This is a genomic window from Hyphomicrobiales bacterium, assembly GCA_016125495.1.
Lineage (GTDB): Bacteria > Pseudomonadota > Alphaproteobacteria > Rhizobiales > RI-29 > RI-29.
The window spans coordinates 397,923-454,525 of the sequence record WGLQ01000007.1 but is presented as its reverse complement, the minus strand read 5'-3'; the positions used below and the strand labels follow the sequence as shown (position 1 = coordinate 454,525).

Sequence of the window (56,603 nt, the reverse complement as noted above, 5' to 3'; positions counted from 1 at the left end):
TCAACGAGCACGAATGCTTGCGACCCCTCGACCAAGAAGGTCTCCAGGACGTCGAGGCTGCACGTCCCTTCGCACCACGCCCCATATCGGCGACCCCAAGAGCAGACGACATCCCGCAAGTGTTCGTCGTCGTCGAAGACGATGATTCTTCGGCCTTCGAGGCGTCGTGCGAAGGTCGGACCTACCGATGAAGCCTCAGATTGGGTCCGCCCCGTTCTTGGTTGTGTTTGGTGTTTCCGCTCGCGTTCTGCACGGGCGTCGGCCATGTTCTTCTGGTGAGCTTCCTCACGAAGTCTGGCGATGGCCGAGCGACAGTCTATTCTTATCGCGAGTTCGCTCTCGTCGACTTCTGTGACGATGCCGGCAACGCGATCGCCAATGTCGACAGCCCTCTGGATTCCGCCTTCGCCACCCGGGACGTCCTGCCGATGCAAATAGGCATCGACCGCGAAAGGGCGAGCGGGCTCGTCTAGCTCGACGATTGCCCCGTCGCTGCCTGCGAGACGAACGACCGTTCCGGTCACGATGTCGCCTTCACGAGGAGTCGCGCTGTTCAGCCACGGATTATCAGAACTCGACCAAAGCTCCGCGTACCAGTTCCCGCCATCGTGCGGCTGTGTCCTCGATCCCTGCTGCGATTGCGATACGAGGAAGACGAAGAGCTTCTCTTCGAGTTGAGGGACAACTCGTTCGGGTTGAACGTTGCGCCGCGGAACATACGCGACGTTGCTGCCCCGTATGGGCTTTTCTAGACGTAACCGCCAGTTGCCATTCGGCATTTTTCCGATGAAATGGGCGATGACAATGCGCTCGTCAAATGTCGCTCGCCACCGCTCCCGAGGATTTGTCATTTGTTGCGCCGCACAAATACGCTACGATTCACGAATTTCGTTCAATCGATTGTTGATATAAGCTTACCCACAGGTCAGTGCAACACTCTGTCCGGACCAATCCTACTCCCCGCTACCTACACGAACGCATCCCTATTGCGCCGGTACCACGCCTTGACGAAGCCGAGGAAAGCGGCGTCGGGGCTGGCGGGGGACGCCTTGCCCTGTGTGCGCATCCACTGGCGCCAGTCCCGCTCGATGAGGGCGATGTCCGCCCCGGGGGCGATCCGGCGCGCCCGCTCGAAGGTCTCCGGGCGCAGCACCACTCGCCCCTCTCGCCGCCGCTTGGCGCGTGTGCCCGCGTTCTCGCGCACCGCCCGGGCCTCGCTCTTGGTGATGCGGAACACGACGGTGTCGACCCGCCGGCCCGTCTTATGGGAGACCTCGATCTCGGCATGGAAATCGGCCCGTGCGTTCACCTCTTCGAGGGCCGGGCGCAGCGCCCGGCGCCAGAGCTGACCCCAGCCCGGCAACACGCCGTCGGCGCCGAGGCAGGTCCGCAGGTCCTCGACACCGATCCGCCATTCCGGAACCCGCCGGTTGGCATACAACTCGAGGTTCTCGTAGAGCCGTGCCGCGTACTTGCTCTGGAACCCCTGGAGGATCGCGAGCGACACCCGCGCCCACTTCGCCGGCTCGCGCAGCAGCGGGCGCAGCTCATGGTGGAACTGGTAGCGCGCCTTGCCACCCTGGCCGACCTCGTGGCCCGAGACGTTGACGAACGCACCATAGGCGAATTTGCGTCCTTCTTCGCCGAGGACGTCGAAGTCCACCCTGATCTGGCTCAGATTGTCGAGACCCTCGCGGACGCGGTCGTTGCTCTCGTGCTCGCCGAGATAGGCGCGCACCTCGGCAAGGTTGAGTTCGTGGACCGCCATCGGGTCGGTGATCTCGTCGTTTGCATAGAACAGCATGCAGGCGAGCACCTTCTGGTCGAGGAGGGAGAGCGCCCCGATCTTCTCCCTGATCTGGATGAGGCCCGCCGATTTGGGAAACGTCGCATTGCCGTCCGTGACGTTGCCCTGGCCTGAGCGGGCCGGACGGCGGCCATCGTCACCGTCGGCAAGGAGGGGAAGCGCGCGAGCCGTCACACATGTCCTTTCTGCTGTAGGGAGAAAATATCACGTTCCGAGCCACTTGCCAACGCCCGAATTGTCACGATGCGACAATCGCATCCGCCCCAAATGTCACGATGGCACCGACGGGAGACCCCGCAGAACGCCTCCGCAGAACGGCGCGCACCTCTGTGGATAAGTCGCCGCCAGGCGCCGCCCCGGATGTCATTTTGTCCGCCCCATTTGTCACGATGGCCGCCCCAAATGTCATTTTGACCGCCCCAGATGTCATGATCATCGCCGGAATGCCGTACGGGCAGGGGCGTTTTTCTCCTGAACACGAAGAACACGAAAAAGAACATGAAGAACAACAGGGCAGCGCCCATGATCTCCTGTGGATAACCCCGACCAAAAACCGGCGGCTCTCAAACACCCAAGTCAGGCGGCAGCCGCCTCGCAGCGAGGGCAATAGACATGCCGGAGGTGCTCAGGGGGCTCTTGGCTTTGAAGAATTGCACCATTCGCGCTCCTCGCGAGGTCAGCGCAATCGTCACGACCTGCGTGCTCGACGGGTCCAGGACAGGCAGGGGAGGCCGTTGCGACGTCTATGGACGTTCGAAATGATAAGGCGGAAGTGCTGGTTTCGAACGTGGTGGCCCTCATAGATTGCCAGGGCGGCCGTTCCAAGTGCCCCCACCGTTGCCGGTCGGGGGCGCTCGATTTCGTCGCTTCACCGGATTTGGGCACGACCCCGCACCGGCCCGATCAGTCTAGCGGCAACAGTCGATCCTGTCACACGCTTTTTGTTCCGTTGTGAAGGTGGCCCCAGACGCAACGGGCGACCTTCTCGGCGCGTTTGTCATCCGTCTGGCGTTCCTTCTCGTCCAGCACGCAAAACCCTCCCAAAGCCGGATTTCCGAGCTTCTGGAACACACGCGGGGGTGGCCCGCGCCGGGGCAGCGCCCCGAGAGCGCCCAGCGTGAGCTGGGTAGAAATTCCATGGCCCGAAGGGCCATTCCTTCACCCCGCGAAGCGGGGTCGCGCGCGATTGCATACAAATGATCCCTCCGTCCGCCGTCGAGGCGATGTCTTCGAAGGGCTTTCCTCCGTCGGACAACTGTGGCAATAACGCTCCGCGAGAGCGAAGGGATGGATGGCCGTCGAAGGAACAGTCCAGTTACACATCGCAGGCTGACGCCTGCGACATAGGTGCCACACCGCGAGCGCGACACCGGCCGAAAACAAGGAACGAAAACAAGCGCGCGTGGCACTCTACCGGTTCGAGATGAAGCACATCCAACGGGGCAAGGGCCAGGGGGCGCTCGCTGCTGCCGCCTACCGCGCCGGATGCCGCCTCGCCGATGCGCGAACCGGGCGCGTCCACGACTACCGACCGCTGGCGCACCGCGTCGTTGCGACCGAAATCCTCGGCCCCGAGACCATGCCGGCAAGGCTCGGCGAGCGGGCTCTTCTCTGGTCGACCCTCGAGGCCATGGAGGGGCGGCGCGATGCCCGCCTTGCCCGGGAATTCCTCCTCTCCCTGCCGCACGAGTTCGACGATGCCGGGCGCTTGGAACTCGTCCGGGGTTTTGCCCGCGAGCAGTTGGTTGCCGCCGGCATGGTGGTCGATATCGCCTGGCACCGACCCGATCCGCGCCGCGGCGACGATCCGCGCAACCATCATGCCCATCTCCTCGCGTCCCTGCGGTGTTGCGGGCCGGAGGGTTTTTCGGCAACCAAGACCCGTCTCTGGAACAGTCGCGAGAGCTTGCGGACCTGGCGTACCGCCTGGTCGGTGCACGTCAACCGGGCACTCGAACGCGGCGGTGTGCGGGCTCGTGTCGATGATCGCAGCCTCGAAGCGCAGCGCACCGAGGCCATGGCCCGCGCCGATGTGCCGGCCCTCGTGCGTCTTGCCCGCGCGCCCGAGCCCTGGGTGCCCCGGGCGGCCTTGGAAATCGGTCGGCGCACGCGCGATCGGAGGGATGTCTCGATCCCGCCCCAAATGTCACGAACCGAGGCCATCGATGCGTCCAGTCAGCCGCGCCTTGCAGCCAAATTCGGCGTGCTGGCGGACAATGCCCGGCGGGCCGAGCACCTGGCATCGGGATTGCGGGCGCTCGCGGCGGCCGAGCGTGCAGGTCTCGGGACGGGCGGCGGCGGGCGCAAGGCCCGGTTCATCGAGCGGCTGTTGGCGGAAACGACGCCCGCCGCGTCACGAGAGGAGGGGGAGGGGCCACCGCGCGAATGGCTGCTGCGAAAGCTCCAGGCGCAGGACTGGAGCCAAGTCTTCGTTGCCTGGCTATTGTCGGATGCCCAGCTATTGGCCCTTCTGCGGGAGCGGCGGATCGCCCAATTGCGAGCCCGGTACTTGCGGCCGGTGCGACGCCGGCGGGCGCAGGTGTCGCATCGTCGGCGGTCCCGCACCGGGACGTGACCGGAATATCCCCCCGAAGCCCGCGCCAGCGGTCCCATTGTCCGGCGAAATGGGGTTCCTTGCGGTAGTCGAGGCGCTCGGCCCGGATCGGTTCGGGCACGAGGCCCTTCATCGTCACCAGCGCCTCGTGCGGCGCGAGACGCAGCACCTCGGAAGCGTCGATCAGCCAGCGACCCGTCTCTGCCCGGCCGTCGTTGTCGCGGTGCGTAAAGAGCGCGTGGCTCTCCTGCGAAAAGCCCACCGAGCGGCTCTCGATGGTGCGCATGCCGATCCGCTCGCTGAGGCTCTTGGCGGTGTCGAGGTCGTTGACCGCGAAGGCGACGTGGCAGCTCGTGTTGGCAACGAGCGAGCGCGCCTTGCGATAGAGGCTGGTCAACTGGCCGAGGTCCTGGAAAACCAGGATGGTGCGCGCATAGGAGCGTAAATAGCCGATGCCCTCTTCGAGGGGCGGCAGGTTGCCGAGGGCGGCTGCCTCGTCGAGGACGAAGAGCGGTTTTTCCGCCCCGGGCAGGCGCTCGCGCCCCGGCCGGTAGACGGCATACATCGCACATCCCACCACGACCCGCAGGAACCCCCCGTAGATCCCGAGTTTTTCCTCCGGGACGATCACGTAGAGCGATTGCGGCCGCTCATAGAGCTGATCGATGGCGATGTCGGTCGTCTGGCAAATGCGCGCCAGCGGCCGGGCGGCCGACCAGGGGGCGGTGTTCTTGGTGATGTTGCAAAAGACGTTCTGGCACTCCTCGGAGCCCTCGGCGGTCGCCAGCTGGAAGCCCGCTTCCTGGACGCGCGGATGACGGCTTTCACAGAACCGCTCGGCGAGCACGCCGGGCCCGCGCGAGGCGAGCGCATGCACCTCCGTCAGGGTCTGCAACAGCGGCTCGTCGGCGTTGACCTCCAGCACGTGCAGGATGATAGCCGTCAGCCAGTCCCGCGCCCGGATGCGCCAGTGATCGTCGGTGCCGCTCTCCTGGGCGATGATGAGGTTGGCCAGCACCTCCGCGTCGTCCGCCTCGTGCCAGGTGTCGCGCCGGATGATGCCGAGGGGATTGAAATGGTGCGAGGTCTCGGGGTCGCCGACGTCGAGGCGGTAGACCGGACCGAAATCGCGGCGCCGGCGGGCGGTGATGGCGTAATTCTCGCCCTTGATGTCGGTGCAGACGACCGAACCCCGATAATCGAGGAGGTTCGGGACGACAATCCCGATACCCTTGCCCGCCCCGGTCGGCGCAAAGACCAGGACATGACCCTCGTTGCTCGGATAGCGCAGAAGCCGGCCACGGGCTTTCCCGACGATGAGGCCGAATTCGCCGAAGAGACCGGCCCGGCGCAGCGTTCCGGAGGTCGCCCAGCGGGCCGAGCCGTGGCTGGTGGCGGGGCCCGAGAGGGCCCGCAGACCCGTGCGAGCGCCCCGCACACATTGACGGGTCACGAACCGTGTCGTCGACCAGAGCACCCCCATGGCCGGCAGTCTAACCCGCCCTGCACGTGCCGCCGAGGAAAAGAAATCCACAAGGGGGAGCGGGGCCCTCGGAGGGACCAACTCCGTTTGCTCCGACGCCGCCCTTCGAACATCTCGCCTTGGTTTGCCGAGTGTGTCACGGTTGGAGAGAACGAAAGGAGATTGCGGTGTCTCGTCAGTCCCAAACCCATGAGCAACCGGGTCGCACCCACTTTGCTGCGGTCGGCTTGGTTTCGGTCGAGATCGGGCTGCCCGATATCACCCGGCCGGGCCTTGCCGCCGACGCCCGTTCTCGGAGCGAGGCCGTCGCCAGCAGCCTTGATGACATTGTCGCTCCCGATCTCATCGCGGATCATCTTGCCGGGGCGACACCATGAATCAGAGCAATCTCATCGAGCGACTTCGCAGCGCCCGGTCCGCCCTGCAGGACGCCGGGGTCATGCATGCTTACCTGTTCGGCTCCATGGCGCGCGGCGACGCTGACGAACTTTCGGACGTCGATGTTGCGGTGGATCTGGCGCCCGGTGTGACCGTTTCGCCCATCGAACTCTGCCGCCTGGAGCGGCTCATTACCGATGCCACAGGCCTGCCGGCGGACGTCACCATTCGTGAGAAGTTGACGGACATCCGTGACAAGGTCGAAGCCGAGGCTATCGAAATCTTCTGACATGCCGACGAAGTCCTCACGGACCTCAAGGAGCGAGGCTGACGTTGCCGACCCGGCGGCGTCTGTGGCATGATGCCAGCATGAACCGCTCGGAGATCATGACCGCCATCCGTCGCCACCAGGCCGAAATCCAGGCCGAGGGCATCACCGCGCTCTACCTTTTCGGATCGCGGGCGCGAGGCGATGCGGACGATCTGTCCGACGTCGATGTGCTGGTCGACTACGACCGGGCCATCAAGGGGCACTTCTCCCTGTTCGAGATCATCGCCGTCAAGCACATGCTCGAAGACGAATTGGGCCTGCCGGTCGATATCATCCCCCGCGCCGATCTCGGTCGCATCCGGGCCGCTGCCGAGCAAGATGCCGTTCGGGTGTTCTGAATGGCCAAGCTCGCCGAACTCATCATCCAGATTCGCACATATGTCGCGGATGCCCGCCAGATCGACCGCCAGCCCGAATTGCTCCCCGAGGCGATGCGGCGCGTCAAGCAGCTCGCTCTGGAACGCCTGCTGATCAACATCGGGGAGGCGACGACGCGGATCCCCGCGTCGGAGAAGAACCGCTTCCCGGATGTCCCCTGGCGGGACATCGCCGCATTCCGTAACGTCCTCGTCCACAACTACGAGGGACTGAATATCCAGATCATCCGGGACATCTTCGACAGCGACAAGCTGGACGGCCTGCTCCAGGCCATGGAAGGCATGAACCCCGAGGTCGAACAAGTCCGGCGCGCGCGCTCGCCCGGAACCTGAGTGCTCATTCGACACGAGAAGTCCAGCTCCGTCATTCCGGCCTCCGAGTGCCAATCGATCGATGAGGCGGGCGCCTCCCGCTGCGCGGGACCGGGTGCTCGGTGAACCGAGCCCGCATGGCGGTCTCGGCCCTCCGGGCGTCGCCCCCTGGCGCGGCTGCCGCAAGCAGGCGCTCACCAAAGAACCAGGACCCCTGGCCCCTCCTCGCCGGCCCGCCCCGGGACGGGGTAAGCGGGCCGGCTCCGAAGAACCAGGGCAGGGAGCCGATGTCGCGCCCCGGCGCGTGCGGAGAACAATTTTTGCCCGCTTTTTGGGCAGAGCCGTTGTCCGAAGCGGAGAAATAATGCATGATGCCCGGCGAACACCATGCAACCAATGGGAGAACGCCAACGTGACATTCGAACTGAACCTCGAGCCAGGACAATTTCTCGCCTTCAGAACCATAGAAATCGGGGAAAACAATCAACCGCTCTGGCGCGGCCGGGCGCGCCTTATGTCCGGCACGAGCGTCCATTTCGCCCTCTGGTCTCGCACCGCAGCCGAAACCGGTCAGCGCTATCTGGGCGGTACAGTCGTCCCTGAAACCGCTGGCGATGACGTCTATAGCCCACTCAAGACCAGCAGCTTCGGACGCATCGCCCTCTTCGACAACGACAAGGATGGCAACGAGGGACGCCCCGATTTGCGGGGCCGGCTCGAGGTCGATGGCGAGAGACATTATGTCTCTGTTTGGAAGAAGCCAGGCAAGGGCGGCGTGTTTCTCGCCGGCCAGGTCCAGGACCAGGCCACCATCGACGCCCTGAAGACGGAACCCGCCGAGGACCAACCGGAAGCCTGAGCGGCCATGACGGCGTCCGAAACCCCTGAAGACGGCATCGAGGCGTTGGCCCTCTTCGTCCTGCGCGAAACCCGCGACGGCGACGACCTCGCCCCGGAACACCTTGCCCTCGTCCAGCGCATCGTGAACGGGCCTGTCGACGAGCGGGCCGAGGTGGCATTCCAGGCCCTCGTTGCCGCCGTGCGCACCGGGTATACCCGGCCCGCCTTCCACGGCATCACCCATCTCACCATCGACCACGAAGGCTATGTCTATTGGAAGGGCGAGGAGGTCGAACACTTCGAGCCCGGCTGGGCCCGGTCCACCGAAGCAGCCGTCGAGGCGACCGAGGTTGCCCGCTGCTGCCGCATCCTCGAAGCGCGCGGTGTGCCGGTCAATACAACCTCCGTCATTTGGAGATGGGAGGAAATCCCGAGCCCATCGCGCACCCCGGACCCAGCCGCCGTCTATTGCACGCGCACCGAGAGGCTCATCGACGTCTGCCGGCCAGGTGAGGATGCGGCCGCCGCAATCGCACGCCTGGCACCCGACCACGGCGCCGATCTGATCGTGCTGCCCCTTGCCGAAGCCGTCCAGCGCCATGAAGCAGCCAATCGCACCGAGCCCGTCGAGATCACTGCAACTGCCTGGCACGAGGCCTTGGAAGTTCTGCCGCCGGCGGACTGGCGCCTCACGGCGGAAGGCGAGAGCTTCAAATCCATCGAACACAAGGCCGGCGCCATTACCGCCATCTACGTGCGCCTCGGGGAGCGACGCTTCACATTCGACGATCTCGCAACGCTCTCCCATGCCGCCTGCTGCGATCGGGTCCGCGCCAGCGCCGCCTACCGCACCCCGACACCCATCGATGATCGCGAGCCGGGCGATGACGCCGAGCGGTGAGGGGGATAAAGTCAAACCACTTGTGTCGGATCCTCACCTTACGACTTTGCACATCGTTCCAGCACTCTATCGTGGGTCAACCCGACACGTCATCTAGTGATTGGTTGACTCGCTGGGGTGATGCCTCGAAACTATTGACATGGGCAAATCGATTCGCATCGATAGCATGGGTCAAGAGGAGAGCATAAGGAATATTTCTATGCGGCGGGACCTGGAGAAAGAACTTGAGCATGCGCGGGTGGCATATTTGTTTTCCATGCGTGCGTTACCAGACCCTGCCACATTAATAAACGGACCGGTCACGGTAAATGGCATTGAATTCAGAACCAAAGACCAAGTAAAATCAGTTGCGATCGAGCTGGGCTGGGCGTTTTACTGCCGTTATGAAGCCTGCCTAGAAGCCTTCATAAAAGAACACAAGGTGCCGCTATCAAGAAAATACAACTTGGAAATGTGGATGTCTGATTCTGGCATCCAGATTCCCGATGCACACTTGCCCGGTTTGACGGAGTATCGGAGGCTGCGCAATATTTTACATCATGATGATGGACGGACCGGAAGTCGGACAGAAGTGCATTTGTTTCCTGAGCACATGGCGCGGTTTTACGATTTGTTCATCTGGATTGCCTCCGCCATTGCTGCAAATCCGATCGCCAGTAGGTGGCGCTCTGGGGGGACTTGCATTTCGGGTACGTGAGTTTCTGGTAAAATCACTTTTTGGCGAGTGCGCGTGCATTTTCTGTCTGCAGATGGACGTTTTCTCCTTCAGTTTCAAAAAAAATCGTTCGACGTTTTGCGGTGCAAATTCCCTAGGTTATGCACCACACTCCTAATCCCGCAGAAAGACTACGCTTCCAGTGGTGCGTGTTTCCGGTGCACATTGCAGTCGAAATAAATTCCTTGCGCGTCTCCTCATAATTGGTGAGAATGAATGCGCAAAGGGTATGAGCATGTCGGAAACAGTAAGAGTGACGATTTCGGTCAAGAAGGACAAGGCGGAACGGATTAGATCGATGGTCGAGCGCGGTGTCTACGGCTCGGTCAGTCGTGCCTACGATGCCGCCTCGGACCTCATCCTCGACGAAGAACTACAGCGCGAGGTGTGGTGGGCGGAAATGTTCCGTCGCTGTGAGGAGGCTGAGAAACACCCGGAGCGCCTTCTCGACCCTGACGCCTTCTTTCGCGATGTCCGCGATACGGTCCAAACCCATCGTGGCGCCAAGCAGAGCGGATGAAGCGTCGCAAGCTGCTTCTGGCGCCGGCTGCGTCGCGCGATCTCAGCGACATCGTCTGCCTCGTCGATGAAAACGACGGCCCCGCGAGGGCAGACCAAGTTCTGGCCGTCATCGAGACTTTCATCCGATCGCTGGCCGAGTTCGCCGAGATCGGCACCAAGATGAAGCGCCGAGCGGGTTTGCGCGCCTGTCCGGTCCCCAAGCTTAACAAGGCCAGCGTGCTGTTTGAGGTGCGCGCTGACGCGGTCATCGTTCTCCGTATCAGCTATCTCGGGCGCAACTATTGGGCGGACCTCCCTGCCCTCGACGTGCCCGACCCGATCGATGTTTCCGGCGGTGAGGCCGACCCCGAATGAAGATCGGCTACGCCCGCGTCTCGACCGAGGGACAGAATCTCGACCGGCAGATTGCCGCGCTGCGCTCAGCCGGCTGCGATGATATCTTCCGCGAGAAGGCCTCGGGTAAGGCCGTCCAGGGGCGGCCGCAACTGGAGCGCGCCATCGACGCCCTTGGCTCCGATGATGTGCTGGTCGTTGCCGAATGGGACCGCGCCACGCGCTCGATGATGGATGGCCTGCACATTATGCAACGGGTGGCCGATCGCGGCGCCCTCGTCCAGGTGCTCGACAAGCCCCATCTCGACCTGACGACGCCGCTCGGTCGCGGGTTCCTGGCATTCCTCTCGGCCATGGCGGAAGATGAGCGCCAGCGCATCCTGAAGCGCGCCGCCGAAGGCCGCGCCGCTGCCCGCGCCCGGGGCGTGCGCTCCGGCCCCAAGCCCAAGCTGACCGACCACCAGCGCGCCCGCGCCCTCGAACGCCTCGCCAGCGGCGATAGCTGCCGCGAAATCGCGCGGGATATGGGGGTCAGTCACAGCACGGTGTCTCGGCTGGGTAAATGACCGTTGGACACCAGGTAGATAAGGCCATCGCCTCCGCTTGATCGGACGTCGGAGCCGATGGCTTGGTTGCCAAGTAAGTGATGTTAAGCACGCTTGGCTGCTATGTTGAGATCAGGGGCAAACTCAGGTACAACTCGAATGAAGATAACGCCCCGGGCCTGGCAGTGCGGGGCATGAACTGCTGCTGGAATATGGTAGTCTCGTCAGACGCTGTGGGTTCGGTGCATGTTGTGTGAGCCACCAGGAACTGGAACCTCACAATGGTAGGACCTGAAGGCCGTAGACGAGATTGAGACCCTTCGCCCAATTTAACCAAGGGGCACGCAAGTCACTTTCGTCATGTATAGCAGATGCAAAAAATTCGGAGGCATTGTGCGATGAGTTTGGAGCAAGGTGTCTATGGCTTCCAAGGATGATGATGAGGTTGTCAAATACCGTGTGTACGAAACAATTTGGCGAAATATCGACAGGGAAGACAATCTTGCCAATCAAAGAATACTGAGGGCAGTGCTGCTCACGAGCGGTTTGTTCGTTGCGACGGCGCTGCTTGCCGAGACGGCCGCTGATGTAAAGATGCCGTTGTGGATACGTGCAATATTTTTGGGATTGATGATCGGGCTTTCAGTCATTGGAATCGTCTTTTCTCATCGCACTCGATTGGGTGTGCATGCCGCGTATGCGCAGTCAAAGGGCCTGATGGATTTGTATGCAGAGCGAAAGAGCGAATTCGATGCAATGGGGCTTCCTCGCCCTTTCGGCGACGAATGGGTGGGTGCGGAAGGGACTAGGTCAGCGGATGTTTTTCCGTTCATTCTGTTGGTGATATGGTACTCGGCCGTGATTGCTGAGTTTGCATTCCTTGTTGCGCTTCTGACGTGGGTGATAACCGGTTCCGCTGAAATGCCGGCGACCAAACTAACCGAATGAGCGCCAACTACGTCCTGACCGTCTTCTATGCCCGAACCTCCCTCACCTGTCGCATTGCCCGATTGAAGAAATGCCGCATTGCTTTGTCCCGCGCGTCCTTGTCCGTCAGAATGATGTTCTGCATGTCCTGCTCACGCTGGAACATGCGGATCGCACCTTGAAAGAAGGCCTGTGAGAAGGCGGAAAAAACCACGTCTTCCGGGTTGTTCCGCAACATTTCCGAAAGATCGTCGTCGAGTATCTCGGCGTTCACTGCCTCGAAACGGAGCATATCCGCCTCGGTGAACTCGGTGCCGTGGCGCTCATTGAACGCTTTGATGATCTCCGATAGCTCGCGCTTTTCGTCATCGGTGTAGGGGTTGGCACCGAAGCCGCCAATCGCCGGCAACTCCTTACGGTGGCCTGGAGCCAGGGACGCACTCCCCTCTTCCTTCTTCTCCGTCTTGAAGGCGCGCAGCTTGAGCATGTCGTCGGTGATCTCGATATCCGGCGGTATTTCGCGGTCCGGCAGTAGTCGCACCAGCCATGAGCTGTAGGCGTGTAGCTTCTCCAGGCTGGCATCATGGAGTGTCCAGACCTGTGCGATAAACGCGTAGAACCGATTAAAGCTCCGCAGCAGCTGCCGGAACTCTTCGCGTCGACCGTCTTCCTCCTCCGATACGAACCGCGTGACAGCCTCCTTCAGCAGGCCCTCCAGACGGGCACGGTCGGTGCCATCGAGTGCGCCCTTGAAGTACGTCTCAGCAAATCGCTCGACCTCGCCCTTGTCCAGGAAGCCGAATTGGAAGATGCGGCTTTCCAGTGCGTAGACCTGGTTCGGATCGGTGATTGCCTCCAGTTCCGTCACCTCGAAGTACGGCTTGAACGCCTCCTGGATTTCTTCCATCTTGTTCTGGAAATCCAGAACGAACGTCTTCGTCTTGCCGGCCCGAGTCCGGTTGAGGCGCGACAAGGTCTGCACCGCCTGCAGGCCCGACAGCTTGCGGTCGATATACATGGCGCACAGCTTCGGCTGGTCGAAGCCGGTCTGATATTTCTCCGCCACGATGAGAAGCTGGTACTGCTCCGGATAGGCCGTGCCGTCATTCTTCACACCATCGAAACGTGAGGGTAGTTCCGTCTCGGAAAAACCGTTGAGCCCCGCCTCGGTGAATTTCTCCCCGTCCAATTCGATCTCTCCGGAGAACGCGACCAAAGCCTTCACGCCGGTGATTTCGTGCTCCGCTATGTATTTCCGCATGCCGAAGAAGTACTTCAACGCGGCTTCGCGACTGGCCGTCACCACCATGGCCTTGGCCTGGCCGTCCAGTTCGCCAGCCACATGCTTGCGGAAGTGTTCGACGATGATCTCGACCTTCTGACCAATCGCCGTTGGATGGAGGTGAGCGAACTTGGCAACCCGGCGCTGGCCTCGCCTGCCGCGCAACTTCGGATCGTCCTCGATCGCCTTCTCCAACTGATAGTAGGTATTGTAGGTCATGTAGTTCTGGAGCACGTCCAGAATGAATCCCTCTTCGATGGCCTGCCGCATCGAATAGAGATGGAACGGCAGCGGCTTGCCGTCCGGCCCCTTGATGCCGAACCGCTCCAGAGTGACGTTGCGCGGCGTGGCTGTGAACGCAAAGAAGCTGAGGTTTTTCTGAGGTCCGCGCTGTTTCTGGTGGGCGAGGATCATGTCCTCGATGTCGTCGCTCGACGAAGTTTCCCGGGTCAGGGCGTCGGTCATGGATTGCGCGGTCTTGCCCGATTGGCTGCCGTGCGCCTCATCGACGATCACTGCGAACGTGCGGCCGCTTTGCCCCGAAATCTGCGCCAGGTGTTCCGTCGAGAACTTCTGGATCGTCGTGATGATGATGCGCGCGCCGCTCTCGATCGCCTGCTTCAGTTGTTTCGAGGTTCCGTCGATCTTCTTGACGACACCAGCCGTCTGCTCGAACTGGGCCACCGTGCCCTGTAACTGACGGTCGAGCACCACGCGGTCGGTCACGATGATGGCGGTCGAAAACACCGGCTGGTCGCCTGCGTCGTGCAGGTTGATGGCCTGGTGCGCCAGCCAGCCGATCGTGTTCGACTTGCCCGAGCCCGCCGAGTGCTGGATGAGATAGTTGCGCCCTGCCCCATGCGCGCTCGCGTGGGCCATCAACTTGCGCACGGCGTCCTGCTGCTGGAAGCGCGGGAAGATCAGCACGTTCTCGCGGCCAGTCGTGTCGAGGTGCATGAACCGGCCGAGGATATCGATCAGCACCTCTCGCGAGAAAACGGCCTTGCCCCACCCCCCATCATTGCCGCTGTCGCGATAGAGGTACGCGACGCGGAATTCATCCGCGATGTCCGGGTTGCCCGCGCCGCCATCTCGGCCCCGGTTGAAGGGCAGAAAGCGCGTCTTGCCGTTGCGCAGCCGCGTCGACATCGAGACGTTATCCGTGTCGACGGCAAAGTGCACCAACGCGCCGCGCTTGAACGTCAACAGCGGTTCGTTCGCCGGCTTGCGGTCTTCCCGGTATTGCTTTTCAGCGTGCCTGAATGTGGAGCCGGAAGATGGGTTCTTCAATTCCATCGTCGCGACCGGCAGGCCGTTGACGAACAGCACGAGGTCGATGCGGTTGGCATGGCGCTCGCTGTAGACCACCTCGGGCATCACAGAGAGGATGTTGCTCTCATACTCCGCGATCCGCTTCGGCTCGATGCCACTGGCGGGACGAAAGTAGCAGAGCGCGAACACGATGCCGGGCACGATCTTGAGCCCGTTGCGCAGCACGTCCAGCGTGCCCCGGCTCTCCAGGTTCTTGGCCAGCTGGGTGAGCAGTGTATCTTCGGCTGAGCCCGCGTAGTGAGCTTCCAGTTTCTCCCATGCATCCGGCTGGGTGGTGCGGATGAACTGGACGAGCAGGCCCGGGTCGAGCGCGCGCTTGCGGTCGTAGTCCTCCGCCTCACGGATCTCATAGCCCTGGTCGCGATACAGCGCCTCGGTCATCACGCGCTGCAACACGTTCTCGCGGTGGATGTTGTCCTCCGAAAACCCGCCGGACGTTGCCCAGGGGGATGGCGGCTGCGTGTAGTCCGTCATACGTCCCCTCCTGGTATCGGCGCCCAAATCTGCTTCAGCGGCAGCCGGGCACGCGTTTCATCCGACAGGTGAGGGTAGGCGCAAAACAGCGCCTTCAAAAGGTCGCGCATCTGCCAGAGGCGCAGCTTGAAGAAGTTGTTGTCCAACTCGCGCTGTGCAACGGCGTTGACACCGCCGATGCTGACCAGAAGACCAGTGCGCGCTTGCGTGTTCGACACCGAGCCGATCAGCCGCAAGACGACATCGTGGTTGGCCGCCCCGTCACCGGACTTCACCTGCACACAGATGCGATCCTCACCGAGGCCGAGGGTGCCGCCGGCCGCAAGGATATCCACGCCACCGTCGGCGCCGGGCGGAGATACCTTCGTCGTGTACCCCTCGACGCGCAGAATCTCAGCTACGAGGTCGGCCAGCGCATGGCCGGCGAACTCGGACTTGATGAGCGATATGATCTGTTGGTTGGCGACGTCCTCGATGTCGGTAGCATAGTCCTCCGCCTCCACTTCGTCGTCACGAGGCAGGGCGACTGCCTTTCCCTGCTTGCCGAGCAGCGAGCCGGGGTCGACACCGGTCTTGAGGACAGCGCAAACCCTTTCCAGTGCGTCGTTGCGCTTGATCTCGCAGATTGTCATGAACGCGCCGAACGAATGGCGCAGGTCCTGCTTGAAGGCGTCGCGCGCAACGGACTCCTCCAGCCACTTCACAGCGCGGGAATGGCGGCATGGGTCATTCGGATCGAACTGGTAGGCGCCCGTTACCTCGCCGATGGCGACGCCGTTGGTCACCTTGCGCGGCATCACCACGAGGTCGCCGACCTCGATCGTATGCGCGAACTGGTTGAGTTGGGCCGCGAAATTCTTCAGCCGGTTGTGGCCCGCATCGGGCAGCACGCCTTCGAGATGACGAAGAATGGCGTCGCGACCCACAAGCGTGCTCAGGTCTCCCACCTCTAGGAAACCAGGCAGGAGCCGACATTGTTCGATTGCGGCAAGTTCGCGCTCTCCATGCTTGCCGGCCCGGACGATCCAAAGTCGGCTCATTCCGCCGCCTCCGGTTTGGGTTGGTCGAACTCGGCCTGAATACGGTCAAGCTGCGCATCCGCCGTGCCGCGCTTGCCCCAGGTCGCAACGTCAATCTGGCCGGTGACGGCGGCGGTGATGAGGGCGGAGCGGTATTCGCGAAGGCGGTTGATTGATTTGGTCACATGTGTGATCAGATTCGAACTCCTATCGCGATCCGCATCGAGAGATTCGACAGTCTTCTCCTGCAACTGTCGATCAGGCCACCAGACTTTTTCTGGATGAACGAGATTGCGATTGAGTGTGGGGTTGGCTGAGCTACGGTCAAAACTCTCAAATCGGAGAGCGATGAATTTGTAATACACGAATTTGCGGTTGTTCCTGCCAAAGCGCTTTACGTACAAGACGGTATCGTGGGGCCAGTAATTTCTTTCCTCATAGTGAAGCTTCCCTGCGGAACCCTTGCGACCAACGATTACTCCGGGACCATTGCACAGAAACTTGTCGTGGTATGAAGCCACTCCTCCGGATGACACAACGGGGTAGAGTCCCTCTTCTTCCTGTTCATCCTTCGTGATATCGACTCCGCGCTGCAAGGTGATCTCTCGACGAAGAGCCAGAAACCTCCAGCCACTCCACGCTCGCCCGGGAGCGTCTCCAGATAAACCAAATCCGCCACCGACCTGGTCTATCACACGGGCTAAAAACCACTCATCCAACACCTCCACCAACCGCTGCTTCTTCTCGATCAGCTGATCGATGCGGGCGGTCTCGCGGTCGAGGAAATCCGCGATGGCCTTCTGGGTTTCGAGGTCAGGGAGTGGAACGGGCATGCTCCCAAGCGTCGAAGGGCTTATCGCAGGGTAGCTGACGCCCGTGGACGCCGCGACAACGCCCTCCACGAATGGGTTCGACTGAACAACTCGATACAGAAAGAGAGGATCGATCTTGCAATTCGAACGTAGGACTGCAAAACCTGTAGAAACGATCCAACGCTCCGCTTCTGAACCGATCGACGCTACTGCCTTCAAGTATGTACGAACTGTCGAAACAATGACGTCCCCCGGTCGGACGGGCTTACGCGCACGGCTAGGCGAATTCGCAAACCTCATAGGCTCCCGAGCGGAAATGCCTGATTCGAGCGTCACGCTTCCTATATCAATGTATTCAAATTCGAAATCCGGATCAGTGGACTCTTGAAGAGTCTCCGGATTGACAATGCAGACGTGCTTCAGCGGACGAAGTGCGCTGTCACATGTTGCTGGCCAGAAGCTCACGCCGTCACCTCCTTCAACAGCCCGGCGATCTCCGCCTCCAGCGCCTTCAGCTCTGCGCCGATCTCTTCCAGCGGACGCGGCGGGACGTACTTGTAGAAATACCGGTTGAAGTTGATCTCGTAGCCAACGCGGCCGACCTCGCCGTCGCGGGCATCGGTGTAGCTCTCATCCACCCAGGCATCGGGCACGAACGGGGTCACCTCACGGGTCACATACGCCCGCCAGTCCTCTTTCAGCGGCACCAGCTCGTGGTCGCGCAGGTCGGTGTCCGGCTCGGGGTTGCCCTTAGCGTCGCGGCAAATGTCAGCCTCTTCGTCCCGCTCCGACAACGCGGCAAAGATGGCCTTCTTGACCGGGGCGGGAACCTTGAAGCCCACGCCCTCAAAACCGTCCGCCAGCTCCGCTTCAAAGGCGCTACCGCTCCGATGGAGCGTGTCCGACAGCTCGCCAAGTGCGCTCAGGATGTCGCCACGATCGCCGTCCGGCAGCCGTTGAAACGCCCGATCCTCGCGAAGCCGCGCAATCCGCTCTGGAGATGCCTGGAAGTTCAGCCGCAGCGGGCGCTCGACGCGGATCTCGCGATACCCGAAGTCGGTGGTGTCGAAGATTTTCGAGACCTCGTCTTCGCCGCTCTCGCCGTTGAGGAAGCCGGCATAGATGCGCACGATCTCGGCGCGTGCCTCGTCAGGGATTTCGCGGCGCTTGGAACCGAGCGACTTGCGCATGGACTTCCAGAACCGTTCGCCCGAGGCGTCGATCAACTGCACCTTGCCCCGCCGCGCCTTCGGCTTCCGGTTTGTCAGAAGCCAGACGTATGTTTGAATGCCGGTGTTGTAGAACAGGTCGGTCGGCAGCGCGACGATGGCCTCGACCCAGTCCTTCTCCAACATCCAGCGGCGAATTTCACTTTCGCCCGAGCCGGCGCCGCCCGTGAACAGCGGCGAGCCGTTCATGACGATGCCGATGCGCGAGCCCGTCTCGTCGTCCCGCATCTTGGAAATCATGTGCTGCAGGAACAGCAGCTGGCCGTCTGAGATACGCGGCGTGCCGGCGCCGAAGCGGCCTGAGAAACCCTCCGTCTCGGCCTCGGCCTTGATCGGCTCCTGATATTTCTTCCAGTCGACGCCGTAGGGCGGGTTGCAGAGCATGTAGTGGAAGGCCTTGCCCGCATGCGCGTCGGCCGTCAGCGTGTTGCCAAAGGCGATCTGCTCGGGATCGTGGCCCGTCACCAGCATGTCAGACTTACAAATGCCGAAGGACTCGCCGTTCAGCTCCTGTCCGAACAGCTCGACACGGATCTTCTCGTTGAAGCCTTTGAGAGCCTCTTCTGTGAGGGCCAGCATGCCGCCGGTGCCGCAGGCGGGGTCGTAGACCTGGCGGATGATGCCCCTGCCGGTCAGCTTGTCGTCGTCATTGGCAATCAACAGGTCGACGATGAGCCGGATGACCTCGCGCGGCGTGAAGTGCTCCCCCGCCGTCTCGTTGGAGATTTCCGAGAAGCGGCGGATCAGCTCCTCGAAGAGGTAGCCCATCTCCAGGTTGGAGACCGCGTTCGGGTGCAGGTCGATCTGACAGAACCGATCGAACACCTGGAACAGGATGTTCGCCTCCTTGAGGCGCTTGAGTTGGTCGGTGAACAGGAACTTGTCGAGGAAGATGTCGCGCACCTTGGGCGAGAAGCCCATGATGTAGCTCACCAGGTTGTCGTGCAGCTGGGCGGCGTCCTGGCCCTTGATCTTGGTGAAGGTCAGCGGCGAGGTGTTGTAGACCTTGAAGCCCCGACCTGCCGCGCCGAACAAGATCATGTCCTGCGTGGCCTCATCGACGCCCTTGGGCAGGGTTGCGTGGGCCATGACCACGGCGTCCTTGGTCAGCTCCAGGAGGCAGTCGAGCCGCCGCATCACGACGAACGGCAGCACGACCTTGCCGTATTCCGACTGCTTGAAGTCACCTCGCAGGATTTCGGCGATCGACCAGACGAAGCCGGACAGGTTGTTGATTTGTCCCCGGTCGACGGTCCGCCCACCACCGCCGTTCTGGCGCCCCTTGGCCATATCGTCGAACTCCCGCGCGCTTTCCATCGAATCCATGTCGGCTACAACATTACCGGGGCCGATGAGCCGCGCCAACGCTGGCTGCCCTGATGCAAGGTGGCGGTGTGGCAATCCTGTTATCGAAGGGCGCCAGACGACTGGCACACCCGAGCCGCCGCCCGAGAGCGGCGGTCAGAGGGGAGGCGGCTCACCGAAAATCCGCCCCGGCGAGCCAGTCGAAGCGGGTCGGGCCGGTGTGGATTGGGTCCCAGACCAGCCAACAGTAGCGGTGGTTGCGGAAGTATCGCGGTGCCTCGCCGTAGCCGTGGCGGGCGTCCGGCCAGCAGACGATGTTGTCGACCGCCCAGATGCGGGCCGGCGGATGTGCCCGATACCAGCGGGTGCGCTTCTGGTGGCAGAGCGAGGTCAGGTTGACCAGGAACGCCACCTTGCCGCCGGTGGCAGCCGTCAGGTGCAACGCTTTGACCGCGAACGCGTCCGCCAGCCCCGACCCGTAGGGCGGGTTGGTGACGATGTGCCGGGCTCTGGGCACGCGCTCTTCGAGGAAATCAATCCCCGACACGCCGAAGCCGTGGTCGACGAGATCGGTCGCGACCACGTCGTGGCCTGCTTCGTCGGCGAGCACCTTGGCAATGGCGCCGTCGCCGCAGGCCGGCTCCCAGATGGAACCCTCGAAGCGCTCCACCGAGAGGAGTGCCCGGGTCGCCTCGGGCGGGGTCGGATAGAACTCGAACGGGATGCGGTTCGGGCCGACGCGGCCGTCCGCCCCGAAGGGCAGACGGTGCGCGTGCGATGTGCGGAACAGGAGGCTCATGATCGCACCTCCGACTTGAACTGTCCCGCCGCGTGCATGGCGACGATGTTGCGGGCCAGCGCCATCAGGTCCTCGCCGATGGGCTCGATGAGGCTGATGGCGGCAACGGCGCCGTCGAGGGTCTTGGCCTGGCGCGCCTCCGCCGTCCAATGGGAGGCCTGCAAGGCGAGGGCATCGAGCGCCAGGATGAGTTTCGTCAAGTCGTGGCGCTTCATGATTTGACCTCCCCTTTGGTGTCCTGGGGCAGGACCAGCAGTTCGCCGCCGAGGGGCAGAGCGGACAGCCGGACGGTGCAGCCGTCCTTGTCGCGCAGTGGCCAGGCGCGGCCGACCTCGGTGTAGTAGACCTTGCCGTCCTTGCCGCGCTCGGGCGCCAGCACTTTGAATTTCGGTCTCTCGTTCATGGGATATTTCCTTCTTCTTGGTTGTGCGAGGCCGCAACCCTTGCGTCCTCGTCGCCATGCGAACCGCACGTCGTTCCGACGGAGCAAAAATCTCTTCTCGGGAGACCGCCCGGCGGCGGAAGACGATTTTTGCGACGGCGGGTTGCGTGCAGCATGGGCGACATGGAGAGGACGCGAGGGGCGGACGAGACCCAAGAGGGAGGCCCATCCGGACGAGGAGCCGGAAATGGCCCTGGCGCCGACCGGGGGACGAGACGGGCTCGGCGCCGGGGGACAGCGCCCTGCTGCACGCGATCCTGGCTGGCGCCGTCCTGCGCCCGCGCCCGCTGGCGCTGCGGTGGCGCCCACCTTGGACCGGCGGGAGACCGAAGCGCTTGGGACGGCGAACCTCCCCATGCGGGCTTCGACACACGGTATGGGCCACCCCATGGGATCGCCTGGCTGGCGACGCAGGAGCGGACCCGGCAGCCGGCGCGGACGACGAAGCCGCTTCAGCGGCTGAGGCGGACGGGCAGGCGACGGACCCCATCCGCGCCCACGGCACGACGGGGTATCAAGGGGAGGGTCGGGACAGCCGCCGAGAGCCGGCATGGCGCGGCATCGTCCTGACCCTGCGCTTGGCCAATCGCGGCACCCTGGTGCCGCTCCGAGGTGTTATCCGGCGCTGCCACGGACGGCATCGGCATGATTGGGCAATGCGGTGCGTCTGCAACCTGGATAATGCCGCGGGGCTGTTACAGATCGCGGTCCCGGGAGAGTAGAGATCATCATCGATGGGACATGTTGGCATAAGGAGAGAGTCTGACCCTATCCGATAGGCTTGATACTTTAGAAATAACGTGACATGCCGACCACCGACCACAGTCCTGCGCAGCGTGTCGCCAGCCCTAAATGGTTATACAACGCGCAAAACAACCAACCGCACAGCGATATGCAGGTCACAACTCCGGGGCCTGTTCCCCAGCCGAAATCACGATTTTTCCGCAGGCTTCACTGTCTTGGCGAAGGTACTACAATGCCTGACGTTGCGACAGCCTATCTCACTGATCTGGCTGAAACATCGTGACATATGACGTCAGTCGACATTAACCAAATTCTCGGTCATTTCCCCTGTCACCGGCCCAGTGCAGAGACGGGGGACAACATGAGGCACAACAGACGCAACAAAATCGACCGCCTGACGCAGAATAAGCGCCGCTCCTTGGCGCTGTCCTTAGCACTCGACCAGATCGGTGAAGCCAAGGCCGCACACAATGTCGGCTATTGCCAGACGCGGCTCGATACCGACGTGTTCGACGTGGGGGGTATTGCCGAGGAAATCGTCACCGGCCGGTACTCCTGCAAACACCTGCTGTGCCCCCAATGCCAGGCGGCGCGGGCTGCCCGCAACCTCGCGGTCCTGGTGCCGATCCTGGATCACGTCCGCAAGACGGAGCCCAATGCGCCGTTCCAGCACTGGACCCTCACGTTCGGCGCCACGACACCGGGCGAGACTGGACAGGCCCTCGGAGCCATCTCCAAGGGCTGGACCCAGCCGATGCGCAACAGCGCCTACCGCGCCGCCGTGCTCGGCAGCATCCGCTGCCTGGAGGTGACCCGGAACGACGTCACGGGCCTGCTGCATGCGCATGCCCACTGCCTGGTTGCGCTGCATCCCCGCTATTACGCCAAGGAGGCCGGCCGCTACGTCACCGCCGATCAGCTGAGGGCGGATTGGAGCCGCAAAGTCGGTCGGCCGGTGTCGCAAATCCACATGGGAGCTATTGGCGCCCGGGATGATGGGCCGGACGGTCTCCGGCAGGCACTGGTCGAGGTGGCCAAGTATGCGTTCAAGCCGACGGACCTTTACTCCGGCGATGATAACGCCGGCTGGCGTTGTAACCCGGAGGCGGTCCGCTCGCTGCTCGGCGTGCTGCGGCGGCGCCGGAAGATGAGTCTATCCGGGGTGTTTTACGAGGCACGCCAACAACTCAAACTCCCCGACCCGGACGACGACGGCAGTCCGGATTTCGACGACATACACGATCCGCGCCTGGCGCCATTCATCACCGCGCTAGTGCGCATCTGGGATGAACCGCGCTGCGACTACCGGGTTCTTGCGTAAGCCAATCGATCCAACAAGCGTTCACAACAGGGAAAATAACCGTCATGCACTATCCCACGATCCATATGGTCTCTGGCAGCCTCCTCGCCCTCATTCGCGGCGAGAGCAAGCGTGGCCCCTACTACCGCGCCCAGTTCGCCAACGTCGCGCGCGATGGCGCGCATCTCGCGCCGACGAGCATCTTCCTCGATGATCAGTTTCCCCTGGAGGGACTGTCGGAAGGCAATTTCGTCACGCTGCCGGTCTCCGTCTCCACCAGTCGGGATGGCCGCTTGTTCATGCGCTCGCTCGGGCCGGAGGCCCTGCGGCAGTTGGACTATCAGCGGTTGACGGAGGTGCTCCAGGAGCTGCACCGCGAAGCCATCACCGGCCAGCGCGCCATGGGTGTCTGAGCCCGGATACGTCGCGCCCTCCGTCGGCGTGCCCAGTCATCTCCGATGGTGGCCTTCAATCGCCACGTCCAAACCAGCGCTTCGGCCCGCTTATGGGCCGGACGATCCCCCGTATTGCGTCAGAGAGTAGAAAGAGACGGAACAACCCGAGACGAGGTGCGTCCATGGATCACGACCGTTATCTGACGACGAAAGAAGCCGCCGCCCTCCTGCGCTACAGCCCGCGCAGCCTGGAACAACTGCGCATCACCGGTGGCGGACCGCCGTTCTGCAAGCTCGGCGACGGCCCCCGGGCCCGGGTGCTCTACCGGTTGAGCGATCTCCGGGCCTGGATGGAAACCCGCCTCCGGTCGAGCACCACAGACCATGCCATGAGGGGGCATTAGCCCCCCTCTCCATCCCAACCCCATGGAGCGCACCATGCCGAACACCAATTGGGAGCTGATCTTTCGGGGCACGGTCTACACCATGACCGTCGGCCTGCTCGCCATCACCTCCATCGCCATGAACATGGCCGTCGGGTTCGAGGTCGGCCAGCCGATCGTACCGGTGGCCATTATCCTGGCCATCGTTGCGATGTGCAGCGACATTCTGAAGGCCTACCTGCCGTTCATGTGGTTGCGGGCCTTCCAGGAGGTCAGGCCGGCCTATCTCGGCTGTCTCGTTGTCCTCGGCGCCCTCATGATCGGCTACAGCTGGTGCGCGGGCTATGCGTTCTCCACCACACACCGCTTGGTCGGCAGTGATGCCGCCCGCAACCAGGCAACGGCCGGGGAGCTGAAATCCCGCGAGCTGGCCCGGTTGGACGCCGAACTCTCCCGGCGCACGACCGAGCGGTCGCCGGCCGAGATCGAGGCGGAGATCGCGGCCCTCCTGCAGACCCGGGTCGGTGGCCGTTCCGTCGATGCCCACACCAATGGCTGCACCACGGTCGAGACCTATGGGCCTCAGACCTGCGCCAAGGTTGCCGAACTGCGCATCGAGCTGGCGGCGGCCCGCCGCCACGAGGACCTCATGCGCCAGCGGGCCGCGCTGCTGGAGGATCGCCTCGGGGCCCTGGCCAACGCAACGCCTACCGATGGTGCCGCATTCGCCCTCGCTCAACTGCTCGGCGCCAGCATCGAGCGAGTGCAGATCGGCATTGGCATCGTCTTCACGACGCTGTGCGAGCTGGCCAACCTTTTTGCGCTCGTCCTTTACCGCCGGTTGATCCGCGCTGCCCCTCGAGCCGGTCACGGCGACGGTGAATGGCAGCCCACGGGCGGCGGCTTCGGGGCCGGAGGCGGCGCTCCGTTCGATGGGGGTCTTCTCGGTGCCGGGCAGCGTTGCCCGAGTGGCGGCGATTGCCCCCACGAAGGCGGCGGCGGGCGAGCACCCCATGCCCCCCACACCAACCGTGCCCCAGAGCGTCCACGCGGCCTCGTGAACCTCTGAGGGGAATAAAGCGATGTCAGTCTTCACGACGCTCATGGAAACGATCGAGGAGCGCAACAAGAAGCGCTTCCCGGTGAGCAGCCGGATCGGCGAGGCCATCGGAGCGAGCATCGGATCAGCGGTGGCCAACTGGCGGAGCGAGAGCGAGCGGACCCGTAACCTGCGCCAGATGCGGCCGCCCGGGCGCAGCGATGGCGAGCGGCGGGCGCAATTGCTCTGGCGCGCCGCCGAGACCGGGGCGGACCGCTATTTGCCGTCCGACCTCGCCGGGGATGCGGCGGACGTTGCCAATGCCCTCGCCCAGGCCGAGCGCTGGATGGCCGAGGACGCCGGGGTGCGTGCCCAGGCGGAGGTCTTCTGGAGGCGTCTCCGCACCGCCGGACTTCATCCCGATCTTGCTGCGGTGGACTTCGAGGCCAACTGGCGCGGGTTCGGCTGGCACGCCGGCCACCCGAGCGCCACGCTCAACCGGCTTCTGCTGCCCGTCGGGGCCTTCGGCCTCGCTCCGCTCTATCATCCGACGCGCTTCGAGCAGCATCTGGTCGATCCGGACACCGGCGCGACACAGCGCCTCGTGCAACTGGATGACTATCCGCCCCAGTGCCTCGATACCCCGTTCGCCGGCATGCGCTGGCACGAGGGTTTGCCCCATCCGGCGATTCCCCTCACCTCCGAGATGCGCCGCCAAGGCATCCGGGCGCACGCCTGCTTCGTGCGGCTCGGTATCGCGCTCGACGACTGGGTGGCCCTGCCCCTCCATCTCGCAGCCATGGATGGCAATGGCGCCTTCAACAATTACCGCCTCGATGTCGAGGCGGCCGATGCGTGCCGTTATCCGATGCTCCGGCTCGGCGGCATCACCGCCGATGTGAAACTCTGGCAGCGCCATCTCGACGAGGCCTCCCGGATCATGGGGCGGCCGGTCGAGGTTGCGGCCGATCCCGCGCGTGCGGACCGCATCGTGCTCATCGACGTCCGCGCGGGAAAAGCCCCTACGAGGGGCGGTGCGCAGGACACCGTGTTCGGGGCCGAACAGTTTCAGGACGGCCGGCTCTATGTCGGCCGCTGCCGCGATGACGACAGCGATGCCTGGCTCGATGTCGCGGACCATCCCTCGACATTCATCGCGGGGCAAACCGGGTCCGGCAAATCCAATCTCCTCAACGTGCTCATCGCCGGCATGCTCCACAACATCGCCCACTATGAGACGATCGTTCTGGTGGACCTCAAGCACGGGGGCGAGTTCGGGGGGCTCGAAGGCCAGCTCCCCAACGTGCGCCTCGTCACCGAATATGAGGAATTGCCACGGCTCTTTCAGGAGCTGAACGCCACCATCGCCGCGCGTTACCGCGAGGCTCGGGCCGCCCGCCAGAAGCGCTATCCGGGCAAGACCATCATGGTGGTGTTCGACGAGGTGGCAACGATCACCCACGTGCCGCTGGCAACGCGCGAAGCCAAGGCCGAGAACGCTCAGTTGATCGCCGACATGGCGAGCGTGCTCATGAAGGGTCGGGCGGCGCGGGTCAAGATGATCGCCGCCACGCAACGCCCGCACGCCGACGCCGTGCCCTCGGTCATCCGGTTCAACATGGGTGCGCGGTTGGTTGGACGGGTCTACGAGCGCGCCGCCATCGCCAACGTCTTCGGCGATGCCCAGGAGCTGGAGGACATCCGCCCCGCCGACTTTCCGGCCGGATGCTTCTATGCCGACCTCGGCGACGGCCGCCGCCGCCTCATCCAGGTGCCCTTCATCGCCGACGACCTCGGCATGTTGCTTGGGTGAGGCCGCCTCGGTGCGGCTGCGCCAAAACTTGGACCGGCATCGCCCCCACCCAACCACGTTTCAACACCACCCCATCCATAGGCACGCCGGCAGGCTGCACCGCAGGCGATCCGCAACAACCGAAATCTTGGTGGGGACTGAGTGGGGACTGGCGCTATGGCGTGTGCGCCTCAATATCGTGTAACTAGTTGATTTCATTGGTGAGCGGGGTGGGGATCGAACCCACGACCATCTGATTAAAAGTCAAGCTTATGTATCCGCCAGGCACCGTCAGGGGTTCGAAAGATCCAACAAATTCAACGAATCCGAAGGCGACTTCCGACAGGGACTTGCTCGCTTGCGAAGAAAAATGTTAGCCCCGTGTTAGCCCGTTTGCAACCGTCAGGACATCTGATTATGCCCCGTCAGCTGCGCGCCCGCGTCAACACCAGCACCGTCGATTCGCTCCAGCCGGGCGACACTTTGCGCGACACCGAGATCATGGGGTTCGGCGCTCGCCGCCGCTCCGCTGCAGCGCCGACCTACTACCTGCAGACCCGGGTCAAGGGGCGCCTGCGCTTCATCACCATCGGCACGCACGGCTCGCCCTGGACGCCCGCCAGTGCCCGCAAGGAGGCGCTGCGGCTCATCACCAAGATCAACGAGGGGCTCGATCCCGGTCAGGCCAAGGCCGCGGCCAGGGCCGCTCCGCTCTTTGCCGAGGCCGCCGATCTCTACCTTGCCGAACACGCACCCAAGCTCAAAGAGAGCACACGCGCCGACTACAAGCGATTGATCGATGTCTGTCTCAAGCCGGCGTTCGCCCGCCGTCATCTCGCCGATATAACAACGAGCGACGTTGCCGCCTTTCACGTCGGATTGGCCAGCAGACCGCGGACCGCCAACTATGCCCTCGCGGTCCTCTCGACGATCATGACCTGGGCCGAAGGTCGGCATCTGCGGCCCGTGCGCTCCAACCCCTGCCCCGCGGTCAAGAAATTCCGCGAGGTGCAGCGCCAGCGATATCTCTCCGAGGCAGAGCTGCAGCGACTTGGGGCCCACCTCGATGCGCTGGAGGCCGCAGGTGCCGAGCGCCCCGCCGTCATCGCCGCCATCCGCCTCCTCCTGCTCACCGGCTGCCGCCTCTCCGAAATCCTCACGCTGCAGTGGCAGCACGTCGATCTCGAACGCGGTCTTTTCCTCCTTCCCGACAGCAAGACGGGACAGAAAGTCGTCTATCTTGGTGGCCAAGCGCGTGCGCTGCTCGCCGCATTGCCTCGACAGCCCGACAATCCCCATGTCGTCGTCGGCGAACGAGCCGGCGCACATCTCGTCAACCTGCAGAAGGCCTGGCATCGCATCCGCGCGGGCGCCGGGATAGAGGATGTCCGGATCCACGACCTGCGGCATTCCTTTGCCAGCATCGCTGCCGCCAACGGTGCCTCCTTGCCGATGATCGGCAAGCTGCTCGGCCACTCCTCCAGCCTCACGACGCAGCGCTACGCCCATCTCGTCGCCGACCCGATCAAGGAACTCTCCGACACCGTCAGCAATGCCATCGTCGGTACAATGCGCCGGAAGGACTGAGGGGGGGCTTGCCCCGGCCAGGTACGGCATGGCCGATCTAGCAACTCGTCATTGCGTGCACTGCCGCAAAGAACGCGCGGATTGTTCTCCTGCACTTCAGGCGTCATCGCTCATCGGCTCGTCAACTTGCGGCATTTCTGGCGTCTCGCACGACTGCGCCACGTCGTGGCCCGAGGGCCGTTACTGGTCATTACCCTCTCCTTCAATGTCGATCGCCCTTGGGCGGCGCGTGATCGCGTTTGTTTGCGCGGCGTTACGCATGTTTTCCTTCTCGATGGGCTGCCGCATCGATTGCAGCCTGATCCGACCATCGCACGGCCCGCACTCGCTGCAACCCCGTTGGGGTCGGACTCGGCTGCGCCGGCCGCCTCGTCCTGACGGACATCGGTTCCGCTCGCGCTTTGCGCCGTGCCGGTGATGGTCATGGCTGCAATGGAGCAGCCCATAACGAAAGGAAACCATCATGAGTAACAGCAAACAGAAACCGATCTACCGGGCCAAGTTCGCCCCTGTCATCGGAACAGACCCGGAGGGAAAAGACCGGCTCGGCCGCGTCGTCGAGATCGGCGCCGTCTGGCCGCGCCGCGAGGCCGGCAAGGGCGCCATCCTCAAGCTCGACATCGTGCCGCAGAATTTCGCCAAGGGCGTTCTCTTCCTCGATCCGGTCGCCGCGGAAGATCGGGGGTTCGCATGATCCCCGACATCACCAACAGCCAAGGCCCGGGGACAACCCCGGGCTGGCGCCTCTCGCCCTGGCGCGCACCGCGGGAATATTATCCGACACCGCCCGAGGCAACGAGAACCTTCCTTGCCGCCGAGCGCTTCGACGGCTCCATCTGGGAGCCCGCCTGCGGCAACGGCGCCATCGCCCGAGAATGCATCGCTGCCGGCTACGACGTCGTTGCAACCGACATCGCCGACTACGGCTATGGCGAGCCGGGCCTCGACTTCCTCGGGCTCGAGGTGCCGAGGGCGAAACACATCGTCACCAACCCGCCCTACGGCGCGGGGCTCGCCGACCGGTTCATCCGCAAGGCCCTCAGCCTCACCGCGCGGACCGGCGGGAAAGTCGCGATGCTCCTCAACCTTGCGAGCCTCTGCGATCCGGTGCGGCACTATTCGTACGTGGCGCGGCCGCCGGCGCGGATTTACGCCCTCGACGACTGTGTCTGCTATCCGAACGGCGATCCCGATCTTGCGGGGCCCTACACCCGCCGGCATCGCTACTGCTGGATGGTCTGGGAACAAACCCCCAAAGTGACGACGACGTTCCACTGGCTCTCGACGGCGCCACACCGCGCGGGAGGTGCGTCATGAGACAACGCAAGCCCATCGCCTGGGAGGTCCAGACCTTCACGCTCTGTGACGGCTGGATCAACACGTGGTTCGTCGACGATGAGCCCGAACGTTTCGCAACGCGCCGTGCGGCGCAAACGGCCCTCGATGAGTTTCTCACCGAGATCGCTGATGAGATCGCATGCGGCATTCGTGCAGCGGATGAAGGCTACAGCGCGGATGAATTCCGGGTCGTGCCGGTAATTGGAGGTGCGTCATGCTGAATGCAACAGACAGCGCCATCCTGCATCATTTGCGCGTGCTCGATGATCAGCTCCTCGGGCTCAGCCACGAGGCGACGCTCGCCATCGAGGCGATGACGGTCGAGCGCAACCGCAACCTCGCGATCGGCACGATCCTGCCCATGCGGGACCGGCTGAAGCTCGCCAGCCAGCTCGTCGAGGTCATCCTCGCCGTGCACCGGCTCGGGCCTCCTGGCCAAGGAGGTGCGTCATGACCAGCGTGAGAGACCTCATCGCGCATCTGGAGCGCAACTTCGATCCGGATGCGCGCATCGCCGTTGCCCTCTGGCAGCTCGCCGACGTGCGCTCGCGTGCCGAGGCGCGCGGGCTCGCGGTCAGCGATGCGACCGCCGTCCGGATCATCGAGCGGATGGACGCAAATCACGACGCAACCCTGGGCATCACCTGGGAGACGGTCGACGACCATCTGGACGACCTATGACACGCGCTGCAGCCCGTCTCCGAACGGGCTGCTCGCTATGTCGATCGTCCGTGCACCAAGCTGGCGCCGCACGGCCTCCCCAAAATTGACAAACTTTGGCAATCTATGCCATCATGAGACCATGGAGGACGCCATGGCCAGCATGAACATTTCGCTGCCCGATCCGATGAAGGACTGGGTGACGGCGCAGACCCGAACCGGTCGCTACGCCAATGCGAGCGACTACGTGCGCGACCTGATCCGCCAGGATCAGGAGCGGGTCGCAAATATCGCACAGCTCCAGCAGCTGCTGGACGAAGGCCTTGCGAGCGGCGTCTCCGAGCACACGATCGATGACATCCGCGAGATCGCGCGTCGGAAGGTGGCGGCGGCCGGCGATCCGCGGGGCTGATGGGCTACCGTCTCACCAACGCGGCCGAACAGGACTTGATCGATATCTATGTCGACGGCGCGATGCGGTTCGGCTCGGCCCAGGCCGAGCGCTACCTCGGTTCGATGGCCCGCGCGTTCGAACTCATTGCCGACTTTCCCCGGATCGCCAACGAGCGCCCCGAATACACCCCCGCCTATCGCATCCATCCACAGGGCGTGCACGTCATCATCTACCTCACCAATGAGCAGGACGAGGTCCTGATCGTGCGCGTGCGCCATGGCCGCGAGGACTGGAAGAGCGATCCCCTGGATCAGCTCTGAACCGGTGCGCGGCATTCATTCGCCCCGTCTCTTTCCACTGATTTTCGCTGTTACTCTCCATTATGCGCATTATTGCGCCGCAGTTCGAATTCATGCACCGTAGCGTAATACTGCGTAAATGCGTCGGGTTTGCTCCAGTCGCGAAAAATGCTTGCGATCGGTTCTGGAAATGGGTTATGTCTCGTGGGCGTTTTGGGCTACGGAATAGCAAGATATGTTTTTCGTGCCGAAAAACTGTTGAAGGGGGTCTGGCGCCACCCCCTTCTTGACCCCCGAGGGGGTCAATTCAACCCAGCTCAGGCTGGCGGCGTGCACCGGTTCAGAACGGATGCAGTGATCCGAGGCGATGCCACAGTGTGGCATTCGGGCCCGTAACCCGTCTGCATCTGTGGCGAACCGGCAACCACGGTGTGATGTCACACCGTGGCGGATGTGTTTGTGGGTAAGCGTGGCGGTGCAAACGAGTGACAATGAGTGACACTGGAGGATCGAAATCGAAAACCGGACGACCGTCGGTTGCCCCCGAGCAACGGCGCACGGAGCGTATTTCCTTCGGTGTCACCAAGGTCCAGAAGGCGGCCTTCCTCGTCAATGCCGCCGAGGCGGGGCTCTCGTCGAACGACTATGCCCGCGAGGTCCTCTGCGCGACGGGGGCCCGTGCTGGGATCGGGGCCGCCCGGGCCCCGGATTTCGCGACCGTCGATGCGCTCGCCCGCATCGGCGATGACCTGGCGCGGCTGAGGTTCATCGCCGGTGAGACGGGTGTCGTGCCCCAAGGCCTCGATGCCGTCTGCGTGCGCCTGGAGACTCAGCTCGACCGTCTGATCATCGCAAGCCGGCTCGCGGACGAACTCGGCGTGTATCGCGAGCGCCTGGTGGCGATCGGGGAGCAGTTGGAGGCCTCGGGCCGGATGACCGCCAGGGCGCGGGGCATGATCGCCACCTTCGATGCCGTCGTTGCCAAGGTGCTCTCGGCATGATCCCCCGTATCGCCAAGCTCGGCACCGGGTTCGTCGGCGCCGGCATGTACTACATGCACGACAAGTGCGAGGACGCGGCGGAGGCGAAGCGGCAGACGGCGGCCGAGTACTTCCTCTCCGACAAGGGCCCCGCCCAGACCGCCGAGCGGGTCGGCTTCACCGCCACCCGCAACTGTACCGGCAGCGATCCGATGGCGGCACTCCGCCAGATGGCGTTCACGGCCGCGCACGCCCACGAAATCCGCGTTGCGGCCGTTACGGCTGCCGCCAGGGCCGCCGGCATGAGCTATGACGCCTACGTCAAGGCGGCCAATCCGTTCCGCGGGCGCAAGGGAACCAAGCCTGTCTATTCCCTCTCCCTCTCGTTCCCGCCGGGCGATCCCCACGCCACCAAGGCCAACATGCTGAAGGCAGCCGACGAGGTCCGCGGTGTGCTCGGGCTCGGCGAGCACCAGTGCCTCATCGTCGAGCACACCGACACGAAGCACCCGCACGTGCACTTGATCATCAACCGGGTGCATCCGAGGACCGGCAAGTTCGCGTCGCTCGCCAACGATCGGCTCAAGCTCTCGGACTGGGCGCTCGACTGGGAGCGGCGCCACGGCAAGGTGGTCTGTCCGGCCCGTGAGCCGAACCGGGAGACCCGGCGCGACAATGCCGAGGTCAAGCGGACGGCGCGTGCGAGGGGCGAGCCCGTCAAGGCGACCGGCTACGTCAAGAACACCGGCCTGCCGCCCTCCGAGATCGCCTTCTGGAACGAGCACGGCAGCGCCAATCTCGCAGACGTGCGCGCCGCCCGGGCCGAGCGCCAGAGGCGCGACTATGAGCAGCACAAACGCGTCACCGCCCGCAAGTTCGCCGACATCGATCTCAACCACGAGCGAGCCAACGGCAAGACGCTGGCGCGGATCGAACGGACGCTGAAAGTCCTGAAGGGCGAGGCAGTCATCGCCAAGGCAGGGCGGGAGAAGCGTCCCGCCTCGCTCCTCGACGTCATGTTCGGGGCCGTGCGCGGTGCGCTCCACGGCATTGTCGCGCGCATCGCCAACCGGACCGACATCGCCAAGCTGGAGAGGATCAAGACCGAGATTCGCAAGGAGCGTGACATCCGCCGGGCCGAGACCATCACCGAGCGTAAGCGGGCCTTCAAGAAGATGGAGCGCATCCACGCCTGGCAGAACTGGCTGGATGAAAAACGCTGCAAGACCTACCGCGACAGCGACACGCGTGATTGGCGCGCCCGCCGGGACCGGTGGGACATGGGCAAGCTGAAACCGCCCCTCTTCGGCACTGTGATCTCGGCGCGCTACGACATCGAGGAGGCCCGCGACTGGCGCCAGGCCGCCGACGACCGGCGCAAGATGAACGAGCCGATCGAGATGAAGCCCATTCCGTGGGGCGCCGCGAAATCACCAGAGGGACCCGGAACCGCCGCCCGGACGACGGAGAACCGGCTGCCCTTCGTCAAGCGCGATCCGGAACAGCACGCCCGAGACGTCGCCGAGCGCGCCAAGGCAAAGATGGCCGAACGCGCCGAGCGCGAGCGCAATCGTGGCAAGACGGGTGCCCGAACGGGCGGCCGAAAGCGACGGCCTCGGCCGCGGTAGGGGGCGACGATGACGGTGATGGGGGTTGAGAAATCCCAAAAGGAGACATGCTGATTAGCGCGTCTCGATACTGGTCAAGCTGGTTCAGATGTCCGCCTTGCGATGTGGTCCGGAAGCGCCGGTGGCCTCGCCGCGTCAACAAACAGCATAAAGAGACTGTCTCCCTCCGGGCTGTCAGAAATTCTTACGCAAACCTTGACAATGTCAGGTATTTATGTCATGCACGTGCCATGGAGGCCGCCATGACCGATGGTCCGTTCAAAAATTTGAGACTCGGGAGCTGCTGGAAGCGGTTGGCTGAAGCGGTGCAAAACGACGCGGCATCACCTGACGAATGCAGCGCCGTTGCGTCAGATGCGCTGACCCGCCACCTCATCAACAAAGAACACGTCAGAGCGCTGCAAGAGATCGAGGCACATCTCGGTCAGAGACAGCTTGAGCTCGATCCTTTGGGGTCTATCGAGGCCATTTTCGATCGTTGCGAGAAGACGCCGTTCCTCGACGCGCTTCAGAAAGAGTTGGCGTACCGGACGGCCAACGATATGGCACTCAGCGATGCCATTGTGTCCGCGCTCGACGCCGCCATCGCTTCGCAGATCAGTGAAACGCGAAACCGATTCCATGAGGAATACATCCGGGCACAGGAAGACGGCGAGATGAGCCGGGATGCAGCGGAAACGGCGCGTGGAAAAGTGGATGCCGCCTTCGACGCCGTGGACTGCGAGAGGGTCCGCGAAGCGCTGATTGAAGGTCGGCAGGACGCCTTCGAGAATGACGTCGGCAAGAGCGACGGTGTCGATGACGGGATGGTTCGATTGTGAAGGCTGATGTGACCAGTCCCGAGCGCCATGGCCTCAGGTTGCGCGTCGTCGAGGCGGGCCATCGATATGGGCGATGCCTGCCCGACTCCACGATGATCGCTGAAATCGGTCGGGAAATCACCTTCGTCCCGGATGCTCTGGACGCGTACAACTACGACGGCTGGAAACCGATCCACCACGATCTGTTCGTCGTCAGCGCTGCCGTTGAATATGCGGATCGCCGCGCCGCAAGGCGAATCAACCGATGGGCACGCGATTTCGACATCACGGTGCCTGTCGTCGAAGTAGCAAGGTGGCAACAGCCCGAGGTGCAAGCCAGCCTTTGGTCGGCGCTGCGACATCTGACCGGCGACGAGTGGCATTTCTCCTTTGTTCCCTGGCAGGGGGAAAGCATTCTCGGCGCGCGGCAACGGTCGCTCCCATTCGGGACGGAGCGGAGCTTCGTGATCGCTTATAGCGACGGGCTGGACTCCCGCTGCGTCTCCAAGCTGCCGGGAAACGGGCCCGCCGCTGTTTGCGTCCGCGTCACCAAACATCGCCATCCCCTGAAGGAGGGCGACGAGCCGTTCGACCAGATCCCCTTTCGTGTCGACGTCCCCTCCTCGCGGGAAAGCACTGTGCGATCTCGTGGCTTCAAGTTTGCCGCCGTGACGGCAATTGCCGCCCAGCTGACGGGGCTGACCAGAATTGTCGTTCCCGAAAGCGGTCAGGGTGCACTCGGTCCGGTGCTCCTGCCCTTGCACAACGTCTATGCCGACTATCGCAATCATCCGACGTACTTCCGCAAGATGGAGCGGTTCATCAAGGCGTTGCTTAATCATCAAGTCCGTTATGACCAGCCGCGCCTTTGGAACACGAAGGGCGAAACGATTGCGGCCTTTCGGCTCGCCAACAACAGGGCGGTCGATGAACTCTTCGAGACCCGTTCGTGCTGGCAGCAGCGCTGGAACGCGAAGATGGACGGCAAGCTTCGGCAGTGCGGTTTGTGCGCCGCCTGTCTACTTCGACGGATGAGCATGCACGCCGCCGGGATAGACGAGCCGACCGGCACCTACGTCATCGCCGATCTGACGGTACCGTCGTTTCGGGATGCCCTTCCCGGCAGGAAGAAAGTTCGCCTGAGCCGATCGATGGCCGAGTACGGTAGCGTCGGTTCGCGGCACCTCCAGCAGCTTGCCGATATGGCGGATCTGCCCGATGCAGAATTGAAGGTTCATGCCTTCGAGATCGCGCGCGCGACGAGCGAACCACAGGACGACGTCTTGAAAAAGCTCAGAAACATGTTGCTGACGCACGCAGCGGAATGGCGCGCCTTCATGGCCGCCCAGGGAGAACAAAGCTTCCTCAGAAGCTGGACAAAGGGAGGGCGTCATGGCCGATCTGAATGAATTGAGCGCGCAGGAAATCGGTCGGCGCCTGCGTCTTGCACGGGAGAATGCGAACATCCGTCAGGATCAGGCGGCAGAGGTCATCGGCATGTCGCGCCCGACCCTCGTCTCCATTGAAAAAGGCATGCGGCGTGTTCGCATACAGGAATTGCAGCTGCTCGCCCGGCACTACGGCGTTTCCGTTAACGCGCTCCTGCGTCGGGAAGCCGTCCATACCGATCTAGTGCCGCGATTCCGCAAGATGCGGGAGACCGAAGACGACCACGCCCTGGAAGCCATCGAGCTTCTCAATGACCTGGTGAAAGCAGAGGTGGAACTCGAAAACGTCCTCGGCATCGAGCGGCGGCGGTACTATCCGCCGGAGAAAGGCATCAACGAGGGCGATGTTGTCGAGCTTGGCGAGAACCATGCGCAAGAGCTGCGTAACTGGCTTGGTTTGGGCGGCGGTCCAATCGGCAACATTTTCTCGATCATCGAGTTTGATCTCGGCATCCGCCTATACCAGAGACGACTATCCTCCAAGTCGAAGGTTGCCGGCTTGTTTACGTACGATGACGCAGTCGGTGCCTGCATGCTCCTGAATGCAAATCATCGCTTAGAGCGGCGCGTCCAGTCCGCCGCCCATGAAATCGGGCATTTCGTCGGGACGCGCCGGGTGCCCGAGGTTCTGGAGGATGACGAGCAGTTCCTCTCGCGGGACGAACGGTATGCGAATGCCTTCGGCCGCGCCTTCGTGACGCCGCGCAAGAGCTTCTCGGAGAGTTTCAAACAGCTGACGGCCGGCGCGGACATGCTCAACCGTCGGCACGTCATCCTACTGGCTCACCAGTATAACATCTCCCGCGAAGCTTGCGTCCGCCGGCTCGAAGAGTTGGAGCTACTGAAGAAAGGCACGTGGGAATGGCTCAAGACGAAGGGCGGGATCAAAGACTACCACGCGCGCGAAGTGCTGGGAGACGCCGCCGAACGGCTCGATGTGGCCAAGAGCGACGCAAACCGGCCAGTCTCCCACAGAATGAGCCTCATGGCGCACGCCGCCTGGAAGCGTGGCATCATGTCGGAAGGACAGCTAGCGGAGCTGCTAAGGATGCGCCGCGTAGAGGTGCGCGAGCTGATTGACCAGATCGAGCTTGAGGAGAACGTAACGGATGACCTTCTCAAGCTCCCTGGCTGATGACTGCAGACCGCTGGTGCTGGACACGAGCGTTCTGGTCAACCTGCATGCCTGCGGTCATGGCGAGCGGGTGCTGTCGATGATCCACAACGATATCGTGATTTCCCACATCGTGGCCGGGGAACTGGAGCACGAGACGAGCCGGAGGAACGGGGATCACAGCTTCCTCTACGGCCTCACCGGACGCGGCGAGGTCACCGTCGACGGCCTGAGCGATGCAGAGTACGATCTGTTCGCCGCGCTCTCAGGCGGTCCCTCCTCCCTGGATGATGGGGAAGCGGCGACGATCGCCATTGCCGCGGGTCGCGGCTTCCGCGCCGTCATTGATGAACGAAAGGGCCGCGCACGAGCAACGGCGCTCATGAATGATGAACAGCCAGCCTGGTCCCTCGATCTTCTGTGGCACCCGAGTGTTCTAGAAGGCCTCGGCGAGCACTTGGCTACTGACATCGTTTATCTGGCCCTGCGACATGGGCGAATGCGCATCCCACCGGAGTGCGCGGATGACGTTGTGGCTCTGATCGGGCGCGAACGTGCTCTTGATTGCACCTGCCTGCCAAACTTCAAAAGCCTGTCGCAGGAAGCGCGGGAGCGCTTTCAGACGAAAGCAGTGCCAAGTGTCCGAAAGCCGCGGCACGAAACGGATTAATCCACGATGGCAAGCTACCTCTGCCATTGTGGGGCAACACATAATGTGGAGACGAGAATTGGCTCGGATACGTGCGGTTGAGATCAAGCACTTCAGAGGCATCAAGGAACTCGTCTGGTACCCCTCGCCCGGCATCAATTGCCTAGTCGGTCCTGGCGATAGTGGAAAATCTTCGATCCTCGATGCCATCGACTTCTGTTTGGGTGCGCGTCGAAACATGCAGTTCACTGACGCGGACTTTCATAAGCTGGACGTTGAAACGCCGTTCATGATCACGGTGACCTTGGGCCAACTCGATGATGGACTGAAGAACCTCGATGCCTATGGGATGTTCGTCCGTGGGTTCGACCCAGCGACCGGAAAGATCGAGGATGAACCAGAAAGGGACGCCGAAACCGTCCTGAGCCTTCGGCTGACGGTGGCCAGTGATCTGGAGCCGAGCTGGACCCTGGTGTCGGAGAGGGCGGAGGCGCAAGGGCTTGGCCGGAATCTCGGCTGGGGAGACCGGGTCAGGCTGACACCGACGCGGATCGGCGCGCTAGCGGAATACCATCTGGGTTGGCGGCGCGGCTCGGTTCTGAACCGTGTATCGGAGGAGCGTGCCGATGCTTCGGCCGCGCTGGCGAAGGCTGCTAGGGATGCCCGGGCGGCCTTCGGCGAAGAGGCCCAAGGTCAATTCGGCGAAGCACTCACCATTGTAGCGACGACCGCCAAGGAACTCGGCATCCCAATAGGTGAGAACATCAAGGCAATGCTGGACGCGCACTCGGTGTCCTTCAGCAGCGGGACGATTTCCCTGCATGACGAGGGCGGCATACCGCTGAGGGGGTTGGGCATCGGCTCTACCCGACTGCTGATCGCTGGCCTCCAGCGAAAGGCGGCAGCGCAGTCGACGGTGATCCTGATCGATGAACTGGAACATGGGCTCGAACCGCACCGAATCATCCGGCTTCTCGGGTCGCTCGGCGCCAAGGAGAGGACGCCGCCACTCCAGGTCTTCATGACGACGCACTCGCCCGTTGCCTTGCGGGAGCTCTCCGGTAGCCAATTGTTCGTGGCGCGCCGATCTGGCAATTGCCACGAAGTGTTAAACGTCGGCACCGCCGACGGTGTTCAGAGCACGATCCGACTCTATCCCGATGCTTTCCTCGCGCCTTCGGTGATCGTCTGCGAAGGCGCAAGCGAGGTTGGTCTCGTGCGGGGTCTCGATCAATACAGGACAGCGCAGGGGAAGGACGCCATCACAGCATTGGGAACCGCGTTAGTGGATTGCGGCGGCGGCGATTCCGACCGGCCCTTCGCAAGAGGAGAAGCTTTCCAAGCGCTGGGGTATAGGGTTGCCGTCGTTCGCGACGATGACAAGAAGCCGACGGCCGCTATCGAGGACGGCTTCATCGCCAAAGGCGGCAAAGTGATTGCCTGGCGCGACGGCCGTGCCTTGGAAGACGAGCTTTTCCTGAGCCTGTCCGATGATGGGGTTAGCAAACTAGTGGCTCGCGCGATCGATCTCCATGGCGACGATCTGGTGAACGAGCACATCAAGTCAGCCACCAAGAACGCCAAGGATCTGGCCGCGGTCCTGGCGGAGGGCGAAGCGGGAGGGATTTCCCCGGAGAGTAGGGCTGCGCTTGGGGCGGCGGCGCGAACGAAACGCGCCGGGTGGTTCAAGTCGGTCACATGGATGGAAGACGTGGCGCGGGAGATCGTTGGCCCGGACTTGCCGAACGCCGATGCCGGCATCCGCGATCTCGTCGAGAGCATCTTCGTGTGGTGTGCCAATGCCGGCGCCTGAGATCGACTTGCTCGCGATTGACCGGGGAACCGTGACGGCGCCGGCCGGGTGCGGCAAGACACACCTAATCGCTGAGGCACTAACGCGGCACAGCGGCGACAAACCCATCCTCGTTCTGACCCACACCAACGCTGGTGTCGTCGCCTTGAGGGGCCGGCTCGACAAGGCCGGTGTCCCGTCGAAGGCATATCGACTCTCGACAATCGACGGATGGGCGATGCGGCTCATCTCCACGTTCCCCACGCGTAGCGGACACGATCCGGAACTTCTCAATCTGGCGAGGCCGGGCACGGATTACCCGAACATTCGTGTCGCAGCTGCAAAGCTGCTGAAGACAGGCCACGTCGCTGACGTTCTCAATGCGAGTTATGCGCGGCTTATCGTCGATGAGTATCAGGACTGCTCGATCCGTCAGCACGCGATCATTGTCTATGCGGCCCAAACCTTGCCGACCTGTGTGCTCGGCGACCCCATGCAGGCGATCTTCGGGTTCGGCGGCGATGATTTGGCGATCTGGGACGAGCAAGTCTGCGGCTACTTTCCGTTGGTGGGAGAACTCGCGACGCCGTGGCGCTGGATTAACGCGGGAGCTGAGCCGCTGGGACGTTGGCTTCTGGACGTGCGTGGCAGACTAGTGAGGGGCGAGGCGATCGACCTCCGGACCGCACCTGAAGGTGTAACATGCGTCCATCTTGATGGAAGAAGTGATCACGAGAAGCGCCTTGAAGCGGCAAGGATCAGACCGCCCGAAGCAGAAGGTCGTGTGCTGATTATAGGCGAGAGCACGAGCCCCGACAGTCAGCGACGGTTCGCTAGTCAGACGCCGGGAGCAGTAACGGTCGAGTCGGTCGACCTGAAAGACCTCGTCGCGTTCGCGAAGCGCTTCGATCCGGCATCGCCGCAGTCACTCCAGCACCTTGTCGAGTTCGCACAAAGCGTGATGCGAAATGTGGGTGCGGCGGACTTTGTTAAGCGCTTAGCCGCACTCCACCGCGGCACGGCTCGGAGGGAAGCAAGTGAGGCTGAGAGCATCGCACTCGCTTTCGTCCGCGACCCGTCGCACCAAAAGGCAATCGATGTCCTCGTCGCGATCGGAAATCAAGGTGGCGTTACAGCTCATCGCCCCGCCGTACTCCGATCCTGCATCAAGGCTCTACAGCTCTGTGTAGGCACGGAAGGTTTGTCCTTTTACGATGCTTCCATTCGCATGCGGGAACAGAACCGACTCGTCGGCCGCCCCCTCCCCCAACGCGCTGTTGGGAGCACGCTGCTCTTAAAGGGACTGGAAGCTGAAGTCGCTGTCATCCTGAATGTCCAAGCACTCGACGCAAAGAACCTTTACGTGGCGATGACACGTGGTTCAAAGAGACTTGTCGTTTGCACGCCAAACCCAGTTCTTCATTTGATTTGAACGTCGGCGCCGCACCTTGGCATGCTCCGCGATTGATTTCATGACGCCGACGATTACCAGACTACAGGGAGTCCGCTGTTGAAGGTATCGCGTTCCGATCAAGAACAGAGGGGCCACAACGGCACAGCCCGAGCGATTGTCCGCAATCTCCACATCTCAACACTTCACCGCCACTTGAGCTGCGTCAGCTACCAGAGTTGGCGTCTTGGCCTTTCCCGCATAGGGAGCTTGTGCTCGCTCGCCCGCTCTGAGTACACTGAACCGAGTTCCCTTTTTGCGCTCCCGAGTGGTTGCCGTGCCGTCAGGATACGAGAAATCCCCCGATTACGGAGGGCGGCCGGCAGGATGGAGGTCCTGGCTCGTATCCATTATTTTCCTGATCATCGCCACCACCACCATTGGCCTGCTCGCCTATCGACTGATCGTGTCCACTGCTACCCCCGAGGTCGGTGAATTCCAGGGCTCGGCCGGCGCGATCATCGATGGTGATACGTTCGATCTGTGCAGCGGTGGTTCTTGTCAACGCGTCCGCCTATGCGGCATCGATGCACCGGAACGTGGCCAGCCCGGCTTCGAGCCCGCTTCGAATAGCCTCAAGGCTATCTTGGACAACCAAATTGTGCGTTGTATCCAGGTCGGGCGCGGCACGGTCTGCGATGGCCGCTCCAAGCCAACCAATCGGCGGCGCATCGTCGCGCAGTGCTTTGTCGACAACCTCGATGTCGCGGCCGAGATGGTCAACGCCGGGCACGCCTGTGACTGGCCCGAGTTCTCCGGTGGAGCATACACAACCAGCGTCGGCGTGTGCGTCAGGAGATAAAGAGACAGCGAATGACGCGGTCAATCTGAAGTAGGCGGCCTCTTCGCGGTCCTTCCCACATATGGCTGTGTTCCAAGCCCAGCGGTGAGGAATTGGGCGGGGGTCAGACGATCACCTCGACCGTTGCCTTGCGTCGGGCGATGCGGCCGACGCGGGAGCGCTCGCGTTCCTTGGCTGCGGCAAGGCGGGCCTCGGGGGATTTCTTCAGCCAGGTCAGCGTGACCGTCTCGACCTGCCTGCCGCGCTTCTTGAGCCCGATGGCGACCTCGAAGTCGGTCAGCTGGTTGACCTCCCCGACCGCCACCTTGAGGCACTGGGCGTTGAAATCGGCAAAGCGGGCGAGCTTGCCCTTCGGCACGCCGAGCAGGCCCTTGAGATCGGCGATCCCGAAGGCCTGCGACTGCTTGCGCAGATTGATCCGCTGCTCGATCATCTCGTAGAGGCGGATGGAGTATTTCGAGCGCAGCAGGTACTGCATCTCCGAGCGCAGGCGCGCCCAGCTGCGGCTCCCCTTGAGCACCTCCATCAGGCTCGGGTGCAGGGTGTAGTGGAAAAAGCCCTCGTCCCCCTCCTCCTCCGCGTTCGGCCCGAGAAGGTTGATCCGCACGGTCTTGGAAAGGCCCGTGACCGGATCGCGCACCTTGACCTTCGCGAAGGCCGCCATCAGCCGGTCGAAGGCCTCGTGCAGGCGATCGTTGCTCTCGTGGCTGCCGCGCAGGCGGGCCTTGGCGACGCGGTAGATGCGGCCGGGGGCGATGCCGTTCCAGGCATGCGCCAGGAGCTGATTGTAGAGGATCAATTCGTTGCGGTTGAGCGGCGTGATCTCGACGGCATCGACGAGTTCGGTCGGCTTGATGAAGGTCGCCCGGTCGTCGGGGTCGAGGGGATCGCCCGCGACCTTCAGCGCCAACGTTCGAAGGTCGGTCCGGGGCTCCGTTGCGGTCTCTCGGGTTGCGGTACTCACGGGCTCCAGCATGCCACAGACCGAGCGCACGCGGTGAGATAACTCATTGCAAAGCCTCACTTATCCACATCGGCCATACGGCGCCCGCCCAATCCCTCACCTGAGGCCGCCCATTTCCTCACCCGACTCGGCCCATTTCCTCACGCGACTCCGCCCACTTTCTCACCTTCTCCGCCCTTCTTCTCACTTTGGCGGCCCGAGACCCGCGGAATTGCAGGCCGTTCGCCTCCCCGAATTTGAATCCTTGAAACAGACAAGAATCCTTGAACGGTGAGACGGCGTCACCCGCGAACCTCATGCGCGCCTGCGGCGCGATGCCGGCTGTGCGCGTCTTCGACGCGATAATGGACGCGGACGGCTGACGCCGCCGCGGTGTTTGGTCTCGCCTCACCCTCCCCTTGCGCTGACGCGCGCGGTCCGCCGCACCTCCTGGTGAGGGTGGCAAGATCGAGAGAGGCCGGATGCTCCGAGCCGGCCGAGGGACCGCAAATTGGCTTTGCGAGAACGCAAACGGAGGGTTTCGAGCCACCCGGCCCCCTCCTCAGCCCGTGGATGGGCCCGATTTGGCTCTCTGGGGCACGCTCAGCGCGATGAACGGTCTCTCTGGCTCCCCGGACAGCACACGCGCCTTTAAGCTCTCCAGGGGCCTTCTGGGGCCGATTTCGCCGATCCGCATTCTGGAAAACAAACTGGTCTCGGCGCAACGCAAAGGAGAAAATGCGGGTTTGCAGGTTTGGTGACTTGCAGACTTGCCGGATTGCGGTCTTGAGCAAGTTGCGGCAAAGGCAAATCTCGACTTGCGCAAGTCATGATCTGCCTATTTGTAGAGTTGCCGTGTTGCCGATCTGGACAAGTTTGCAGATGCGGCAATCGATACTTGCATTCCTTGGCAATTGTGCAACGATTTATACTAGTATGATTCTCTCGTTCGCCTCATCGAAGGGCGGCGTCGGCAAGTCCACCGTCTGTGCCGCGCTCGCCGCAAAGCTGGCCCAGGATGGCGACCGCGTCCTGGTCCTCGATCTCGATCACAACCAGACCGTCGCCCGGTGGGCCAGGAAGGCCGCGCTCGCCGGTCTCGAAGCCCTCGCGGTCGTGCCCGATGCCTTCACCAAGGTGTTCCGCGAGAAGGCCGGTGCGTTCGACCACGTCCTCATCGATCTCGCCGGCACGCGCGAAGCGACGCTCCTGAAAGCCATGGCGCGCTCCGATCTCGTCATCATCCCGGCCCAGGCCTCCGAGCCGGATCTGCGCGAGGCGCTCGTCGTCATCGACGACATCCGCGACGTCGTGGAGGCTGGTGCAACGAACGTCCAGTACCGGCTGCTGCTGACCAAGCTCTTTCCCCTCCCGACACGTGTCACCGCCTTCGCGCACCGCGAGATCGCCCGCCACCGCATTGCCCGCTTTGCGACCGGCCTCGTCGAGCGGGCGCAGTACCGCGAGATGTTCCTCAATGGCAAGGCTCCGACAATGGCCGAGCCCAAGGGAAAGGCGGCAAAGGAAATCAGAGCCCTCTGCAACGAGATCGATATCATTCTCGGGCGCAAGCAAGGTGGTAAGTCGGCGCAAACGGCGGCTGGCAAGGGCAGGGCGGCATGACGGCAGCGCCTCCCGACTTCCTCGCCATCGAGATCGACGAACTCGACCTCACCCTCGATGCCCGGCTCGCCGAGACCGCCCGGCGCAAGCGCATTCCTTCCATGAGCTTTGCGCCGCCGCCCGGCACGGATGGAGCCGATACCACGACAGGTGAGGAATTGGGCGGCGGGGCGTTCGACGCCGTGGAGGCGACGATTGTTCCGACGGGCCGGACTTCAGAGAAGGAGCCTCCCCCGCTGCCGGAGCGACGTTCGAGCCGCAATTCCAGAGGGGATTCCAGTCCCGAGCCCGCCCACCGCCCCTTGGGTGAAGAGGATCGCAGGGGCGACGGACAGGAGGAGAAGGCGCGGACAGTTGCGCGGCGGCGGCCGCTCTCCCTGGAGGTGCCGGACTACCTGGCGCGGGAGCTCAAGGTCAAAGCCGCGACCGACGCCGTCACCGTGCGCTTCCTCGTCCTCAGCGCCTTGGCCAAAGCCGGATACCGCGTCGATCCCGATGAACTCGAAGAGGACGGGCGGCGGTTGAGATAGGTCGTCAGGTGTGGCGCGCCGCCGCCTGGCGGCGGAACCTGCTCTATGCGCCCGCCCTGGCCGGGAGGGCGCACCGAGCCCGGCCAGCTCAACATGCGCAAGCGATGTCGACCTCGGCGACCGGTCTCGGCCCTTGCGGGTGACGATCAGGCGCGGGAATCGAAGCTCGTCACCGGACCTGACGCAAAAAAAACTCCCCGCCCGGAGGCGGGGAGGCGGGTTCCCGGGGAATTCTCTCTAGAACGCGTAGTTGAGGCCGAGCGAATAGGTCCAGGCGTTGTCGGCGACGCCGTCGAAGTCGGCCGTCTGGTAGCGCACGAGACCGCGCAGACTGACCTCGTCGGAGAGGTTGACCGCGGCGCCCGCGCCGGCCCGAAAGCCGATCTCGCTCTCGTCCGTGTCACCGGAGCCGACGCCCGGGACGGTGGCCGTCACCTCCGCCTTGCTCCAGGAAAGACCCGCCGTGCCGATCAGCGCGACGCGGTTCTCCGTCTCGGGTAGCGGCATCAGACCCAACGCATCGAGCGTGAAGCCCTGGACCTTGACGTCGGTCGTGAAGTCGGCCGTCGCCACTGTGCCGGGCCCGACGGTCGCGCCGCTGGCGATCGCCTTGCCCTCCTCGCGGGTGCGGAAATAGCCCAGTTCGACGCCGAAGTTCTCGTGGAAGCGGTTGCCGACGTGGATGTTGAAGCCGTCGAGGCTGTCCTCGAGGATCGCATCGCCGTCGAGCGCGAGGCCGCCGCCGATGTCGTAGCTGTCGTTGTAGTCGTAGGTGGTGCGCTGCAGATCGAAGCCGATATAGGGCGCGAGCGTCATGTTCCCGGCAAGGGCCGGGTCCGACAGAACCGCCAGGCAGGCGGTGGTTGCAATGAGTTTGTACATGGAATTCTCCCTTCGAAATAAATGAATGAAATCGCAAATATGCGAACAATATAGAAAACCTAGAACAATCGAGTGGGTTGCGCAAGAAGTAATTGATCCCGAAATGAATTCGTGCGGATCGTGTTCGGCGAAGCAGCGAATTCGATCGACGACCATCCGTAGGGGAAACGGTTGGAAATTCACCCGGCGCCATGGACCCGCATTCCAGTGGCAGGGCGCCCCGGTTCGTCAGCGTGCCACCGTGCTCGGCGCCGTCAAGGCCAAGCCTGCGGTGGCGCCTACGCGCCAGCCTTCACAGCCCCTGCGCGCGATGGCGCGTCACGCGCCCGGCCGGGACGAGAAAAGCCTGCGGCGCGGCCGAACAAGAAAACCGGCGGGGCGAGGAGGGCGGAGCGGCGGGCGGTCGTCACACCGCGACGACATGGTGACGACGGCTGCCCGGCCGGCGTCAGGTGGAGCGGGTTTCGGCGAGCCTGGCCCGAACTTGACGAACCGGGCGGCCGAGCATCTTGGCCATCGTCTTTGCATCCATGCCGTGGCGCCGCATGCCATCGAGCCGCTTGAGTTCGGCGGGCTGCCAGTGGTCCGGGGCAGGGCGGGTGGCCGTGGCGCCCCGAGCACTTGGGAGAGCGGCCTGCCGGCCGGCCGAAGTGCGCTTGGCTGTGCGCCCGTTCGCAACCGTGCGAAGGCGTTGCATGGTCTCAAGTTTCGACGTCTCTGACCGACGCCTGGCGGAGCGCTCGCGAAACCCCGAGAATGCCTGGCTGTTGACCAGCGCGATGGCGCGACCCAGCATCGTCTCGATCCAGAAGATCTCAGCCCGGAGCGCCGTCTCCTCGTCGGCGTGCATCTCCAACACGACGAAGTGCGGCACGAAACCGTTCTCGATGATCTGGCGGATCACCAGCCCGGAAATCTGGTCCGTGCCTTCGAGGTGCTCGCGGCAGCGCCGGGCAAAGGCCCGTGTTTCGCCCACATAGAACGGTCGCTGCGAACGCGGGTCGATGATCGCATAGACCGTGTAGCTCATCGGCGCTCCCCCTGCCGCTTGGCGGCCGGCGCTCGCCGCGCCTCGGATCGTGCCGCAGGGCGGCTTTCCGCCGGGCGATCGGAGACGGTAAGCCGGTCCGGGCGGGACGGGCAGGCGAGGTCGCGGCCGTCGAGCGTCAGCGTATCGATCGGCTCGCCGTCGCGCTCCAGCTCCCGCTGCAAGCCATCGCGCCCGACGATCGAGAGATAGACGTTCAATTGCGCCACGCGCTCGACACCGGCGTCCTGAAGCACCGCCATGATGCGCTGCGAAAGGTCGAGCAGGGTTTCTGTTTCGAATTCTCCGGGTATTTTGAATCTCATAATTGTGTTGACATATCAGGTTTTCATAAATATATAATGCGTCTTTCTAAATCATTTTAAGGAGAAAATCAATGAATAAAACAATAAAAATCAATTCCGGCTCCGTCGTCCCGACCGACACCATCCGCTTCGTGCGCCCGATCGGCGAGGTGGAGCGCGCCCGCATCGTCGAGCGCTACGGCGAGGAGGCCGCCGGCTTCAACATCGCCATCCAGTTCGCCGACCGCTCGACCAAGCTCGCGCGCGAGACCCTCGATGCGGTCCGTGCCCAGGGCATCGGTCTCGTCAACGTCGGCGCCGAACGCTTCGTGCCGGCAACCAACATCCGCGAGGCCTCGCCCTTCACGAATGCGGATGCCGAGAAGCTGACGGGCGAGAAGGGCTATACCCTCGGCCAGACCTTCCGCTCGCGTGTCGAGACCACCGCCGGCGTCATCCTGTCGAGCGCCACGCCCGAGCAGGTCATGCAGCGCCGCGAAAAGGCCCTCGGTTCCGCCGCTGCAGGCACGGGCTCAGGTTCGAATGCAAGCGCAAATGCAAGTGGCGGTGCCCCCGCTCCCCGCACGAAATAACTCCCCCGTGCGCTCGCGTCCCATCTTCACCGAGGCCGCGATCGCCGCGTGCGAAGAGACCGATCAGCCGATCCATGCCCTCGATCCCGCAACCGGCATCCGGCTGATCTACCGCTTCGACGACGTCCGTGGCGGCGTCCTCACCTGCTACGGCGGGCCTCTCTCGCCCGATCGGACCAGCTCGCAAGCGGTCGCCATCGCCGAACTCAATGGCGTCGCAGCCGATCTCTGCGACCGGCTCGCGCACGCGTACGGCCTCCGCCGCTGACCCCCGGGCCCGGCACATCCGGCACGATGGCGCGCGCCGTTCGGCTCAGTGCGGCTTCGGTTCGTCCTCCGCCGGCCTCTCGTCTTCGGTCTCGTCGAGGTGCGTGATCATGATCTCGTCACAGACCGTGGCGAGTTCATCGAGCACCTGGCGCAATCGTTCCGAGAGTTCCTTTCCGGAAAATCGTTCGGGCATTCTGCGTTTCGTCATCCCTCGACGATACCCGATTGCGCGACGCGGCGGAAGTGTTTTTCTCCGTTTCTGGCTGGCTCCACGGCGCCGTGCCCTGCCTGCCTTCCTGCGTTCCCGTTACGGGCGAGCGCCCTTGGCGAGTTCCTCCGTTCCGATCCCCTGGCGCTGCTGCTCCGCCTCCGGCTCCTCCAAGGGCCCGCTCGGGCGGTGGGCATTGGTGCCGATGTCTGCCGCGGGGCGGGCGCGCTGCAAGGCCTGCGGCCTCGGCTTTCTGCTCCGCAGGCCGCCCTTCGCTGCGCTCGGGTTCCGCGCCCCCTCGGGACCCCGCGGCTCCGTATCGTCACGCCCACCGCGCATCGACGGGCGCAGACCAAGGAGCCGAACATGTCGAAGCAAGCCAACACGCCCCGGCGCGACCTCCACGCCGAGATCACCGCCAACCTCATTGCCGCCATCGAGGCCGGCCCCGGCGAGCCCATGATGCCCTGGCGCCGCTCGGGTCGCCCGCTCTGGCTCCCGGAGAACGCCGCGACCGGCGCCGCCTACAACGGCATCAACATCGTCAACCTCTGGGTCGCCGGCGAACGGCGCGGGTTTTCCTCTCCGCTCTGGGCGACCTATCGCCAGTGGAGCGAAATGGGCGCGCAGGTCGTCAAGGGCGCCCGCTCCGAACTCGTCGTCTTCTACAAGCAGTACGAAGCGGCCGGCGATGACACCGATGATGCCGGCGGCACGGACGGCGATGGCACCCGCGTCCGCCGTGTCGCCAAGGCCTCGCGCGTCTTCAATGTCGCCGAGGTCGAAGGCTTCGGGCCGTCGGCAGCACCCGAGCCTCTCGGCCCGATCGAGCGGATCGAAGCGGCCGACCGCTTCATCACCGCCTGCCGCATCGCAATCCGCCACGGCGGCGAGCGCGCCTACTACGCTCCGGCGAGCGACCACATCCAGATGCCCGAGGAGGCCCTCTTCTGCGGCACCGACACCATGAGCCGGGACGAGGGGTATTATGCGACGCTCCTCCACGAGCTGACGCACGCGACGGCGCATGCATCGCGCTGCGACCGCGACCTCTCAGGCCGCTTCGGCAAGGAGGCCTATGCCGCGGAAGAACTCGTCGCCGAGATCGGAGCCGCCATCCTCTGCGCCGAGATCGGCGTCACCGAGGACATCCGGCCCGACCACGCCCAGTACCTCGCCCACTGGCTGCGGCTCATGAAGGCCGACGACCGCGCCATCTTCACCGCAGCCGCCAGGGCGAGCCAGGCCGTCGCATGGCTCAAGGGCAGGCAGGGTGAGGCGTGAGCCATAAGACTGGCGCCGCCCCGGCGGCGCCATTTCACATCGTGCGCTCGACCGAGGGAGCGATAGCGCCGTAGGCAGACAGATCGGGACCGCCACAGCTCGATCACTGCACGGCCAACAAGGCGAGCCGGCGCTAAACGAGCTGGCGCCGGATTTCTGGTGCAGTGACCATCCGTGTCAGTGCCTCGTCGGATGCCTGTCCGCCTGCTCGAATATCTGGAGGGCGTGAGGAGCGGCTGTGAGCGGGTGCAACATGATCGGTGCACCGGATCAACGCGATTGACCCCTTGCAGACCTCGCGGTCCCGACGCATCATGCGGTCAGCGAACGTCGAGACTGTGACATAAGAGACATTGCTGACGGCGCGGCGCGAGTCGCAAGCGAGGGTATTGCCGTTACGGTGAATGGAAAGGCGCGCTCTCCCGAGACAAGAAATTCTAATCAGAATTTTGTCCTCGCGCCTAAATCGCACTCAAAGTAACGGAATGAATGCTTGCCATCTTTGTTTTTACATGAGGATTGGCCAGTGCCGTCGACGCGCGAAACCGTCCATTCACATCGCCCACCGGCCACGTTTGTGAATTCGAAACGCACTACACCACTACTTACGTCCCCAGATACCTCGCTGCCGTCATAGATTATTTTACCCAAATTTGGGGTGAAAGAGATCAGTTTGGGCACACCATCTGAGTGCTTGCACTCGAGCACGACCGGCCGGTCGACTGTTTCCCACCATGATGCCGGAATTAGATCATGCAAAACCAACAAAATCGGAAGGCCCAGTACTGCGCCCCAAAAACACATCCAAACGACTGATCCAAGAAAATTCTTCATGCGTCCCCGCAGATCATCCGGCAAGACCTTCAAGTCATCAAACTATGCCACCGCGATCAATCTTAGCCGGAATAACCGTGTCGCAATCAGTACATACATGGCCAAGGCTCTGAAGTCCGCTCCTCACGCCCTGCTGACTATCCCTCGCACCGCTGTGCATGTCCAAAGTGTTTCCGGAATTGGCCCATCACGCCGTTGCTGCTCTGCACAACAGTCCCACTCGCCCACGTCCGCTCCTTGTCACACGCCACGCGGCGCTTCGCTTGGACCGTTGCTAAACGACGGCGTGTTCCGAGGTCGGCTCGGGCTAGGATACAGCCCAAGCGCAACACCCGACCCAGTGCGCATCGCCGGTCGCAGTATTGCAGGTCCGCGTCAACGCTTCCAGGGCGCCGGTCCAAGTTCGAGACGGTTGGTCAGGCGCCCCCTGCCAACCTTCCTGACGGCTCGCTTTCCGTAAGATAAATTATCACACCGTGCGCGGACGATCTGGTTGGGCCCCTGTTCAGTGGGCTTGGATCGTCTCGTCTCAGCACCGAGGCACCCGCGATCGCTGTGCAATTGCTGGTGCCGCTCAACATCAGCGGACTCGGTGACCTGCTTCTCGAGAAATTCGTCGCCGGAGGCCGGTCACGAGGCTGACCGATGCGTCATCCCCGTTCGCCGTCATGACGGGGGGTGGTCACGCGACCTCTGAGCGTGACCGCCTCGTTCGGGGCCCTCGACCTCTATATCAACCGACTGGTTGGTCCTGTGGGTGTCCGCAGGGCGTCAGTGCCGCACCTGGCAGACGCCGCGCACCGCTTGGCCTAAACGCCGACCATCCGTGTTAGCCCGCCGCGGCGCGGTCCACTGATTCCGACGAAACTGCGCAGGAAAATGTTAGCCCGGTGTTAGCCAGAGGGGTGTTCGTGTACGCTCCAATATCGGTCAACCCATTGAAATCATTGGTGAGCGGGGTGGGGATCGAACCCACGACCATCTGATTAAAAGTCAGATGCTCTACCACTGAGCTACCCGCCCGCCAGCGGGCACGCATTGGCGCCACATGCTCCGGCAGGGCGCTAGTAACGGACTTCGCCGCCGGTGTCCACGCCAGAGGGCGCTCGCCCGCCTCCAGGCGCTCGATGAGCGCCAAGAGGCCGATGTTCGTGGAGCGCGGCCGGTCGGTCTCGCCGCTCCATCACTATTCCGCCGCGACGGGCAGGGCCAGCTGCCCGCCCGTTGCCGCCAGCTCACCTTGTGGCGGGGCGCTGGGCAATCCGATCGCGGGGATCGCCGCGCGCAGGCGCTCGTGCAGGTCGAAGATCGGCAATTCGATATCGGACAGCGGGCCCGGGGTGTAGCCGGCCGTCGCCAGCCCCGCCTGGACACGCTCGGAGAGCGCCTTGTCCTCTACGGCAACCTGACGGTTGATGCGCATGTTGAGATAACGCAAGAGGCGCTCCTCGCGCGTCTCGTCGCGCCGCTTGAAAATCGGATAGCGGAGCATGCAGGTCTCGGCCGTCAAGGGCAGAATCTGGAAGATGTCGGCACTGTCCGGGTAGACGTCGACGCCCATGTTGGGGGGCATGGTGAAGAAGGTCCAGGTCGAGCGCTGCTTTTCACCGAGGCGATCGGCGAGGGCGCGCGGCGCCAGGTGCTGGTACATGCGCTCGGTCGGATAGATGGAGGCCTCGCGGGCGAGCACACTCTCGCTGCCGGCCACGCCTTCCTCGTTCATGAAACCGAGGAGGTCGCTGTCGAGCATGCGATCATAGCCTGGGTGGCCGAGCGGGATGTGGTAATTCTCGAGATTGTTCTCGACCGCCGTCTTCCAATTGCAGTTCCAGACCTCGGTCATCGTTTCGCCGGCCGGCTCCATGTCCTCGATCCGATAGGGCCGCAGCAGGTCGCCATAGTCGCCCCACATCTCGGCGACGGACGGGCCACCGGCCTCGAAACGCACGAAGACGAGGCCGAGGAAGACCTCGATCTCGATCTCGAGCAGGCCCAGCTTGCCGCGGTCGAGACCGGGGATCGTCGGACGCTCGGGTACGCCGGCGAGACGGCCGTCGAAGTCGTAGGTCCAGCCGTGATAGGGGCACTGGATCAGATGCTTGCAGGAGCCCCGGCCATCGAGGAGCCGCGTGCCGCGATGCCGGCAGACGTTCTTGAAGGCGCGAAGCTCGCCCGCGCGGTCGCGCACGACGATGGCGCTGTCGCGCAGCATGTCGAGGGTCGCGTACTGGCCGGGCGCGGCAACCTCGCTCGCGTGGCAGACGAACTGCCAGGAGCGCAGGAAGACGTTGGTGTATTCGAGCTCCTGCAACTCGTCGCTCCGGTACGTCCAGGCGGCGAGGCCATAACGGGGTGCTTCTTCGGCCCGGCTCGTGGTGGGGCGCTCATTGGTCGAACTCGGCATGGTGTCTACTCGCGGGATGGGACCGGGTGGCCACGCGCGCGGCCAACGCTGCCTCGAACGGGGTCGATGGCAACCGAATGGTCATTCAATCTTCGAATGAACGTATAGCAGTTCTCACCCGCCCTGGCAACCTGGGCGCCAATAAAGGGGCGCTTGCGGCTCCCGGACGCGGCGAAGCCGGCGGGCTTGCGAGCCCGTATCGAATGCCTGTTTCATTGCGGATCGAAGAGTGGGAGCGTGGCACCCGGGCCGGCGGGTGGGGGTGTCAGAGCATGCTGACGGCATCCCCGTGGGCGAGGCGCGCGACGATGCGCGGAACGCCGGTCGTTGCCTGAATGTCAACCAGTTCGCCGGCGCCGAAGCTCGACAGGAGAGCGGCGAGGCGATCCGGCTCGGGGTGATGGAGGGTGAGGCCCAGGAAGTCGAGGCCGGTGGGCGCCATGCGGCGCGACGGGTGGGGTCCCTCGGGCCACTCGATCACCGTCGGAACGAGACCATCCTCGAGCAGACGCCCGTCCGCGCGCACGGCGATGCGCCAATGCAACTCGCCGCGCGACATCGCGATCGGTGTGCCGAGGAGGCCGCCCGACGCCCTGACGGTCGTCTCGATATCGGGCGTACGCACGACCCAGTGCGAAAGGCGCGGCCCCTCGCCCGAGAGGCGGGCAAGGTGGCCGGGATCATCGAAGGAGAACCAGCGGGCGATACCGGGAGGCGGGGGGGCGGCTTCGGGATCGAGCGCGATGACCTCGAGGTAGGTGTCGGGCGGGGAAGAAAACGCGGCAACCGCGTTGTGGGTGCCCATGCGGGCATGGCGACCGCCGGCGGGCACCTCGATGCCGAGCCGCGCGCCGACGAAGGCGCGGCCCGCCGCGAGGTCGGCTGCCGCAACGACGATGTGGTCGAGTTCGAGGGCCATGCGTCGGCCCTCCTCAGGCCTTCTGGAGGACGTAGCTGCCCGGGGCGTCCTCGATAGGAGGATAATCGGGGCTTCCGACCTCGCGCGCCGGAACCTCGGCGCCGGAATGCGCGGCCAGCCAGGCGTACCAATCCGGCCACCAGGAGCCGGGGGTCTCCTTGGTGCCGAGGGCGAGCCAGTCGTCGAGCGTGGCGGCGGCGCTGACGGGCGCGCCGGTCCAGTACTGGTACTTGAGCTTTGCCGGCGGATTGACGACCCCAGCGATGTGACCGGAGCCGGCGAGGACGAAGCGGACGTCGCCACCGAGGTGGCGCGCACCGGTAAAGACTGAGCGGGCGGGCGCGATATGGTCCTCCCGGGTGGCGAGTTCGTAGACCGGCAGTTTCACCTTGGCGAGATCGAGCCGCTCGCCCTCGAAGAGCATCTCGCCCGAGGTCAGCCGGTTGCCCTGGTAGAACTCGCGCAGGTAGAAGGCGTGGTTGCGCTTGGGCATGCGCGTCGAATCCTGGTTCCAGAACAGGAGGTCGAACGGGAACGGCTTCTTTCCGAGGAGGTAATTGTTGACGAAGTAGGGCCAGATCAGATCGCGCGGGCGCAGCATGTTGAAGGCCTGGGCCATGCGCGAGCCCTCGAGATAGCCTTTCTCCTCCATCATCTCCTCGACGGCGTCGATCTGGACGTCGTCGACGAAGACGAGGAGGTCGCCTGCGTTCTCGAAATCGAGCTGGGTCGTGAGGAACGTGGCGGTGCGGAACGGCTCTTCGCCGCGCGCGGCGAGCCAGGCGAGCGTGGTGCCGAGCAGCGTGCCGCCGACACAGTAGCCGAGAACGTGCGACTGCGGCGAGCCGGTGATCTCGGCCGCGACGTCCGCGGCAGCGAGTACGCCCTCGTACATGTATTCCGGAAAGCCCTTGTCGGCATGCTCCGGGCCGGGGTTCACCCAGGACACCACGAAGACCGTGAAGCCGGCATCGAGCGCATGCTTTATGAAGGACTTGTCCGGCGTCAGATCGAGGATGTAAAATTTGTTGATCCACGGCGGCACGACGAGGATCGGAACGTCGTGCACGGTGGCGGTGCGCGGCGCGTACTGGATGAGCTGCATCACGTCGTTCTGATAGACCACGGAGCCCTTGGTCGTCGCGAGGTTCTCGCCGACGCGGAAGGCTTCGGTGTCGGTCTGGGAGATCCTCAGCATGTCACCGGAGCGCTCGAGATCGCGCAGCAGGTGCTCCATTCCCCGGGCGAGGTTCTCGCCGTTCGAGCGGATGGTCTCGCGCACGACCTCGGGGTTGGTGAACGGGAAATTCGAGGGCGAGAGCGCCGAAGCGGCCTGGCGGAGATAGAAATTCGCGCGCTGGCGGGTGCGATCGTCGATGCCGTCGGCTTCGGCCACCACCTCTTCGGCCCAGCGTGTCGTGGCCAGGTACGACTGTTTCCAGAAGTCGAAATAGGGGTTCTCGGACCACTCCGTATCACGAAAGCGATTGTCGCCAGCCTCCGGCTGAACGACGGATCGAGCCTCCCCACCCATGAGTCGCTTCAGCTGGTTGCTCCAGAGATCGGAGTAGGTGCGCATGAGGCTGGCCTGGGCGGCCGCGACCTTGGCGGGATCGGCGAGCCAATGGCTGACGACCTCGCCGATCGCCTGGGTGGCGACGTTGATGTCGCTCACCTGCTGGCGAGCGTTCTTGGCCGGGGAGGAATGCTCGATGATGGTGGCGAGCGCGCGCGTGCCCTCCTCCATGGTGCGGGCGAGATTTATGGCGAACTCCTCGAGGTCGGTGATCTGCGGAGGTGGTGTGCCCTCCGGCTTGTGCTTTTTCTCACCGGCGTCGGCGCTGGCACGTGTGGTATCGGCGCGGGGCGGCGGCGCTTGCTCGCTCGCTCCGGCGGCCGGCTTGTCCGCCTCCTCGCGCGCATTCTCGTCGGCGCGCTGCCTGGATCGCTTGCGACCCGTGCCCGCCGCTGCCTTCGGAGGGACGCCAACGGCGTCCTTGTCGTGCTTCTTCTGCATGGCTCGACTCTAATCGTGGCGGTCGGAATGCCTCGGCCGCACACGATGCGACCTCGGACGGGCGCAATGACGATGGCGGTATGGACGGGCTGGAACGGCGAACGCACGCGTCAGCGGCCGCGACTGAACCGCCACCCGAGCGACAGACACCGCCTAAGGCCGTTCGCGCCCGTGTGCAATCCGCCTTACGACCACCACCATCCTACCATCGTGATTCCCCATGTGGTATGACAATCGCGCGCTCGGAGAGATTCGCCATGGCGGACGGGAAACATGCTGAATGCGCGCGCGGCCCCGCCGTGCGGCCGTCCGCCAATGGGCGTCGGAAGGTTCCGGCCAGCCGGATCGCGGCTGCGGTCGGCGTCGTGATCGCGGTCGGAATTGGCGTTTCGGCCTGCTCGGAGGGTGTTCGATATCCGAGTATCGCGGACATCAGCCCGATCACGATCCCGGTTCTGACGCCGAGCCAGCAGGCCAAGGCCGTGAGTGAACTCGAGGCGATCCGCGAGACGCACGGCAGCCAGACCGTCAAGGCGATCAGCGCTCCCAGTTCGTGACGCGCGCGCCGGTGTCCTGCGCGATCGATCCCGCGCATGGGCGCCGGTTCGAGGCACTTCGACAAACACAATATTGCGCTCGCGCTCGCGGTCGGTTCGCGGCATAAGGCTCGCCGAGTGAGTGGTGGTCGGCGCTGCGACCCGCTGCGGTCAGCGGTCCTATGGACCGTGACGAGGCGCCGGGCGAAGTACGCGGCGTCAATCTCTGTGAGGAACCGGGGCAGGCAAATGACGACACCGTTGCGGATCGGTATCGCAGGGCTCGGCACTGTCGGGGGCGGCGTGCTTTCGCTGCTCGGTGCGCACGCAGAACGGATCAACGCGCACCTGCCACGCCCGATCACGGTCACGGCCGTCAGCGCGCGCCAGCGCGGGCGCAATCGCGGCGTCGCCATCGACAGCTATCGCTGGTTCGACGATCCGGTGGCGTTGGCCGAATCCGACGAAGTCGACCTCTTCGTCGAATTGATCGGGGGTGAGGATGGACCGGCCCGTGCCTCGGTGGAGGCGGCGATCGGGCGCGGTAAGCCGGTCGTCACGGCGAACAAGGCGCTGCTCGCCCACCACGGCACGCGACTTGCCAGGCTTGCCGAGGCCGCCGGCACGACGATCAAGTTCGAGGCGGCGGTGGCGGGCGGCATCCCGATCGTCAAGACGATGCGTGAGAGCCTGCAAGGCAACACCATCCGCCGCGTCTACGGCATCCTCAACGGGACCTGCAACTTCATCCTGACGGCGATGGCGGAGGAAGGGCGCGACTTCGCGGAAGTGCTCGCCGAAGCGCAGGCGCGCGGCTATGCCGAGGCCGACCCGACCTTCGACATCGGTGGCTTCGATGCCGCTCACAAGCTGGCGCTGCTCACCTCGCTCGCGTTCGGCACCAAGCCCGCGATC

General features: G+C 63.7%; 56 protein-coding genes, 1 tRNA gene and 1 pseudogene (2 of these 58 cut by a window edge). 40 read left to right on the top strand and 18 right to left on the bottom strand.

Features of this window, described 5'->3' with window-relative positions; translation table 11 throughout:
* Both GC150_07560 and GC150_07555 read right to left on the bottom strand, forming a co-directional pair.
* A protein-coding gene (locus GC150_07560) for a hypothetical protein (GenBank protein ID MBI1384749.1) crosses the window boundary here: on the bottom strand, positions 1–851 show its start. Its footprint begins 1,474 nt before the window's first position; the window shows 851 of its 2,325 coding nt (coding positions 1–851); its start codon is at positions 849–851; the stop codon falls past the left edge of the window.
* A 116-nt stretch (positions 852–967) separates the two neighbouring features.
* Positions 968–1,981 carry a RepB family plasmid replication initiator protein gene (locus GC150_07555; protein ID MBI1384748.1) on the bottom strand — a complete coding sequence of 338 codons (1,014 nt, stop codon included), beginning with the start codon at positions 1,979–1,981 and terminating at the stop codon, positions 968–970.
* 1,228 nt (positions 1,982–3,209) lie between these two features.
* Here GC150_07555 and GC150_07550 point away from each other — a divergent pair.
* Positions 3,210–4,382 carry a hypothetical protein gene (locus tag GC150_07550; GenBank protein ID MBI1384747.1) on the top strand — a complete coding sequence of 391 codons (1,173 nt, stop codon included), beginning with the start codon at positions 3,210–3,212 and terminating at the stop codon, positions 4,380–4,382.
* On the opposite strand, the gene GC150_07545 is transcribed toward GC150_07550, so the two are convergent.
* Complete coding sequence (locus tag GC150_07545; GenBank protein MBI1384746.1) at positions 4,123–5,844, bottom strand: TraM recognition domain-containing protein; 1,722 nt, start codon at positions 5,842–5,844, stop codon at positions 4,123–4,125. The two genes, GC150_07550 and GC150_07545, sit on opposite strands and share 260 nt — an antisense overlap.
* 373 nt (positions 5,845–6,217) lie before the next feature.
* Between GC150_07545 and GC150_07540 the strand changes: the two genes are divergently transcribed.
* The 10 genes from GC150_07540 (at position 6,218) to GC150_07495 (ending at position 12,046) form a co-directional block, all read left to right on the top strand.
* Positions 6,218–6,511: a nucleotidyltransferase gene (locus tag GC150_07540; protein ID MBI1384745.1), complete on the top strand. Its 294-nt coding sequence runs from the start codon at positions 6,218–6,220 to the stop codon at positions 6,509–6,511.
* An 80-nt stretch (positions 6,512–6,591) separates the two neighbouring features.
* The gene (locus GC150_07535) at positions 6,592–6,891 is read left to right on the top strand and encodes a DNA polymerase III subunit beta (protein MBI1384744.1); all 300 of its coding nucleotides are present in this window, start codon (positions 6,592–6,594) and stop codon (positions 6,889–6,891) included.
* Positions 6,892–7,263 (top strand): DUF86 domain-containing protein, encoded by a 372-nt coding sequence (locus GC150_07530; protein MBI1384743.1) that lies wholly within the window; start codon positions 6,892–6,894, stop codon positions 7,261–7,263. It begins immediately after the preceding gene.
* Between the two features lie 391 nt (positions 7,264–7,654).
* Complete coding sequence (locus GC150_07525; protein ID MBI1384742.1) at positions 7,655–8,101, top strand: hypothetical protein; 447 nt, start codon at positions 7,655–7,657, stop codon at positions 8,099–8,101.
* Between the two features lie 6 nt (positions 8,102–8,107).
* Positions 8,108–8,983, top strand: a complete 876-nt coding sequence (locus tag GC150_07520) for a hypothetical protein (protein ID MBI1384741.1) — start codon at positions 8,108–8,110, stop codon at positions 8,981–8,983.
* Between the two features lie 139 nt (positions 8,984–9,122).
* Complete coding sequence (locus tag GC150_07515; GenBank protein ID MBI1384740.1) at positions 9,123–9,680, top strand: hypothetical protein; 558 nt, start codon at positions 9,123–9,125, stop codon at positions 9,678–9,680.
* 253 nt (positions 9,681–9,933) lie between these two features.
* On the top strand, positions 9,934–10,218 hold the full coding sequence (locus tag GC150_07510; protein MBI1384739.1) for a hypothetical protein: 285 nt from the start codon (positions 9,934–9,936) through the stop codon (positions 10,216–10,218).
* On the top strand, positions 10,215–10,574 hold the full coding sequence (locus GC150_07505; protein ID MBI1384738.1) for a hypothetical protein: 360 nt from the start codon (positions 10,215–10,217) through the stop codon (positions 10,572–10,574). The genes GC150_07510 and GC150_07505 overlap by 4 nt, the downstream gene beginning before the upstream one ends.
* Entirely contained in the window at positions 10,571–11,119 is a 549-nt protein-coding gene (locus tag GC150_07500) for a helix-turn-helix domain-containing protein (protein MBI1384737.1), read from the top strand. The genes GC150_07505 and GC150_07500 overlap by 4 nt, the downstream gene beginning before the upstream one ends.
* Before the next feature lie 399 nt (positions 11,120–11,518).
* Positions 11,519–12,046, top strand: coding sequence for a hypothetical protein (locus tag GC150_07495; GenBank protein MBI1384736.1), 528 nt, complete (start codon positions 11,519–11,521; stop codon positions 12,044–12,046).
* A gap of 25 nt (positions 12,047–12,071) precedes the next feature.
* Here the strand turns inward: GC150_07495 and GC150_07490 are convergent, their stop codons facing one another.
* The 7 genes from GC150_07490 to GC150_07460 all read right to left on the bottom strand — a co-directional run bounded on the left by GC150_07490 (position 12,072) and on the right by GC150_07460 (position 20,680).
* A complete protein-coding gene (locus tag GC150_07490) occupies positions 12,072–15,113 on the bottom strand; it encodes a DEAD/DEAH box helicase (protein ID MBI1384735.1) in 3,042 nt (1,013 codons plus the stop codon).
* Positions 15,110–16,153 (bottom strand): restriction endonuclease, encoded by a 1,044-nt coding sequence (locus GC150_07485; GenBank protein ID MBI1384734.1) that lies wholly within the window; start codon positions 16,151–16,153, stop codon positions 15,110–15,112. The genes GC150_07490 and GC150_07485 overlap by 4 nt, the downstream gene beginning before the upstream one ends.
* Positions 16,150–17,409 carry a hypothetical protein gene (locus GC150_07480; protein MBI1384733.1) on the bottom strand — a complete coding sequence of 420 codons (1,260 nt, stop codon included), beginning with the start codon at positions 17,407–17,409 and terminating at the stop codon, positions 16,150–16,152. The genes GC150_07485 and GC150_07480 overlap by 4 nt, the downstream gene beginning before the upstream one ends.
* Complete coding sequence (locus tag GC150_07475) at positions 17,406–19,463, bottom strand: N-6 DNA methylase (GenBank protein ID MBI1384732.1); 2,058 nt, start codon at positions 19,461–19,463, stop codon at positions 17,406–17,408. The genes GC150_07480 and GC150_07475 overlap by 4 nt, the downstream gene beginning before the upstream one ends.
* Before the next feature lie 187 nt (positions 19,464–19,650).
* Positions 19,651–20,277 carry a hypothetical protein gene (locus tag GC150_07470; GenBank protein MBI1384731.1) on the bottom strand — a complete coding sequence of 209 codons (627 nt, stop codon included), beginning with the start codon at positions 20,275–20,277 and terminating at the stop codon, positions 19,651–19,653.
* Positions 20,274–20,492, bottom strand: coding sequence for a hypothetical protein (locus GC150_07465; protein ID MBI1384730.1), 219 nt, complete (start codon positions 20,490–20,492; stop codon positions 20,274–20,276). Before GC150_07465 ends, GC150_07470 begins: the two co-directional genes overlap by 4 nt.
* Positions 20,489–20,680: a hypothetical protein gene (locus GC150_07460; GenBank protein ID MBI1384729.1), complete on the bottom strand. Its 192-nt coding sequence runs from the start codon at positions 20,678–20,680 to the stop codon at positions 20,489–20,491. The genes GC150_07465 and GC150_07460 overlap by 4 nt, the downstream gene beginning before the upstream one ends.
* A 1,069-nt stretch (positions 20,681–21,749) precedes the next feature.
* Between GC150_07460 and GC150_07455 the strand changes: the two genes are divergently transcribed.
* The 22 genes and pseudogenes from GC150_07455 to GC150_07350 all read left to right on the top strand — a co-directional run bounded on the left by GC150_07455 (position 21,750) and on the right by GC150_07350 (position 41,313).
* Complete coding sequence (locus GC150_07455) at positions 21,750–22,784, top strand: hypothetical protein (protein MBI1384728.1); 1,035 nt, start codon at positions 21,750–21,752, stop codon at positions 22,782–22,784.
* 44 nt (positions 22,785–22,828) lie between these two features.
* Positions 22,829–23,176, top strand: coding sequence for a hypothetical protein (locus GC150_07450; protein MBI1384727.1), 348 nt, complete (start codon positions 22,829–22,831; stop codon positions 23,174–23,176).
* A 164-nt stretch (positions 23,177–23,340) separates the two neighbouring features.
* Positions 23,341–23,562 (top strand): helix-turn-helix domain-containing protein, encoded by a 222-nt coding sequence (locus GC150_07445; GenBank protein ID MBI1384726.1) that lies wholly within the window; start codon positions 23,341–23,343, stop codon positions 23,560–23,562.
* Positions 23,563–23,596: 34 nt separating this feature from the next.
* Positions 23,597–24,610: a hypothetical protein gene (locus GC150_07440; protein MBI1384725.1), complete on the top strand. Its 1,014-nt coding sequence runs from the start codon at positions 23,597–23,599 to the stop codon at positions 24,608–24,610.
* Between the two features lie 13 nt (positions 24,611–24,623).
* Complete coding sequence (locus tag GC150_07435; GenBank protein ID MBI1384724.1) at positions 24,624–26,393, top strand: DUF87 domain-containing protein; 1,770 nt, start codon at positions 24,624–24,626, stop codon at positions 26,391–26,393.
* A gap of 396 nt (positions 26,394–26,789) precedes the next feature.
* Positions 26,790–27,959, top strand: a complete 1,170-nt coding sequence (locus tag GC150_07430) for a tyrosine-type recombinase/integrase (protein MBI1384723.1) — start codon at positions 26,790–26,792, stop codon at positions 27,957–27,959.
* A gap of 463 nt (positions 27,960–28,422) precedes the next feature.
* Positions 28,423–28,653, top strand: coding sequence for a hypothetical protein (locus tag GC150_07425; GenBank protein ID MBI1384722.1), 231 nt, complete (start codon positions 28,423–28,425; stop codon positions 28,651–28,653).
* Entirely contained in the window at positions 28,650–29,276 is a 627-nt protein-coding gene (locus GC150_07420; GenBank protein ID MBI1384721.1) for a hypothetical protein, read from the top strand. The genes GC150_07425 and GC150_07420 overlap by 4 nt, the downstream gene beginning before the upstream one ends.
* Complete coding sequence (locus GC150_07415) at positions 29,273–29,518, top strand: hypothetical protein (GenBank protein MBI1384720.1); 246 nt, start codon at positions 29,273–29,275, stop codon at positions 29,516–29,518. Before GC150_07420 ends, GC150_07415 begins: the two co-directional genes overlap by 4 nt.
* A complete protein-coding gene (locus GC150_07410; protein MBI1384719.1) occupies positions 29,512–29,751 on the top strand; it encodes a hypothetical protein in 240 nt (79 codons plus the stop codon). The genes GC150_07415 and GC150_07410 overlap by 7 nt, the downstream gene beginning before the upstream one ends.
* Complete coding sequence (locus GC150_07405; GenBank protein ID MBI1384718.1) at positions 29,748–29,978, top strand: hypothetical protein; 231 nt, start codon at positions 29,748–29,750, stop codon at positions 29,976–29,978. Before GC150_07410 ends, GC150_07405 begins: the two co-directional genes overlap by 4 nt.
* Before the next feature lie 133 nt (positions 29,979–30,111).
* The gene (locus GC150_07400) at positions 30,112–30,369 is read left to right on the top strand and encodes a type II toxin-antitoxin system ParD family antitoxin (protein MBI1384717.1); all 258 of its coding nucleotides are present in this window, start codon (positions 30,112–30,114) and stop codon (positions 30,367–30,369) included.
* Positions 30,369–30,671, top strand: a complete 303-nt coding sequence (locus GC150_07395; protein ID MBI1384716.1) for a type II toxin-antitoxin system RelE/ParE family toxin — start codon at positions 30,369–30,371, stop codon at positions 30,669–30,671. The genes GC150_07400 and GC150_07395 overlap by 1 nt, the downstream gene beginning before the upstream one ends.
* A gap of 470 nt (positions 30,672–31,141) precedes the next feature.
* Entirely contained in the window at positions 31,142–31,651 is a 510-nt protein-coding gene (locus GC150_07390; protein MBI1384715.1) for a hypothetical protein, read from the top strand.
* Positions 31,648–33,258: a relaxase/mobilization nuclease domain-containing protein gene (locus tag GC150_07385; protein MBI1384714.1), complete on the top strand. Its 1,611-nt coding sequence runs from the start codon at positions 31,648–31,650 to the stop codon at positions 33,256–33,258. The genes GC150_07390 and GC150_07385 overlap by 4 nt, the downstream gene beginning before the upstream one ends.
* A gap of 242 nt (positions 33,259–33,500) precedes the next feature.
* Entirely contained in the window at positions 33,501–34,079 is a 579-nt protein-coding gene (locus GC150_07380) for a hypothetical protein (GenBank protein ID MBI1384713.1), read from the top strand.
* Positions 34,080–34,171: 92 nt separating this feature from the next.
* Positions 34,172–35,467, top strand: coding sequence for a hypothetical protein (locus GC150_07375; GenBank protein MBI1384712.1), 1,296 nt, complete (start codon positions 34,172–34,174; stop codon positions 35,465–35,467).
* Positions 35,451–36,641 carry an ImmA/IrrE family metallo-endopeptidase gene (locus tag GC150_07370; protein MBI1384711.1) on the top strand — a complete coding sequence of 397 codons (1,191 nt, stop codon included), beginning with the start codon at positions 35,451–35,453 and terminating at the stop codon, positions 36,639–36,641. Before GC150_07375 ends, GC150_07370 begins: the two co-directional genes overlap by 17 nt.
* Positions 36,616–37,209: pseudogene (locus tag GC150_07365) on the top strand (DNA-binding protein). The gene GC150_07370 and the pseudogene GC150_07365 overlap by 26 nt, the downstream one beginning before the upstream one ends.
* 139 nt (positions 37,210–37,348) lie before the next feature.
* The gene (locus GC150_07360; protein ID MBI1384710.1) at positions 37,349–39,082 is read left to right on the top strand and encodes an AAA family ATPase; all 1,734 of its coding nucleotides are present in this window, start codon (positions 37,349–37,351) and stop codon (positions 39,080–39,082) included.
* Positions 39,069–40,493, top strand: coding sequence for an AAA family ATPase (locus GC150_07355; GenBank protein MBI1384709.1), 1,425 nt, complete (start codon positions 39,069–39,071; stop codon positions 40,491–40,493). Before GC150_07360 ends, GC150_07355 begins: the two co-directional genes overlap by 14 nt.
* A 247-nt stretch (positions 40,494–40,740) precedes the next feature.
* Entirely contained in the window at positions 40,741–41,313 is a 573-nt protein-coding gene (locus tag GC150_07350; protein MBI1384708.1) for a hypothetical protein, read from the top strand.
* 103 nt (positions 41,314–41,416) lie between these two features.
* Here the strand turns inward: GC150_07350 and GC150_07345 are convergent, their stop codons facing one another.
* Positions 41,417–42,289: a RepB family plasmid replication initiator protein gene (locus GC150_07345; GenBank protein ID MBI1384707.1), complete on the bottom strand. Its 873-nt coding sequence runs from the start codon at positions 42,287–42,289 to the stop codon at positions 41,417–41,419.
* A gap of 705 nt (positions 42,290–42,994) precedes the next feature.
* On the opposite strand from GC150_07345, the gene GC150_07340 reads away from it, so the two are divergent.
* Both GC150_07340 and GC150_07335 read left to right on the top strand, forming a co-directional pair.
* Positions 42,995–43,879, top strand: a complete 885-nt coding sequence (locus tag GC150_07340) for an AAA family ATPase (protein ID MBI1384706.1) — start codon at positions 42,995–42,997, stop codon at positions 43,877–43,879.
* Positions 43,876–44,409 carry a hypothetical protein gene (locus tag GC150_07335; protein MBI1384705.1) on the top strand — a complete coding sequence of 178 codons (534 nt, stop codon included), beginning with the start codon at positions 43,876–43,878 and terminating at the stop codon, positions 44,407–44,409. Before GC150_07340 ends, GC150_07335 begins: the two co-directional genes overlap by 4 nt.
* 237 nt (positions 44,410–44,646) lie before the next feature.
* Here GC150_07335 and GC150_07330 read toward each other — a convergent pair whose 3' ends face one another.
* From GC150_07330 to GC150_07320, 3 genes are all read right to left on the bottom strand, one after another.
* Positions 44,647–45,447 carry an outer membrane beta-barrel protein gene (locus GC150_07330; GenBank protein ID MBI1384704.1) on the bottom strand — a complete coding sequence of 267 codons (801 nt, stop codon included), beginning with the start codon at positions 45,445–45,447 and terminating at the stop codon, positions 44,647–44,649.
* 292 nt (positions 45,448–45,739) lie between these two features.
* Positions 45,740–46,321 carry a hypothetical protein gene (locus GC150_07325; protein MBI1384703.1) on the bottom strand — a complete coding sequence of 194 codons (582 nt, stop codon included), beginning with the start codon at positions 46,319–46,321 and terminating at the stop codon, positions 45,740–45,742.
* Positions 46,318–46,644, bottom strand: coding sequence for a hypothetical protein (locus GC150_07320; protein MBI1384702.1), 327 nt, complete (start codon positions 46,642–46,644; stop codon positions 46,318–46,320). The genes GC150_07325 and GC150_07320 overlap by 4 nt, the downstream gene beginning before the upstream one ends.
* 71 nt (positions 46,645–46,715) lie before the next feature.
* Between GC150_07320 and GC150_07315 the strand changes: the two genes are divergently transcribed.
* The 3 genes from GC150_07315 (at position 46,716) to GC150_07305 (ending at position 48,978) form a co-directional block, all read left to right on the top strand.
* Complete coding sequence (locus GC150_07315) at positions 46,716–47,216, top strand: hypothetical protein (protein MBI1384701.1); 501 nt, start codon at positions 46,716–46,718, stop codon at positions 47,214–47,216.
* 7 nt (positions 47,217–47,223) lie between these two features.
* Positions 47,224–47,484, top strand: coding sequence for a hypothetical protein (locus GC150_07310; GenBank protein MBI1384700.1), 261 nt, complete (start codon positions 47,224–47,226; stop codon positions 47,482–47,484).
* A gap of 576 nt (positions 47,485–48,060) precedes the next feature.
* Positions 48,061–48,978, top strand: a complete 918-nt coding sequence (locus GC150_07305) for a DUF1738 domain-containing protein (GenBank protein MBI1384699.1) — start codon at positions 48,061–48,063, stop codon at positions 48,976–48,978.
* Positions 48,979–50,760: 1,782 nt separating this feature from the next.
* Here the strand turns inward: GC150_07305 and GC150_07300 are convergent.
* The 4 genes from GC150_07300 to phaC all read right to left on the bottom strand — a co-directional run bounded on the left by GC150_07300 (position 50,761) and on the right by phaC (position 54,882).
* A tRNA-Lys gene (locus GC150_07300) sits at positions 50,761–50,835 on the bottom strand.
* A gap of 163 nt (positions 50,836–50,998) precedes the next feature.
* Positions 50,999–52,216, bottom strand: coding sequence for a Rieske 2Fe-2S domain-containing protein (locus tag GC150_07295; protein MBI1384698.1), 1,218 nt, complete (start codon positions 52,214–52,216; stop codon positions 50,999–51,001).
* A gap of 265 nt (positions 52,217–52,481) precedes the next feature.
* Positions 52,482–53,135: a VOC family protein gene (locus GC150_07290; protein ID MBI1384697.1), complete on the bottom strand. Its 654-nt coding sequence runs from the start codon at positions 53,133–53,135 to the stop codon at positions 52,482–52,484.
* Positions 53,136–53,148: 13 nt separating this feature from the next.
* Positions 53,149–54,882, bottom strand: coding sequence for a class I poly(R)-hydroxyalkanoic acid synthase (gene phaC / locus GC150_07285; GenBank protein MBI1384696.1), 1,734 nt, complete (start codon positions 54,880–54,882; stop codon positions 53,149–53,151).
* Between the two features lie 527 nt (positions 54,883–55,409).
* Here phaC and GC150_07280 point away from each other — a divergent pair.
* Positions 55,410–55,709, top strand: coding sequence for a hypothetical protein (locus tag GC150_07280; GenBank protein MBI1384695.1), 300 nt, complete (start codon positions 55,410–55,412; stop codon positions 55,707–55,709).
* Between the two features lie 228 nt (positions 55,710–55,937).
* Positions 55,938–56,603, top strand: the 5' portion of a protein-coding gene (locus GC150_07275; GenBank protein MBI1384694.1) for a homoserine dehydrogenase. Its footprint extends 657 nt past the window's final position; 666 of the gene's 1,323 nt are visible here — the first part of the coding sequence; it begins with the start codon at positions 55,938–55,940; its stop codon lies off the right edge, out of view.

Excerpts from the sequence above, each read along its gene's own strand:
- GC150_07545 (MBI1384746.1), bottom strand. The coding sequence starts at position 5,844 with ATGGGGGTGCTCTGGTCGACGACACGGTTCGTGACCCGTCAATGTGTG.
- GC150_07540 (MBI1384745.1), top strand. The coding sequence starts at position 6,218 with ATGAATCAGAGCAATCTCATCGAGCGACTTCGCAGCGCCCGGTCCGCC.
- GC150_07535 (MBI1384744.1), top strand. The coding sequence starts at position 6,592 with ATGAACCGCTCGGAGATCATGACCGCCATCCGTCGCCACCAGGCCGAA.
- GC150_07530 (MBI1384743.1), top strand. The coding sequence starts at position 6,892 with ATGGCCAAGCTCGCCGAACTCATCATCCAGATTCGCACATATGTCGCG.
- GC150_07520 (MBI1384741.1), top strand. The coding sequence starts at position 8,108 with ATGACGGCGTCCGAAACCCCTGAAGACGGCATCGAGGCGTTGGCCCTC.
- GC150_07515 (MBI1384740.1), top strand. The coding sequence starts at position 9,123 with ATGGGCAAATCGATTCGCATCGATAGCATGGGTCAAGAGGAGAGCATA.
- GC150_07510 (MBI1384739.1), top strand. The coding sequence starts at position 9,934 with ATGTCGGAAACAGTAAGAGTGACGATTTCGGTCAAGAAGGACAAGGCG.
- GC150_07505 (MBI1384738.1), top strand. The coding sequence starts at position 10,215 with ATGAAGCGTCGCAAGCTGCTTCTGGCGCCGGCTGCGTCGCGCGATCTC.
- GC150_07500 (MBI1384737.1), top strand. The coding sequence starts at position 10,571 with ATGAAGATCGGCTACGCCCGCGTCTCGACCGAGGGACAGAATCTCGAC.
- GC150_07495 (MBI1384736.1), top strand. The coding sequence starts at position 11,519 with ATGGCTTCCAAGGATGATGATGAGGTTGTCAAATACCGTGTGTACGAA.
- GC150_07490 (MBI1384735.1), bottom strand. The coding sequence starts at position 15,113 with ATGACGGACTACACGCAGCCGCCATCCCCCTGGGCAACGTCCGGCGGG.
- GC150_07485 (MBI1384734.1), bottom strand. The coding sequence starts at position 16,153 with ATGAGCCGACTTTGGATCGTCCGGGCCGGCAAGCATGGAGAGCGCGAA.
- GC150_07475 (MBI1384732.1), bottom strand. The coding sequence starts at position 19,463 with ATGGCCAAGGGGCGCCAGAACGGCGGTGGTGGGCGGACCGTCGACCGG.
- GC150_07470 (MBI1384731.1), bottom strand. The coding sequence starts at position 20,277 with ATGAGCCTCCTGTTCCGCACATCGCACGCGCACCGTCTGCCCTTCGGG.
- GC150_07465 (MBI1384730.1), bottom strand. The coding sequence starts at position 20,492 with ATGAAGCGCCACGACTTGACGAAACTCATCCTGGCGCTCGATGCCCTC.
- GC150_07460 (MBI1384729.1), bottom strand. The coding sequence starts at position 20,680 with ATGAACGAGAGACCGAAATTCAAAGTGCTGGCGCCCGAGCGCGGCAAG.
- GC150_07455 (MBI1384728.1), top strand. The coding sequence starts at position 21,750 with ATGACGTCAGTCGACATTAACCAAATTCTCGGTCATTTCCCCTGTCAC.
- GC150_07450 (MBI1384727.1), top strand. The coding sequence starts at position 22,829 with ATGCACTATCCCACGATCCATATGGTCTCTGGCAGCCTCCTCGCCCTC.
- GC150_07445 (MBI1384726.1), top strand. The coding sequence starts at position 23,341 with ATGGATCACGACCGTTATCTGACGACGAAAGAAGCCGCCGCCCTCCTG.
- GC150_07440 (MBI1384725.1), top strand. The coding sequence starts at position 23,597 with ATGCCGAACACCAATTGGGAGCTGATCTTTCGGGGCACGGTCTACACC.
- GC150_07435 (MBI1384724.1), top strand. The coding sequence starts at position 24,624 with ATGTCAGTCTTCACGACGCTCATGGAAACGATCGAGGAGCGCAACAAG.
- GC150_07430 (MBI1384723.1), top strand. The coding sequence starts at position 26,790 with ATGCCCCGTCAGCTGCGCGCCCGCGTCAACACCAGCACCGTCGATTCG.
- GC150_07425 (MBI1384722.1), top strand. The coding sequence starts at position 28,423 with ATGAGTAACAGCAAACAGAAACCGATCTACCGGGCCAAGTTCGCCCCT.
- GC150_07420 (MBI1384721.1), top strand. The coding sequence starts at position 28,650 with ATGATCCCCGACATCACCAACAGCCAAGGCCCGGGGACAACCCCGGGC.
- GC150_07415 (MBI1384720.1), top strand. The coding sequence starts at position 29,273 with ATGAGACAACGCAAGCCCATCGCCTGGGAGGTCCAGACCTTCACGCTC.
- GC150_07410 (MBI1384719.1), top strand. The coding sequence starts at position 29,512 with ATGCTGAATGCAACAGACAGCGCCATCCTGCATCATTTGCGCGTGCTC.
- GC150_07405 (MBI1384718.1), top strand. The coding sequence starts at position 29,748 with ATGACCAGCGTGAGAGACCTCATCGCGCATCTGGAGCGCAACTTCGAT.
- GC150_07400 (MBI1384717.1), top strand. The coding sequence starts at position 30,112 with ATGGCCAGCATGAACATTTCGCTGCCCGATCCGATGAAGGACTGGGTG.
- GC150_07395 (MBI1384716.1), top strand. The coding sequence starts at position 30,369 with ATGGGCTACCGTCTCACCAACGCGGCCGAACAGGACTTGATCGATATC.
- GC150_07390 (MBI1384715.1), top strand. The coding sequence starts at position 31,142 with ATGAGTGACACTGGAGGATCGAAATCGAAAACCGGACGACCGTCGGTT.
- GC150_07385 (MBI1384714.1), top strand. The coding sequence starts at position 31,648 with ATGATCCCCCGTATCGCCAAGCTCGGCACCGGGTTCGTCGGCGCCGGC.
- GC150_07380 (MBI1384713.1), top strand. The coding sequence starts at position 33,501 with ATGACCGATGGTCCGTTCAAAAATTTGAGACTCGGGAGCTGCTGGAAG.
- GC150_07375 (MBI1384712.1), top strand. The coding sequence starts at position 34,172 with ATGATCGCTGAAATCGGTCGGGAAATCACCTTCGTCCCGGATGCTCTG.
- GC150_07370 (MBI1384711.1), top strand. The coding sequence starts at position 35,451 with ATGGCCGATCTGAATGAATTGAGCGCGCAGGAAATCGGTCGGCGCCTG.
- GC150_07355 (MBI1384709.1), top strand. The coding sequence starts at position 39,069 with ATGCCGGCGCCTGAGATCGACTTGCTCGCGATTGACCGGGGAACCGTG.
- GC150_07345 (MBI1384707.1), bottom strand. The coding sequence starts at position 42,289 with ATGCTGGAGCCCGTGAGTACCGCAACCCGAGAGACCGCAACGGAGCCC.
- GC150_07340 (MBI1384706.1), top strand. The coding sequence starts at position 42,995 with ATGCGGGTTTGCAGGTTTGGTGACTTGCAGACTTGCCGGATTGCGGTC.
- GC150_07335 (MBI1384705.1), top strand. The coding sequence starts at position 43,876 with ATGACGGCAGCGCCTCCCGACTTCCTCGCCATCGAGATCGACGAACTC.
- GC150_07330 (MBI1384704.1), bottom strand. The coding sequence starts at position 45,447 with ATGGTCGTCGATCGAATTCGCTGCTTCGCCGAACACGATCCGCACGAA.
- GC150_07325 (MBI1384703.1), bottom strand. The coding sequence starts at position 46,321 with ATGAGCTACACGGTCTATGCGATCATCGACCCGCGTTCGCAGCGACCG.
- GC150_07320 (MBI1384702.1), bottom strand. The coding sequence starts at position 46,644 with ATGAGATTCAAAATACCCGGAGAATTCGAAACAGAAACCCTGCTCGAC.
- GC150_07315 (MBI1384701.1), top strand. The coding sequence starts at position 46,716 with ATGAATAAAACAATAAAAATCAATTCCGGCTCCGTCGTCCCGACCGAC.
- GC150_07305 (MBI1384699.1), top strand. The coding sequence starts at position 48,061 with ATGTCGAAGCAAGCCAACACGCCCCGGCGCGACCTCCACGCCGAGATC.
- GC150_07295 (MBI1384698.1), bottom strand. The coding sequence starts at position 52,216 with ATGCCGAGTTCGACCAATGAGCGCCCCACCACGAGCCGGGCCGAAGAA.
- GC150_07290 (MBI1384697.1), bottom strand. The coding sequence starts at position 53,135 with ATGGCCCTCGAACTCGACCACATCGTCGTTGCGGCAGCCGACCTCGCG.
- phaC (MBI1384696.1), bottom strand. The coding sequence starts at position 54,882 with ATGGAGGAGGGCACGCGCGCGCTCGCCACCATCATCGAGCATTCCTCC.
- GC150_07280 (MBI1384695.1), top strand. The coding sequence starts at position 55,410 with ATGGCGGACGGGAAACATGCTGAATGCGCGCGCGGCCCCGCCGTGCGG.